Genomic DNA, 57671 nt, shown 5'->3' with positions numbered 1-57671 from the left:
TGCTGATCGACGATAACGAGCCCATCCCGCGTCTGCGCAACGATATAATTCTCGTGCACCTGCGCACGAACCGCGCCGAGCGGCTGATCGATCGCTGTCTCTCCCGCGCGCATCGCATCCGGCTCACGCACATCCCCACTCGGAACATCAACGCCTGCAAACGGCGTCTGAACCGCTGCGGCAAAGCCATCAAACGCTGGCCCCGAAGGCGTTGGAGCGCTCGGCAGAACGCCGGTCGAAAAACTATCGACCGTCAGAACACCACCTTTCGCGGAAGAACGATGACCCGCCGCAGCGAGCGCTTCTGCCATCGCGCCGATCATCAACCCGCGCACGCGCCCAGAATCGCGAAAGCGCACCTCCGCCTTGGCCGGATGCACATTCACGTCCACGTCTGAGGGCGTCACATCAAGGAACAACGCGAGCAACGGCGAACGCCCGCGCGGAATGAGATCGCCGTAAGCCGCACGCACCGCGCCGATCAGCAGCTTGTCCCTCACCGGACGCCCGTTGACGAATAGGAACTGCTGCATGCTGTCGGCACGATGCAGCGTCGGTAGACCGATGAAGCCGAACAAACGCATCGGCCCCGAAGCATTGCTTCCACCGCCCGACACTTCGAGCGCATCGGTCATGAACTCGCGCCCCATCACTGCGCCGACCCGCTCGAGCCATGCGGACGATGATCGCGCGGCGCGCGCATAAACCGTTGGCCGCTTCTCGCCCGTTTGCAGCGTAAACCCGACATCGGGATGCGCCATCGCAAGGCGCCGCACGACATCCGTTACAGCCATCGTTTCAGCACGCTCAGATTTCAGAAACTTGAGCCGCGCCGGTGTCGCCGAAAAGAGATCGCGAACCTCGACAATCGTGCCGCTATTCACCGCTGTCGGGCGAATGGCCGCTTTTGCTCCGCGCACCACACCGATTGCAAATCCATGCTCCGCAGTCCGTGCGCGTGACTTGATTTCGAGATGCGCAATCGAACCGATTGACGGCAACGCCTCACCGCGAAAACCAAGCGAGCGAATGTCGAACAGATCTTCTTCGTCGAGCTTCGACGTCGCGTGCCGTTCAACTGCGAGCGCCAGATCGTCCGCGGTCATGCCATGACCGTCGTCGGTTACGCGAATAAGCGAAAGCCCGCCGCCGCTGACCACAACTTCGATTTGGCTCGCGCCAGCGTCGATCGCGTTTTCGACGAGTTCCTTCACGACACTCGCCGGGCGCTCCACCACCTCGCCCGCTGCAATGCGGTTGACGGTTTCGGGGCTGAGCTGCCGGATCGTCACTCCCAATCGTCTCCTGGCTGTGGCGCTATCAAGCGCCCGACGCGAGGCGCTCCCGTGTGAGGACTTTCGCGAGCTCGACGGCGGGCTGATCGAACGGATCGAGACCGAGCAAACGGCCCGCGAGAATCGTCTCGATCATAAAGTGCATCAGCAGCGCGCCGAGGGTTTTTTCATCGAGTTTTGCAACGTCGATTGTCCGAACAGGCCGCTGAGCTTGAGCAAGGGCGTCCGGAACCGCGTGTGCCTGAGCCTCGACGATATCGCCGATGGCATGCCCACCGAGCATGTCGGCGCCCGCAAGCTGCGCCAGTTCCTTATCGATCTTCGGCCCCACTCCGGCGCTCGGCACGCGCAGGATGGTGATGTAATGCTCGCGCGGCCCATCCATGAAAAGCTGAAGCTGACTGTGCTGATCGAGAGGACCGAGCGCTCCGACAGGCGTTGTGCCCTCGCCGCCCTTGCCCAGACTTTCCGCCCAGAGCTGCACGAACCAAGCCGAAAGCCGGCCAAGACGATCCGTGTAAGGCATCAGAACGAGTGTCTTGATGCCTTTTTCCTTCGATAACGCGACGGCGGTTGCGGCGCCGACAGCAGGCTGAAAATCTTCCGCAGACTTTGCGGCAAGCAGCGCATCGATCACACTCTTCGCACCAGCACGGATCGCGCGCACATCGAGCCCGCGTGCAATCGCGGGCATCAGGCCGACATTCGTCAGGCAGGAGAAACGCCCGCCGATACCTGTGTGATGCTCAAGCATTGGAATGTTGAAGCGCGAGAACAATGCCCGAAGCCCGTTCGCTTTGCCGGGCTTATCGGGTTCCGTAATGCCGAGAAAAAGTTTGGGAATTTCAGCTTCCAGCCCCGCGGCCTTCACCGCACTCAGCGCAGCAATGGCCTGCGCCAGCGTTTCGGCCGTACCACCCGACTTGGACGTGACGATAAAGCGTGTCGTCCTGAGATCGAGCGTGTTCAAAACGCCTTCAAGCGTCCGCCCATCGAGGTTGTCATAAAAACGTGTGCGGGGACGAGACTTCTGTCCTTCCGTCGCGACGCCGGGAATTTTCCAGCCCGCAAGCTGCGCCAGCGTCTGCCCGCCAAGGCTCGATCCACCGGTGCCGAAGAACACGATCGTCTGCGCGCCGACCGAAAGACGCGCGAGCGCCGCTTCCGCCGCATCAATGTCAGCAGTCTCTTCCGCGATCCGCAGAAGACCGAGACGCTCTTCGCGATAGTCGTTCTTCAGCGCTTCGACATGCGGCCCCATGCGCTTCAGCCACGACTGCAGCGTCTCGCGGGAAAGGCCGTGTTCGCCAATCACCGCATCGAGACATCCGTCGATATTTTGCTTGAACCCGCTTACGTCGTTCTGCCCGTCTTGCATGGCGCTGGAACCGCTCCCGAATGATGGAAGCCCCCGCCTAGCCGATTTCGCCGCAAGGGCCAAGGGCGCGTTTTACCGGCGCCCTTTCCACTCGGTCCTATGGCCGCCAGACGGAGACGATTAACCGGCTTATCCGCGTCGCGAGGCACCGGCGCTGGCCGGTCGCAACGCTGCGGGTGCGTTCGAGGACACCCCAACCGGTTGCCCAACGATCGTGACGATCAGGTCGTCCGGCTTCAGAAGCCGGGCCGCCACGCGCTTGGCATCCTCCAGCGTCACAGCCTCGATCAGCTTATTGCGATTTTCAACATAATCCGGGCCGAACCCTTCCTGCATCAATCCCAGAAGCTGCGACGCGATTTTCGAATTTGTATCGAACCGCAGAGCATAAGATCCCGTCAGATACGACTTCGCGGCATCGAGATCCGCTTGTGTCGGACCATCCTTGGCCATCTTCGCCATTTCCTTGCGGATAATGTCGAGGCTTTCCGCCATAGACGCATTCTTCGTCGCGACGCTACCAACAAGGATCGACGTAAACCGATCGGGCTGCAGGAACGTGTAAACCGAGTAAGCAAGCCCGCGCTTCTCGCGAACCTCTTCCATCAGCTTCGCGGAAAATCCGCCGCCACCAAGAATGTGATTGACGATAAACGCGGCCATGAAGTCCGGGTCATTGCGCTCCATCGCGCCAAGTCCGAACACCGCAACCGACTGCGGAACCGCCATATCGATCACACGCTGATTACCGGCAACAGGTGTCGTCTTACCGACTGGATAAAGATCGGATTTTGCCGGAAGCCCGCCGAAGACCTCATCCAGCATCTTGCCGAGATCAGCCGCCGTAATGTCTCCGACCGCAACAACCTTCAGATTGTCGCGCGCGAAAACGCGCTTGTGATAAGCGGCAAGATCCGCGCCCGTGATCTTCGCAACAGATTCCGGTGTGCCATTCGAAGGCCGCGCATAGGGATGGCCCGCAAATGCCTGCGCATACCATTCGCGCATGGCAACCTTCTCAGGGTCCTTGTCGGCGTAAAGCAGATTAGCAACGAGCTGCTGGCGGATACGATCGACTGCTTCGGCATCAAACCTGGGCTTTTGCACCGAGAGCTTCAGCAGCTCGACGCCCTTGTCGCGGTTCGCCGTCAGGGTTTCAAAGGATCCGTACAGCGAATCCTTCGAGTCGTCGTAGCGCATACGCATGGAGATATCTTCCATGCGTTCCTGAAACTCGGCCGAGCTCAAATCGCCCGCGCCTTCATCCATCATCGCCGTAATGAAATTGGCAACGCCCGGCTTTCCTTCCGGATCCTGACTGCTGCCGCCTTCGAACGCGTATCGCATCGAGATAAGTGGCACGCCGTGCTCTTCTACGAGCCAGGCTTCGATGCCTCCGGGCGACGTAATTTTTTGAATGTTCATTGCTGCTGCCGGACTGCTGATGGAGAGACCAGCGACCGATGCAAACGCAACGGCGCCGAAGGAGATCCGCAAAGCTGCCGCGAAACGGTGGCCCGCAGCAACTCCGCGCGAAAAGATTGTCATTGTCATCACCTCAATTCGCCGTTGGCCGGCATGGGTGCGGTGTCTTCGACTTTCGCAACGCTGCTTTGATCCGGGACCAGGTAGCCCGTCACAGACGCGCGAAGATCGAGATACTTCGCGGCAGCAGCTTTGACGTCCGCCGCGGTAACCTTCGAGATTGCTTCCGGCCAATTCTCGACGTCGGCGACCGTGCGCCCAACCGCAAGGTTCCATCCGTAGCGTCGTGCCAGCGTCGCCTGATTGTCGCTCTCGTAAACGTAGTCAGCGAGGAAGCCGCGCTTCGCCCGGGCAAGCTCTGCCTCCGTCACACCATTCTTGACGACATCTGCAAGCACATCATCGATAGCCGCCTCGACCTTCGGAAGCGGCACGCCGTCAGCAGCGACTGCGTAAACGGTGATCGTACCGCTATCGAGTCCCGAACCCGAATAATCACCGGCTGCGCTCGACGCCAGCTTCGACTCGACAACCAGCTTCTTGTACATGCGGCTCGTAACGCCTGAGCCAACGATCTTCATCATCACGTCAAGCGCTTCGGCTTCACCCGGCTTCGCCGTTACGTAGCTCGGCGTGGTGTAATAGCGTTGCACCGAATAGTTGCCCGCACGCGCATCTTTAAGCTCGATCCGGCGAGCGCCAATCGGCGGCGGCTCGCTGGGCCGATGCCGAGGAGCGCCGACGTCGGGATTGTTCGGAATCTTGCCGTACGTTTCTTCCGCGAGCTTGCGCACTTCTTCATCGGTCACGTCGCCCGAGACGATCAGGATCGCGTTATTCGGCGCATAGTAATGCTTGTAGAACGTCAGCGCATCCTGCCGCGAGAGCTGCTGGATTTCGTGATACCAGCCGATAACGGGCGTTCCATAGGGATCGTTGAGATAGAGCGCTGCATTCATCTGCTCGTCGAGCAGTGCCGCCGGATTGTTCTCAACGCGCGAACGGCGTTCTTCCAGAATGACATCGCGCTCCGTCAGAACTTCCTTTTCATCGAGACGAAGGTGGACCATGCGATCGGCCTCCATCTCCATCATCTTCCCGAGGCGATCTTTCGAAACACGCTGGAAGTATGCGGTCGCATCCTGGCCGGTGAAGGCGTTGTCCTGCCCGCCGAGACGCCCGACGATCTTCGAGAATTCACCGACCGGAATTTTATCCGTCGACTTGAACATCAGGTGTTCGAGAAAATGCGCGATGCCGGATTTGCCCCGCACCTCATCGCCCGCGCCGACGCGATACCAAACCATGTGGGTAACAACCGGCGAGCGGTGATCCGGAATGACGACCACGTCCATTCCGTTCGAAAGCTTGAACTCGGAGGCGCGCGTTCCCGAGGGAGCTGCGAAGGCTTCAGGTGTCAATGCGAGCATGGAGAAAACCAGGAGGGTTAAAGCTGTGAAACGGGTGGACGTCGAAAGACGCATCGTGTCGATCCTTGAATCGTAATCAGCCCCAGATCGGCTGCCTACTCTTTTGCGCAAATTGACGACGTAAACTGCGGTCAACTCTTCGCGAAACGACACCGGTACGCCAGCATCCCGTTCGCGCGAGATGGACGTATGAGTGTGAGGTGGGGGTGGAAAGTCAAATGACAAGCCGTTCATCTCGGCGCGCCTAAATTACTGGCACACCAAGGTTTTCAGAAGGCTACGGAAACAAAGTCTGGAAAAACAATGCACACGCTTTATTGCGTCTCAGTGTCTTCCTCGGGCGCATCGCCCTGGTTCCACTTCTTGACCGCATTGAAGATCGACGGCGCGCACGAACCGAGCGGACCGGAAGCGGTAACCGCCGTTTCATCACCGCGGGCCTTCGCGTCTTCGTAGTGCACTTTGCAGTACGCATCCTGCTTCTTCTGCAAGTCGGATTGCGAAACGTGCTTTTTGCGATCCGGGTCCTGAATCTCGGCCAGCGAAGACTGTCCTGTGGGTCCGCTACCCGGCGCGGGCAACGCCTCCGATTCCATCCCCGGCGGCATCACCAGGGGCTGGCGGGCGGCGAGCTTGGGTTCCTTGTTCGTGGAACCTGTGGAATTCAGTCCCACCGCGTCGAACACCTTGCCGTTGAGCTGAATGTCGTCCATTCCGCACGCGCCAAGCCCGGCGCTGAGAGCGCCCAGCGCCGCGAAGACGACCGCTTTTCCAACCGATTTCAACGACATAAACTATTCCCCGTGCCACCCGACACGCATAGACCGCAGTATGCCGAAATTTACGGCGCTAATGCGACTCGCCCCTGAAGGACTCATACAGCAGGGCCGCTACGCCAGCAACGATCGCTACATCTGCGATGTTGAAGACATACCAATGATACCCAAAGGCATGCATTGAGAAGAAGTCCGCCACGCCCCCAAGATGCAGCCGATCGATCGCATTGCCGATCGCACCGCCAATGATGAGCGCCAACCCCGCCGCCATCAGCCGGCCACCGCCTGAGCGGTTGAGCCACAACCACAATCCAGCGCTCGCAAGCACCGCAAATCCCGCCAGCAGCCACTGGCCCGCCGCCGATTCCTGATTGAACAGCGAATAGCTGATGCCGATGTTCTTCACGTAGATGAGATCGAGAAACGGCGTCACCGTTACACGGCCCTTGCCCTCGATATCGTAGACGAAAATCATCCACCACTTGTGCAGTTGATCGACGGCGATGGTCGCCAGAATCAGCATCAACGCCATCGGCGCGTGCTGGCTCCAGAACCATCCGCGCGCTGCGCTCGCCTCAGGCTTGTCGGTCATCGAAACGTCCGTCCCCTCGTCCACCGGATCACGCCCGCGTCACGCGACTTTCTCAGCATCGATCTCGCGCATCGCTTCAGCGTCACGCGCGGAAAGGTCGGGATATGCGGGATCGCTACCAACGTCCTTCGTGATGCGCCACGAACGCGCGCATTTCGTGCCTTCGGCGCGTTTGACGATGACGCCAACGCCCGGCTCGTTCGGAACCGTGAACGCTCCGTCCGGCGCCGCCGTCGAGAAAATCGAGATGCCCGACGTGATGCAGACTTCTGCCATGTCGACGCCTTCGAGCCCCGACATCAGATCGGGATCGTTGACGTACACGTCCGGAGACGCCTCAAGCGAAGAGCCGATTTTCTTGTTCGCCCGCTCGATCTCGAGTGCACCCGTCACGACGCTGCGCACATCCTTCACGCGATCCCACTTGGCCGCAAGATTGTCGTCTCGCCACTCGCGCGGGATCTTCGGGAACGGAGCGAGATGCACACTCTCGGCTTCGCCGGCCGGGCGATAAAGCATCCAGGCTTCTTCCGCAGTGAACGACAGGATCGGCGCCAACCACCGGATGAGCGCGTCGCAAATCGAATTGACGACCGTCAACGCCGCGCGGCGCTTCAAGCTCGACGGTGCTTCGCAGTAAAGCGTGTCCTTTCGGATGTCGAAATAGAACGCCGAAAGCTCCGTATTCATGAACTGCGTCAGCAGCCCAACGACACGACGATAGTCGTAAGTCTCGTAGGCCTTGCGAATATCGTGGTCGATCTCAGCCAGCCTGTGCAGCATCAGCCGCTCAAGCTCAAAGGGCTTCATATCCTTGAACGCAACGGCTTCGTCGGCCTTGAAATGCGCGAGCGCGCCCAGCATCCAGCGCAGCGTATTGCGCAGCTTGCGGTACGTTTCCGAGAACGTCTTCAGGATTTCCTGACCGATGCGCAGATCGTCTGAATAATCAGACGCTGCGGCCCAGAGTCGAAGAATATCCGCGCCCGACTTCGCCATCACGTCCTGCGGCGCGACGACATTGCCGAGAGACTTCGACATCTTCTGCCCTTTCTCATCGAGCACGAAGCCGTGAGTCAGAACAACATCATAGGGCGCTTCACCGCGCGTACCGCAGCTTTCGAGCAGCGAGGAATGGAACCAGCCGCGATGCTGGTCCGAACCTTCAAGATACATCACGCGATCTTGCCCGCCGTCGCGACGGCGTTTCAATCCCTTGAAACCGGGGAACGCGACGGGATCTTCAAGCGTGAATGCGTGCGTCGATCCGGAATCGAACCACACGTCCAGCACGTCTTTAACCTGCTCCCACTTCGCGAACTCAGCGTCAGGCACGATGTCCTTCAGGAAGCGCTCCTTCGCGCCCTCCTCGAACCAAACGTCCGCGCCCTTTTCGGCGAATGCCTTTTCAATACGCGCAGCAAGTTCGTCTGACTTGGCAAAGTCCGGACCGGGAATAACCTGATCCGTCTCGACGTTGCGGAACACCGTGATCGGCACACCCCAGGCACGCTGACGCGACACCACCCAGTCCGGACGGTTTTCGATCATGCCGTTGATACGGTTCTCACCCACGGCGGGCACCCAATCGACGCGCTTGATCTCTTCCAGCGCAAGCTGCCGCAGCGTTGGCTTGTTATTGCCCGCACCCGGCGACCGGCTCCCCGCAGGAGAGTCGCCGTGCGCAACAGAAGCTCCATCCATTCTGATGAACCACTGCGGCGTGTTGCGGAAAATGACCGGCTTCTTCGAGCGCCATGAATGCGGATACTGATGCTTCAGCCGTCCGCGCGCGATGATGTTGCCAGCCTCGGCGAGCGCCTTGATGACGGCGTCGTTCGCGTCGCCCTTGTCGCCGTTCTCCTTCAGCACGCGCTTGCCTTCGAAGCCCGGCGCCGACTTCGTCAACACGCCATCGGCATCGACCGTGAATGGTACGGTCGTGTCGATGCCCCGATCGCGCAACGCTTTCTGGTTCTTGGTCCAGATAATGTAGTCGTCCGCGCCGTGACCGGGAGCCGTGTGCACAAACCCCGTACCGGTATCGTCAGTGACGTGATCGCCGTCGAGCAACGGCACATCGAAATCATACCCGAGCGACGCCAGCGGATGCGCACAAACAAGCTTACCCAAATCCCCAGCAGCAACGTCGCCGCGTTTCTCGTAGCTCTCGACCTTGGCAGCCTTCATCACGTCGGCAGCGAGCTTGTCGGCAAGGATGTACCTCTCACCGACTTTCGCCCAGTTATTCTCGGGCGCCGCTGTTACCTCATAAAGACTGTATGCGATCCGTGACGAATAGCTGATCGCGCGATTGCCCGGGATCGTCCACGGCGTCGTCGTCCAGATGACGACCGATGCCGTTTTGAGTTCGGCGTGCGCCGTCTCCTTCACAGGAAACTTCACCCAGATCATATCGGACTGATGGTCCTGATATTCGACCTCGGCTTCCGCCAGCGCCGTCTTTTCAACGACGGACCACATGACGGGTTTCGATCCACGATAAAGCTGACCCGTCGCCGCGAACTTCATGATTTCGCGCGCGATGATCGCTTCTGCGTTATACGCCATCGTGGAATACGGATGCGCCCAGTCGCCGATGACGCCGAGCCGCTTGAACTCATCACGCTGCACGTTCAGCCAGTACGCGGCGAACTTCCGGCACTCGTCGCGAAACGCGTTGATCGCAACCGGATCGAGGAAGTTCGGCTTCTCCTTACCCTTCGCGCGATACTGCTCTTCAATCTTCCATTCGATCGGCAGACCGTGACAATCCCAGCCCGGCACATAGTTCGAATCGTGTCCAAGCATCTGCTGCGATTTGACCACGAGATCCTTCAGGATCTTGTTCAGCGCGTGCCCGATGTGAAGATGCCCGTTCGCGTACGGCGGGCCATCGTGCAGCGTGAACTTCACACGCCCCATCGACTGTTTGCGCAACGCCTCGTAGAGCCCGATCTCATCCCAGCGCTTCAAGAGCTTCGGCTCAAGCTCCGGCAGCCCCGCGCGCATCGGAAAATCCGTTTGCGGGAGAAACAGCGTCTTGCTCCAGTCGCGGCCTTCGGCAGGCGCCGCGCTTCCCGCCGCTTTCGCTTTTCCGGCGGCCGTCACGTCCTTCGACATCTAGGGTTCTTTCGCGTTCAATTCTGCGGGCGTTCTAGCAAGAGGAACGAAGACTTGTCACTTAGAGGCGCGAAAACGAAGCAAACAGGGTCGAAAAAGGACTTTCAAACCGCTGACAGCACGTCCCGCGCCTGGGCTATGTCCTTTTCCATCTGCTCCACGAGTTCCTCGGTCGAGTGGAATTTTCGGTCGGCGCGGATGAAGTCGATAAACTCAACCTCGATGTCGCAGCCGTAGAGATCGCCCGCGAAGTCGAACAGAAAGACTTCAAGCACCGGCTTGCCGTCGTCAAATGTCGGACGGGTGCCAAGATAGGCCGCGCCGTCATGCGCCTGCCCGTTGAAATGCGTGCGCACGGCATAGATTCCGTGACCGAGCGTCGTGCCCTTCGGCATCGGTACGTTGGCAGTTGGAAACCCCATCGAGGTTCCTCGCTGGGCTCCGCCGACGACACGCCCCATAACGCGCCATGGCTCCCCGAGCATATGCGCCGCGCCCTTGACGTCGCCCTGCGCAAGCGCGAGCCGCACACCAGACGACGAATAGGCTTCACCAGCATCCGCAATCGGCGGCATCACGGTCACTCCAAATCCAAGCTCTTCACCCGCGCGCACCATCAACTCCGGATTGCCGCCGCGCTTGTGGCCGAAATAGAAGTCGTAGCCGATCACCACATGACCGACGCCCAGGCCCGCAACCAGAACACGCTCGATAAAATCTTCGCCCGTCAGCGATGCAAGCTCCGCATCGAATGGCTCGACGAACGCGAGCTGCAATCCAAGCTTTGAAAATAGCGCAAGCTTTCGCTTGAGCGGCGTCAGCCGAAAGTGCGCTTCGCCCGGCTGAAAGAATTCGCGTGGATGCGGTTCAAACACCATCACCGCCGACGAAATGCTCTTCGCGCGGGCAATGCGGCTCGTCTCGGCGATCAGGCTGCGATGCCCACGGTGCACGCCATCGAAATTACCGATGGCAAGTGCAGCCCCCCGGTAAATCGGCGCAACATGCTTATGGCCATGGATGACGTGCATTAGGGCGCGTTCTTTCCATCTCCGGGGGCTATCGCGGATTGAGAGTTGCTTGTGCCCTTATTTGGGGCGGGAGGGAACCATCAGCACGGCTTCGCCCGTCAAAACCGGCTTACCGTTCACCGAGCAAACGCAATCGAACTTCGCACGCTTTTTATCGGCAACGAGTTCGCTGAGGCGAACGACAGTCTCGACGCGGTCACCGATCTTAACCGGTCCCTTGAAGTTCAAGGTTTGCGAAACGTAAATCGCGCCGGGTCCCGGCAGCGTCATCCCGAAAATGGCCGATATGTAGCCCGCCGACAAAATGCCGTGCGCGATACGTTCCTTGAACAGCGTTGTGGCAGCATATTCGGCATCGAGGTGTACGGGATTGAAATCGCCGGACAACTCGGCATAGGCGACAATGTCCGCCTCGCTAACGACGCGCGAAGTCGAAGCCTCTTGGCCGATCTCTAATTCTTCAAAATACTTCGATCGGCTTGCAGCAGCGAGCATTGGATTTCCTTAGATTAAAGCGCCCTGGCAGCCCCCCAAGGCCCGGCGCCGCGCGACACTACTCCTTCACAAACGCCCGCCGCAACCGTGATACGAGCGATATATCTGCCGCCTTGTCGCAGGAGCGCGGGTGCAATCGCCGCCTTGCCCGGCGACACAGCACGCAGTATAACAACGCAATTCCCCTTATTAACGTTTCACTGACTTTCTCGGGACGCCCGTGGAAGGCCGAAGAAGGACACCCGATGAGCGACCGTCGCCCCCTGATGCCGAAAGCCACCGCCGTTTGGCTTGTGGAGAACACGGCCCTCGCCTTCGACCAGATTGCCGAATTTTGCGGCCTGCATCCACTTGAAGTCAGAGGCATCGCAGACGGCGAAGTCGCCCAGGGCATCAAAGGCATGGACCCGGTGACGAACGGGCAGTTGACGCGCGATGAGATCGCTCGCGGAGAGAAAAACGCCGGACACAAACTGCAGCTCGCGGAAAGCAAAGTGCAGCTTCCGCCGATGCCGCAAACCCGCAAGGGCCCGCGCTATACGCCCGTTTCCCGCCGGCACGACCGTCCTAACGCAGTCCTTTGGCTCCTGCGCAATCACCCCGAGCTGAAAGACAGCCAGATCATGCGTCTCGTCGGCACCACGAAGCCGACGATCGCGCAGATCCGCGACCGGACGCACTGGAACTCGTCACAGTTGACGCCGCAAGACCCGGTAACCCTTGGCCTCTGTTCTCAGATCGACCTTGACGCCGAAGTGAAGAAAGCCGCCCGCCGGGCAGAGCGCGATCGTCCTGAAGCTGAGAAGGACGGCGACAAGCAGGGCACGCTTCTCCCCACCTCCGAGACGACCGCGGCACACGGTACAACAGCCCAGATTTTGGCGCCGAAGGCTGCCGAGGAAGCTCCCGAGGAAACGCCCGAGCAAGAGCAGGCACGCGTTTTCGCCAAGCTGAAGGGCATGACCTCAGTCAAGCCGGACGCTGAGGACGAAGATGAGAGCGAGGCGACGCCCGCGCCATCCAACGAGACCTCTGAGTCCAAGGATGAAGAAAATTCCGACAAGCCCAAGGACGGCGAGTAACTCGCCGGTACGGGGCATAATCGCAAATTATGACAGCAGGCGCGGCTCCCCGGCCCGCCTGGGTATTGGCTAAATTACGCGGTTGCTGCCCTTTCAGCCTTTCGCTAGCGTCCCCAAGATAATGTGATATCTGAGCGCACGAAGCAGAATCGGGACGAGCGGGCGTGGCTAATCCATTTAACGAAAACCTTGCCAAAAATGCCGCCAACTATCAGCAGCTGACGCCGCTGACCTTCCTGGCCCGCTCAGCCCTCGCAGCGCCCGACCACACGGCCGTCATTCACGGCAGCATGCGCATCTCGTATCGCGATTTTTACAACAGAGCTCGCCGCCTCGCGTCCATTCTGACGAAGCTCGGTATCGGCCCTGGCGACACCGTTTCCGTTATGCTCGCCAATACCCCGGCAATGCTCGACGCGCACTACGGCGTGCCCATGACCGGCGCCGTGCTGCATACGATCAACACGCGTCTCGATGCGTCGATCGTCGCGTTCCAACTCGACCACGCCGATACCAAACTTCTGATCACGGACCGCGAATTCGCACCAACGATCAAAGACGCGCTTGCCGCCGCCAAAGTGCGTCCAATCATCATCGACTACAACGATGCGGAATTCCCGCAATCCGGCGAAGCCCTTTCAGATGTCGACTATGAGTCGCTGCTGGCGACGGGCGATTCCGAATTCGAGTGGCGCTGGCCGGAGGACGAATGGGAGGCGATCTCCCTGAATTACACCTCTGGAACAACCGGCAATCCAAAAGGCGTCGTCTACCACCATCGCGGCGCGGCACTGATGTGCTACGCCAATACGATCTCCACAGGCATGACGCGCTTCCCCGTCTACCTGTGGACCCTGCCGATGTTCCACTGCAACGGCTGGTGCTTTCCCTGGTCCGTAACGCTCGCACAGGGCACGCACGTCTGCCTCCGCTGGGTGCGGGCCAAAGCCATGTACGACGCGATCGTCGAACACAAAGTCACCCACGTCTCGGGCGCTCCGATCGTAATGGCGACGCTGCTGAACTCTCCAGCCGAAGAGAAGCGCCCGATCTCACACGTCGTCGCTTTCAACCACGCAGCCGCGCCGCCGCCCGCCGCCGTTATCTCGGCGATGACCGACGCCGGCTTTGAGCTGACGCATCTCTACGGTCTCACCGAAACCTACGGCCCGGCAACGATCAACGAATGGGATCCGTCGTGGGATGATCTGCCCGCCCCAGAGCGCAGCGCCAAGCGGATACGCCAGGGCATACGTTACGTCGCGCTGGAAGGCCTGACTGTCATGGAGCCGGAGACCATGCAGGTCGTTCCGGCGGACGGCGAGACTCTGGGCGAAGTCATGTTCCGCGGCAACATCGTGATGAAGGGCTACCTTAAGAACCCGAAAGCAACGGACGAAGCATTTGCCGGTGGCTGGTTCCATTCCGGTGACCTCGGCGTTCTCCATCCTGACGGCTACATTCAGCTAAAGGACCGCTCGAAGGACATCATCATCTCAGGCGGCGAGAACATCTCATCGATCGAGGTCGAGGAGGTTCTGTACAAACACCCGGCAGTCGCGTTCTGCGCGGTCGTCGCCAAGCCCGATGAAAAATGGGGCGAAACGCCGTGCGCCTTCATTGAACTGCGGCCCGGTTCGAGCGCCACGGAAGAAGACATCATCGAATGGTGCCGCAACGGCTTGGCGCGCTACAAGGTGCCGCGCCGTGTCGTCTTCACGGAAGTACCGAGAACATCGACGGGCAAGATCCAAAAATTCAAGCTGCGGGATATGGCGCGCGACGCCTGACGTCGACGTCAGCGCACGACCGCAAGAACAGCATCTTGTGACAGACACGCGCTTCTCGCGCAGGCGCTTCGGAAGCGCCTCCAGGCCTCGCATCGAGGCCAACGTCACCACCTCTTACTTCACCCAGACTTTGTGCTGGCAATCGAGCCAATGCGCGATCACGTTCCGGTCATGAAACTGGATCGCTCCGCAATTCTGGCAGACGATCATCAAAACATCGACCGGCGCCGTGCTCGTCGGCGAAGACCGTTGGCACGTCAGTTTATGGACGTCGACATCGCATTGTGAACGAAACCGGCCGCAGACCGGACAACCCGTTATATGTTTGCCGAATAGGAAACGATCGACCTCGGCTTTCGAAATATCGCGGGTCTTTTCTTCAACATCTGTCATCGCACTCACCGTGAGATAACTTCCAATATGAATCAGCGTAGGTCTCAAATCCGCAAGTGACAAGGACGGCTTAAGTCCAAAACCAAAAATTGATGAGCAATCGCGCGGGATTGAATTGCGATTGTTTGCGTCGCCGCTATCGCAATGCAATATTCCATTGAACCGGTGCGGGCTCTATTTCTGACGAGTGAGGAGCATCGGTGAACACCTAGGAGCAGATCCACTCGTTAGGCGTCTGCCGATTTAGTCTCATAGGAGGAGCTTTCATGTCTCGCACCAGCCTGACACTTGCGGCCGCTATCGTCGCTTCTGCTCTCGTTCCGGTCTCTCAGCTCCATGCTGAAACGGATGCTGAAACTCTCGTCAACGCGCTCAACGCAGTTTTCGGAAAGCATGATGGCGTCCGCTCAGCCCACACCAACGGCATCTGCGTAGCAGGCAAATTCACACCCTCCGCAGACGCCGCAAGCCTGACGAAAGCGCCTCATTTCACCGCAAAAGAGCCGGTCAACGTGATCGGCCGGTTCTCGATGGGCGGCGGCAATCCCGAAGCGCCCAATACGCAGAAAGACAATGTGCGCGGCTTGGCTTTGCATTTCGATCTCGGCAATGACTCGACAACCGATCTCGTCATGATTTCATCGCCGATGTTCATCGCTCGCGACCCCGATCAGTTCCTTACTCTGCTGACGACCGTCGCAACGAAGGACAAGGAGAAGATCGGCGCGTTCTTCAAGGACAATCCGAGTGCCACGCGCCAGGGCGCCTGGCTGAACTCCCATCCCATTCCCGCCAGCTACTCAACGGTCAATTATTGGGGTGTGCACGCATTTACATTCATAAATGACGAGGGAAAAAAGCAGGTCATAAAATATAAAGCGCTTCCCGTTGGCGGCGAAGTCGGCCTGTCTGACGACGAAGCAAAGTCGAAAGACCCGAATTTCTACCGGGCCGAACTGAAGGAACAGCTCGCCAAAGCCCCGGCCGAATTCACGTTGACGGCAATACTCGGCGAGTCCGGTGACCCAACCGACGATCCGACTGCGGTTTGGCCGGAAGATCAGCGCAAATCCGTTACGCTCGGCAAGATTTCAATCACCGGCCTCGAAGACAATAAGACATGCGATGCAGGTGTTTTCGATCCGACCAATGTCGTTGACGGCATCGACGGTCCCGAAGCGGACAAAATTTTCCCGATGCGGTCGCAAGCTTATGCGGTGTCGTTCTCACGACGCGCGCAATAGCAAAACGCAAGGAGCGGCGGACAATCAAAACGTCCGCCGCCTCCCGCTTGTCACCCTGCTTCGACGATTGCCGCTAAAATATAAAAAGCCCCGCTCGGCGAGCGCATCGGCGCTGCGGGCAGGGCTTCCACCTGGACGTTATCAACTTTGGGGGAGAACTAATGTCGTGTTTCGCGACTTAGTCGCTCTATCAGATCTTTCAACTTTAGTTTTTCGAGTTTCCAACGGCGAATTTCAATGTCATCTGAACCCGGGCTCGCCACTGCTCTGTCGATACGTTCAGCAAGTGTGCGATGCTTCTCTGCGAGTTCTGCAAGATGAGCCGTAACTGCCATCAGTTGCCTCCTAAAGAGTTTGCAGACGTGGAAATCGTGCCACACGTTTCGCGCGTTGTCCAACCTCCAAAAGACGCAAACTTGTAATGTGATCACGCCTGTTTTCCAGGTTGCCGCGCCTTCGTCAGATATTAGAAATAATTTCAGCCAATTAGATTCGCCTTGCCGCCCCGGTAAGTTTGCCTGTTGCAAGAACAAGTACAATCGACCAAAACGCTGGAAACGACCGGCGGGATTAGGATTATTGCGATGGAGCGGCGCGACGAACGCGAGCTCAGGGAAGAACTGGTAGCCTTGCGGGCCGAGCACAGAAAGCTCGACTGCGAGATCGTCGCCCTTGAAGATAACCCCTTGGCTGACCAGCTTTTGGTCAAGCGGCTGAAAAAGAAAAAGCTGATCCTTAAGGATCGCATTACGCAGGCCGAAGACCGGCTGCTGCCTGACATCATCGCGTAAACGCCCGCCCGGCGATCCGGACGAAGCGGTTTGCGCGCTTCGCACGTTAGAACCGTATGGCGTCCGTATCACCCCCTGTCGATACCTGGCTCTACCCGGCCGAAGCGGGGCTCTATTGCGAGCCCGGCGACTTCTATATCGACCCCCATCGGTCCGTTGACCGGGCCGTAATCACCCACGGCCATAGCGATCACGCCCGCGCCGGACACGGGTCCGTGTTGGCGACGGCCGAAACAATCGCCATCATGAAGAAGCGGTATGGGCCCGAGTGCGCCGGTGCATTCCAGCCTCTGGCGCTCGGATCCCCAGTCACCATCAATGGCGTAACTGTCCGCTTGGCCCCCGCCGGTCACATTCTCGGCTCCGCGCAGGTCGTGCTCGAATGGGGCGGACGCCGAGCGGTGATTTCCGGCGACTACAAGCGCGCGTTCGACCCAACGTGCACGGGCTTCGAGCTCGTTCCCTGCGATGTCTTCGTAACCGAGGCCACGTTCGCGCTCCCCGTCTTCCGACATGAAAAGGCAGAGCACGAAGCCGAAAAGCTCTTGAACTCGATGGCCGCCGAACCCGACCGCACGCACCTGATCGGCGCCTATAGCCTCGGCAAATGCCAACGCATGATCCGGGTGATCCGAGATGCCGGATACGACGCGCCGATCTATCTGCACGGAGCCGTCGTCGGCCTGACGGAGCTTTATCAGAATCTCGGCATCGACCTTGGAGAGGTCCGCCCCGTTTCCGAGTCCGACCCCAAGGCGATACGCGGCGGCATCGTGATGTGCCCGCCGTCGGCCCTGGGAGACCGTTGGTCCCGTCGCTTCGGCGACCCCGTCAATGCCTTCGCGAGCGGTTGGATGCGGGTCCGTGGCCGGGCGCGCCAACACGGTGTCGAGTTACCCCTCGTCGTATCCGATCACGTCGATTGGCCGGAGCTGATCGAAACGGTCGTCGAAACGGAAGCCGAAGAAATCTGGGTCACACACGGCCGCGACGACGCGCTGGTTCACTACCTCTCTTCCATCGGACGCAAAGCGCGCGCACTCGCCCTTGTCGGCCGCGAGGAGGAGGCGGAATAACATGCAAGCCTTCGCTCGCCTTCTCGATAACCTCGTCTACACGCAAAGCCGAAACCGCAAGATTGCGTTGCTGGGCCGCTATTTCCGTTCCGCGCCAGATCCCGATCGCGGCTGGGCACTCGCCGCGCTAACCGACGGCGTGCCAATCAGATTGTCGTTACGGCGCATGCTGACCGATCTCGTCAGCCGCTTCATTGACCCCGTACTCTACCGCTTGTCGCGCGATTACGTCGGCGACACCGCCGAAACCGTTGCGCTGCTCTGGCCGGATTCACCGAGCGAGCGTCTCTCGTTCGATATGTCTGCAGCAGCTCAAATATCTCCCCTGTCCGCCGCGAACGAGAGTGCATGGGGCACCGCGGCGCGTGGTGACAACGCCTCCCAACTAACGCTTGATCTCGCACCGGCCGAACGACCCGCGCTCTACGAACAGCAAGCCGTCGGAATCGATATGATCGGCCACAATTCCGGAGACGAGGCTCCTGGTCTTTCTCTCGCAAACGTCATCGCGGAAATGTCGGAAGGCACCACAGCCGAACGTACCGAACGCCTCGGCCGCCAGCTTGACCGGCTGGACGCCACCGGTCGCTGGGCGTTGCTAAAGCTGCTCGGCGGCGCGCCGCGTGTCGGCGTGTCAGCCCGGCTCGCACGCACCGCCCTTGCCGAATGTTACGGCCGCGACGTCTCGGAGATCGAGGAAATCTGGCACGCGCTCGAACCGCCGTACCTCGAACTGTTCGCATGGCTCGACGGCAAGACCGTGCGCCCCGATCCCGGCGCCAAGCCCGTCTTCCGCCCCGTGATGCTGGCGCACCCGGTCGAAGATGAGGACTGGCCGCGGATGATGCCGGAAGACTTCGTCGCCGAATGGAAATGGGATGGCATCCGCGTTCAGATCGCAGCGCGCGGCAGCGGTGGCGTGCGTATGTTCTCCCGTCAGGGCGATGACATATCCGGCGCGTTTCCGGAAATCCGCAGCGCCTTCGCCGGACACGATTGCGTCGTCGACGGCGAGCTTCTCATTATGCGGGACCGTGAGATCGCACCCTTCAACGATCTGCAACAGCGTCTCAATCGCAAGACGGTGACGGCGAAAATGATGTCGTCTTTCCCGCCGCACGTCCGCCTCTACGATCTGTTGTTCGACGGCGCAGAAGATCTGCGCACACTCCCCTTCGGCGAACGGCGCGCACGGCTCGAATCCTGGCACGCTCATCATCATCCACCGCTGACGGACGTATCTCCCCTCGTCCTCTTCGAAACATTCGACGATCTCGGAAAGCTCTGGGCGTCGTCTCGTGAAGAGGGCATCGAAGGGCTGATGCTCAAGCGCCGGGACAGCGCCTATCAAGCAGGCCGCATCAAAGGCAAATGGTTCAAGTGGAAGCGCGCGGCCCTGACGCTCGATTGCGTACTGATGTACGCCCAGCGCGGCTCTGGCAAACGATCATCATTCTATTCCGACTACACATTTGGCGTTTGGCGTGACAGCGACGATGGCGAACGAGAACTGGTGCCGGTCGGCAAAGCCTATTCGGGCTTCACCGACGAAGAGCTGCTCGAACTCGATCGCTGGATCAGAACCCACACAACCGAAACATTCGGTCCGGTGCGCGCGGTGGAACCGGGCATCGTTTTGGAAGTGGCCTTCGATGCCGTCCAGGCGTCCACTCGGCATAAATCCGGCGTCGCCATGCGCTTTCCCCGCATTCATCGTATCCGACGTGACAAACCGGTGGCCGAAGCCGATACCCTCGAGACGGTCCAGCGCCTCCTGGCGGACGGCTCCCGGCCCACAGCCCCACCGGCAGGCGAGTTATAGAAGGTTCCGCAGGGGATCCTGGCTATAAGCACCAGGTATTACGCCCAAATATCCTTGAAAATAGCCCCCACCTCTTGTACCGACGACGTTCCATTTTTAGAGTGGGCTGGCAATTCACGCGGCCGCCACGCAGGATCCCATCACATGACGTCAGGCGCGCCGGTTGTCGGCATCATCATGGGTAGCCAGTCCGACTGGCCGACGATGAAGCATGCTGCCGACATCCTCGAAGAGCTCAGCGTTCCATTCGATTCGAAGATCGTTTCTGCTCACCGCACACCAGAACGGCTTTACACCTTCGCCAAGGGCGCGAAAGACGCGGGCTATAAAGTCATCATCGCAGGCGCAGGCGGCGCAGCGCATTTGCCCGGCATGACAGCATCCATGACAACCCTCCCCGTTTTGGGCGTTCCCATTGAAAGCAAAGCCTTGAAGGGACAGGACAGCCTGTATTCGATCGTGCAAATGCCGGCGGGCATTCCGGTCGGCACACTCGCGATCGGTGATGCGGGCGCCAAGAACGCCGCCCTGCTCGCAGTCCAGATCCTAGCCCTGTCGGACGCTGCATTGTTCGCGCGCCTTGAAGATTGGCGGCGCAGTCATTCTGCCGGCGTCGCCGAAGCGCCAGTCCGCGGTTGAGGCATTGGCAATGACCGCACTTCCTCCCGGCGCAACGATCGGCATCCTTGGCGGTGGCCAGCTTGGGCGCATGCTCGCAATGGCCGCGGCACGCCTCGGCTTTCATACGCACATCTTCGCGCCCGAAGCTGATAGCCCCGCATTCGAAGTTGCATCAGCTTTTACTGTCGCTGCCTACAACGACGAAGCGGCACTCGCCTCCTTCGCCAAAGCTATCGACGTCGCAACATACGAATTCGAAAACATCCCCGCCGCGACGGTGGATTTTCTCGCGCGCCATATTCCGGTGCGCCCGGATTCAAATGCGCTCGCAACGGCGCAGGACCGCATCAACGAAAAATCCCTCGCGCGCAAACTCGGTGCCGCGACGGCGAATTTCGCAGCGATTGACGACCTCAAATCGTTGAAAGCAGCGCTCGAAGCGGGCTTCGCTTGCCCTGCAGTTCTGAAGACCCGGCGCTTCGGTTACGACGGCAAAGGCCAGGCAAAAATTCTCGAGCCCAGCGAGGCCGAGGCTGCCTGGGAGAAGATGAGCAACCAGCCGTCCATCCTCGAATCGTTCGTAGCTTTCCGGTCGGAAGTTTCCGTCATCGCCGCCCGCTCGCTCGACGGCACCTTCGCAGCCTACGATGTCACCGAAAACGAACACCGAGACCACATCCTTCACCGCTCGGTGGCGCCAGCCCGCCTCGCTCCTGACGTCGCCGCCGAAGCGATCGTCATCGCCCAGAAGATCGCCGGGCAACTCGGATACGTTGGCGTATTTGCCATCGAGTTCTTCGTCGTGAATGAATCCGGGCGCGACCGCCTCTTCGTTAACGAAATGGCACCCCGCGTTCATAATTCAGGGCATTGGACGATCGACGGCGCGATGACTTCGCAGTTCGAACAGCACATTCGGGCCGTCGCGGGATGGCCGCTGGGCTCCACCGAACTCAAGGCCGCTGGCGCAGAAATGATCAACTTGATCGGCAATGACATCCTGGATTGGCCAACGATCGTGGCTGAGCCGGGCACTTTCCTTCACCACTATGGGAAGAAAGAGGTCCGCCCGGGCCGCAAGATGGGCCACGTTAATCGCCTGTTGCTGGCAGCCCCGGCATGATGGCTCCGCAGGCTGAGCGCGGCACCCTGTGGCGGCCCGTAACCAATTGCCAATCCCGCGCAGCTTTGCTAGAACAACCCAGAAATTAAACGCGGGCTCCGGCAGCGAAGCTACCGGAGCTGGTGTTTTTGTGCATTCAACAGTTCGGAATTCTATAGAGGATATAACTGCTTGCAGGTTCTCGTTCGCGACAACAATGTCGATCAGGCACTCAAGGCGCTTAAGAAGAAATTGCAGCGCGAGGGCGTATTCCGCGAGATGAAGCTCCGCGGTCACTTCGAAAAGCCCTCGGAGAAAAGAGCGCGTGAGAAGGCCGAGGCTATCCGTCGCGCACGTAAGCTTGCCCGCAAGAAGTTGCAGCGTGAAGGCCTGCTGCCCAGCAAGCCCGCCGCGGCACGTGGCGGCCCGGGTGGTCGCGGCGGTCCTGGCGGCCCGCGCGGTGGCGCAGGTGCCGGAGCTGGCGCTGGTGCCGGTCAAGCTGGCGCCGGAACGGGCGGCGGTTTCCGTGGCGGCAACAGCGGCGGATTTTAAGCCTCTGCTGGATTGTTAAGTTTCAAAGGGCTCGCGATTGCTATCGCGGGCCCTTTCTCTTTGGGCCTTCGCCACCGTCGCGAGCGTGGCTATTTCTTCCGAAGCGCATCGACCCAGGCGTCGATGCGTGCAAACGATCCAAACTCACTGTGGTTGTCGTGGCCGGCTCCGCGAATGATCTCAAGCTGCTTCGGCTCATTCGCGGCCGCAAACAACCGGCGCCCCATATCGACTGGAACGACCTCATCGGCATCGCCGTGAACGATCAGCAGCGGCGCGTGCACGGAACCGATGTAACGGATCGAATCGTAACGATCCTGCAGCAACAGCCCAACTGGCAGCCACGGGTAAAGCTGCTGCGCCCGTTCCGCGATCGACGTGAACGGGCTGTCGAGAATGACGCCGCCGACGGGCTTTTCGCTCGCAACTTGCACGGCCACGCCCGTGCCGAGCGATTCCCCATAGATGATGATGTCTTCCGGACGAATGCCCTTCCGCACCAGTGCATCGTAGGCAAGTTTTGCATCGGCAATGTTCGCGCGTTCGCTCGGACTGCCCGTCGATCCGCTGAAGCCGCGATAGGACATCATGAACATGCCGCGGCCGCGGTTGAGATATTTGCGGATGCGCTCGTTCCTGAGTTCCAGCGCGCCGCCGTTGCCGTGGAAGTAAAGCAGCGTCGGCTGGCCCGGCTGTGCCGCCGCATACCACGCAACGATGCTTTCGCCGTCCGGCGTCTGGAGGATTTCTTCGGAGACCGAAGGCAGCCCAGCAGCAGCCGGAGCGGTCCGCGTGGGGTCCGGAAAATAAATGAAGTGGCGCTGCGCCAGATACATGACCGAGACAGCAAGCGCATACAGCGCAACCACTGCAATGAGGAGAATTTTCAGCACACCGCCCTCAAGCGACTGTAGCAATGGCGTCTGCCGATTCAGATATCGCGCACGAGATAGCCGATGCGAGAACCCTCACGCTCCCGGATCATTTCGAGCGCCGAGAGAATGTCGAGACCGTGCAACGGCAAACCGGTCTCGGCAATGGACTGAGCATTGAGGTTCTGCAATTCGTGATAGATCGGCTCGGCCGTCTTATGCAGCATCGCGACGACGGCAACGGTCTTTCTTGGCATATTGGGCGGCACGCGCGGGAAAACCGACGCCAGCAACTCTTTCGCCTTGCCCGAGAAATACGATGAGAACCGCCCCAGCACCGAGACGAGCTTGATCGCAGGCGTCTCTTCAAAGCGGTATTTGTAGCGCTCCATCCACTCGAACAGCTTGTCCATCGTGAAGTCCTGGAGCCGGATGTTCGCCGTGCCGCGATAATCCTGCCATTCCGCGACGAGATCGAAGCCGGACTCCATATCGATGTCAGCCGGAGCAAACGTGGTCTCGGTCTCGACGCCGACGCGCTCCAGGAAATCGCGGTTCTTGCGCGAGATAGACGTCGGATACGTCGGCAGCATATACGCCCCGCCACTGCCTTGCTCGTAGGCTAGCCGCACAAGCTTCGAGCAGAAGAGATTGCGCGTCGCATCCGTCCGCATCGAGAAGTCATACAGAATGCGTTTTCCGCCGCGCTCATGCGATGCCGCGACGTAATCGAAAATCGATTTCGCCGCCCGCGCCGCAAGATCCGCATCGCGATTGCGGTAAAGCACCGCCCGCATGATGTGATGATCGAGCGCTTTCGAAAGCGGATTGATGACGGCGCCGTCCTCGATGAGGCTCTCGACCATCCAGTGGTCGCCCGCTTCGTCGACGTAAACGATGCCGATGTGACTGAACTGACTGTCGACATCGCCGATGCGCGCGATGGCAGCGCTATTGTGCGCCGTTCCGCGAACGAGGATCACGTCACCCGACTGAAACGCCAGCGGCGCGCCGTTACGATAGAATCCGTAATTGACGAGCGTGTTGTTTTCCGTACCCGTGAAACCGCGCAGCAGATAACTGCTCTCCCGCCCGCTCCGGTGCCCGATGGCAATTTCGCCAAGCATGTCCGAGACGTAACGCAGCACGCGGAAAACATCGCGAAAGCCCTGCGTCGCGGCAGGCGTCATCAGCCCGAGCATTTCGTAGTGCGCTAGCTTGGCCCGCAGCCCGACCCTCAAGTCGAACAACCGATACATGAGCGCAGGCGCAGACTTTACGATCCCCGCAACGTCGTAGTCCGCAAACCGCGCATTCGCGGCGTGCTCGTAGATGCAAAGAAGGTTGCGTTCCAACAGCGCCGAACTGGTAACCGGCGTCGCAGCGAGAATCTCGATGCGCTCAATATCGTTTTCGAATGACGCCGACGCAACGGGAGCCAACACGCAAAACCCCTCAAATACCGTGTGCCCCCGGTTATATCAGACCAGTCTCCGATCTGCGCCGGTGGCACACCGATGTGCCGCCGACTGTTGCAGATGCGCCCCGGCCTCTCAGGCACGCGTTCTAGTGGCTGAGGGCTTTAACGATGTCTTCCGTCATTTTCTTGGCATCGCCGAGAACCATGACGGTATTGTCACGGTAGAACACGGGGTTATCGATGCCGGCATAGCCGGACGCGAGCGAGCGCTTGTTGAAGAACACCGTACCGGCCTTCCAGACCTGCAGCACGGGCATGCCGTAGATCGGCGAAGACTTGTCGTCTTCGGCAGCCGGATTGACGACGTCGTTCGCGCCAATCACGTAGACTGCGTCCGCCTGCGAGAACTCGCTGTTGATGTCCTCAAGCTCGAAGACTTCGTCGTAAGGCACGTTTGCTTCGGCCAGAAGCACGTTCATGTGGCCGGGCATACGTCCCGCAACGGGATGGATGGCATACTTGACCTCGACGCCCGCCTTCTTGAGCGCATCCGCCATTTCGCGAAGTGCGTGCTGCGCCTGGGCAACCGCCATGCCGTAACCCGGCACGATGATGACCTTCGCCGCGTTCTGAAGAACGTAAGCCGCGTCTTCAGCCGAACCGAGCTTGACCGGCTTCTGTTCGCCGTCTCCGCCGCCCGCTGCAGCCGTCTCACCGCCGAAGCCGCCAGCAATCACCGACAGAAACTGGCGGTTCATGCCCTTGCACATGATGTACGACAGAATGGCGCCGGACGAACCAACGAGCGCGCCAGTGATGATCAGCGCGATGTTGCCAAGCGTGAAGCCGATACCGGCCGCGGCCCATCCCGAATACGAGTTCAGCATCGAGATGACGACGGGCATATCCGCGCCACCGATCGGGATGATGATCAGCACACCGAACGTGAACGACAACAGCACGATCAGCCAGAACAGCCACGCCGAGCCGCCCGAAAGAATAAAGAGGTAGATCATCGTCGCCAGCACCAGCGCCACGATGCCGTTGATCACATGGCGCATCGGCAGCAGGATCGGCTTACCCGACATCCGGCCAGAAAGTTTCGCAAAAGCAATGACCGAGCCTGTGAACGTGATCGCACCGATCGCGACACCAAGCGCCATTTCGAACAGGCTGCCGCCCTTGATCCCAAGACCCGGATTAGCGGGATCGACGAGAATGCCGAAAGCTGACGGCGCATAAAGGGCGCTGGCAGCAACGAACACCGCCGCAAGACCGACGAGCGAGTGAAACGCCGCGATCAGCTCTGGCATCATCGTCATCGGGATTTCGCGCGCAGTTTTCGCGCCGATGAAGCCGCCGATGCCGAGGCCGAGCAGGATCAGGATCCAGGAAAACACTGTCGGTTGTGCCAGGCCGAGCGTTGTCAGCACGGCGATACCCATACCGATCATGCCGAACAGGTTGCCCTGACGCGAAGATGCAGGGCTCGAAAGCCCACGAAGCGCCAGGATGAACAATACCCCCGCGGCGAGATAAAGAAGGGCGGCGACGTTAGCAGACATTGCAGTGTTCCCGGCTTATTTTTGGGCCTGATAGAGACGTTGGGTGAATGAAAACGGCGTCAGCCGTCTTTCTTCGCCGGCGCTTCTTTCTTTTTGTACATCGCAAGCATGCGGTTCGTGACGAGGAAGCCGCCGAAGATATTGACCGAGGCCATAATCAACGCGAGGAAGCCGAAGATCTTGGCCATCACGCTATCCGAAGTCGTCAGCGTGACGCCGACCGCGAGAAGCGCGCCGACAACGATCACCGACGAGATCGCGTTGGTGACGCTCATCAGCGGCGTATGCAGCGCTGGCGTAACGGACCAAACGACGTAGTAGCCGACGAACACGGCGATGACGAAAACCATCAGCTCATAAACGGCCGGGCTGACGTGATCGGCGCCATCGGCAGCGAATGCTGCGCTTGTGGCGAGACAGGTCGCCAGCAACGCCACGGCAAGACTTTCAATGAAGCGCATGACGTGCCTCCCTATTGGCTCTGAGCGGCAAGATTCGGATGCACGATCGCGCCACCCTTGGCGACGAGCGTGCCTTTGATCAATTCATCGTCCCAATTGACCGCAAGAGCTTTTTCTTTCTTGTCGACCATGGTTTCGACGAACGCGAAGAGATTGCGCGCATAAAGGCTAGACGCGTTGGTCGCGATCGTTCCCGCAAGATTGAGCGGCGCGAAAATCTTGACACCGTTCGGCGTCTCGACGGTCTTCCCAGCTTCGGTCAGATCGGTATTGCCGCCACGCTCACCCGCGAGATCGACGATGATGGCGCCAGCCTTCATGTTTTCGATCATGGCACGAGAAATGAGCTTCGGCGCAGGACGCCCCGGAATGAGCGCCGTCGTGATGACGAGATCCTGCGTCTTGAGGTGCTGCGCGACGAGTTCCGCCTGCTTCGCCTGATATTCCGCGCTCATCGGCTTGGCATAACCCGCCGCCGTCTGCGCCTGTTTGAATTCCTCGTCCTCAACGGCGATGAACTTCGCACCGAGAGACTGCACCTGTTCCTTCGTCGCCGGACGCACGTCCGTCGCTGTTACCTGTGCGCCAAGGCGTCGAGCGGTTGCGATCGCCTGCAGACCGGCAACGCCAACGCCCATGATGAATGCCTTCGCCGCCGGAACCGTACCGGCTGGCGTCATCATCATCGGCAAGGCTTGGCCAAACATCGCCGCTCCATCAACGACGGCCTTGTAGCCCGCGAGGTTCGCCTGGCTCGACAGCACGTCCATCGACTGTGCGCGCGTGGTACGCGGCATGAATTCCATCGAGAACAGCGTGGCGCCTGTACCAGCAAGCGCGTCGAGCGCCGAACGATCACCATACGGATCGATCATAGCAACGACGAGCGCACCGGGCTTCAGGCCCGCGATCTCTTCAGCACTCGGCCGACGCACGCTGAGCAACACATCCGCACCGGCCAATGCCTGCGGACGGCTGACAGTTTCAGCTCCCGCCGCGCGGTAAGCCTCGTCGGAAAATCGCGATCTCGCGCCTGCGCCAGACTCAATCCGGACCTGGGCGCCGAGCGCGATAAATTTCTTGGCGGTATCGGGCGAAATCGCAACTCGCGGTTCGTCGGCCGATTCACTGGTGACAGCAATCGTGATCATCTGCCAGTCCGGTTCAGGAAATGTCCGCGTATAGGAGCGGAATTGAAAGTGGCAGGCGCCGCAAGAGTGCCTGCCTGGGCTTCAGAAACTGACGGGCATCAACGCCCGGCAATATCAGGTGAGAAAGATCTTCATGCCAGCCAGGAGAACGACCAACGCAATCGTGCCCCACTTCGTGACCGCCAGAAAACCCTGATAGGTTTTCACATGCTCTGCGTAATCCATTGCCGGATGGCCATTCGATGTATCAACACTCACGTCGCGTCTCCTGCTAGGCGAATTGAAATTCCCCAAAGGTCCTAGCCTAAGAGGACGCGGGCTTCAAGCCGCCGTAGGACGGGCCTAATCCACAAGTTGAATGGCGGTCAAGCCGCGGCCTTTAGGCGCCCCTCAAACGGCCACCTGCGTCCCCACCTCGACCACTCGGTCGGTCGGGATATTGAAATAGGTCGTCGCATCTTCGGCCGTACCCGCCAGCCAGATGAACAGGTGCTCCTGCCAACGTGGCATTTCCGATTTCGGCGTCGTCCGCAGCGACCGCCGCGAGAGGAAGAATGACGTCGCCCCTATATCGATATTGCAGTCCTTACGCCGCGCGTGCTCCAGCACCTTGGGCACGCTTGGCGTCTCCATGAACCCATAGCGCGCGATGATCCGAATGAAGTTGTCGGACACCTTCTCAATCGTCACCCGCTCGTGGCGCAAAACCCTCGGCCTTTCGACGGTGCGAATGGACAATAGAATATTGCGCTCATGCATAACCCGATTGTGCTTCAGGTTGTGCATCATCGAGGTCGGCGCCGAATAGGGATCGCCCGTTACGAAAACAGCAGTGCCCGAAACCCGGTGCGGCGGCTTCGCTTCGAGTTTGCGAACCAGCCAATCCAAATCGGCCTCGTTACGTTTCGTCGCCTTCGCGAGAACCCGCGTACCGCGCACCCACGTATACATGACCGTCGCAACCATCGCGGCCAGGACGAGCGGCACCCAGCCACCCTCCAAGACTTTCAGAACGTTTGCCGCGAAGAAAGCCTGCTCGATCAGCAGCAACGGTATGACCACGACAATGACGCGCCACAACGGCCACTTCCAGCAACGCCAGATCACGAAGAACGCCATCAATGAATCGATGACCATCGCCGCGGTGACGGATATGCCGTACGCCGCCGCAAGGTTGGACGACGTGCGGAAGCCAAAAATCGCCAGCAGAACTGCGATATACAAAATCCAATTTACGCGCGGCATGTAGATCTGCCCCGCAACGCTTTCGGACGTGTGCCGAATGTGCAGTCGCGGCACGAGACCGAGCTGAATGGCCTGGCGAGTGAGCGAGAAAGCGCCCGTTATCACGGCCTGACTCGCAATCACGGTCGCGAATGTCGATAGAATGAGCATCGGAATAAGCGCGTATTCCGGATAGAGCCGATAGAACGGATTCTGCATCGCGCTCGCGTCGTTCATGACGAGCGCACCCTGTCCGAAATAGTTCAGAACAAGCGCTGGCATCACGAAGTAAAGCCAAGCCCCCGCAATCGGCCGACGGCCAAAGTGCCCAAGGTCAGCATAGAGCGCCTCGGCACCCGTACAGGCCAGAAAGACGAGGCCCATAACGGTGAGCCCAAGGATGCTGTTGTGAAAGACGAACGCGACGGCGTGATACGGATTGAGCGCATGAAAGACGTTCGGGTTATCGGCAATATGCATAAGCCCGCCGAGAGCCAGAACCGCGAACCAGACCGCCATCACCGGTCCGAAAAACTGCGCCACGCGATCGGTCCCGCGTGACTGCATCCAGAACAGGACCGTCAACACCAGAACTGCGACCGGGAGCACCGCGACCTCGAACTGAGGCGCGATGAGCTCCAAACCCTCGACGGCCGAGAGCACAGAAATCGCCGGTGTGATCACCGCATCGCCGTAGAAGAATGACGCGCCTGCGATTCCGAGCGCGCCAAGCAGCGGCGCGCTTCGCTTCGCAACGGACTGCCCAAGCGCCATGAGCGCGAACATGCCGCCCTCGCCGTTGTAGTCGGCGCGCAGCAACAGCAGCACGTACTTCACCGTGACGACGAGCGTCAGACTCCAGAAAATAAGTGAGAGCACGCCGAGAACGGCTTCCGGAACAGTCCCGGAGTGAGAGGCAGCCGTAATCGCTTCCTTGAATGCGTACAGCGGGCTCGTACCGATGTCGCCAAAAACGACACCAACTGAGCCCAAAGCGAGAGCCCAGTAATTTTTGCTATCCGGACCTTCCGCTGAGCCGAACTCGGCCCCCTGAAAGGCGGCTTGCGGTTGTGCCATAGAGGCACCTCGATATGAGGACGCTGCGACGCAGCAAAGTGGCGGCTTCTACTCCCGGTCGTTTGAGATTGAAAGCCCGAAAATCGTTGTGAAACCCCCTGCGACGGCTTGACAATGCCGTCGCAGGGAAAATCGTTTCGCTACTGTCGAAATAATTAAGGGGACCCCGCCGACCTGCCTCAGTCCATGGCCTCCAGGTCGTCGATCATGCCTTCAACCACCTTCAGACCCTTGGACCAGAACTCAGGGTCCCGGGCATCGAGACCGAAGGGTGCCAGCAGTTCAGAATGATGCTTCGACCCACCCGCTTTCAACAGGTCGAAATACTTCTGAACGAACCCGGGGTGTGCCTCCGCATAGAGTCCGTAGAGCGAATTCACCAGGCAATCGCCGAAGGCGTAGGCGTACACATAGAACGGCGAATGAATGAAGTGCGGGATGTACGTCCAGAACACTTCATATCCCGGATTGAGCTCGATCGCCGGACCAAGGCTCTCGCGCTGAACCTCCAGCCAGATGGCGTTCAAACGATCTGACGTGAGTTCCCCGTTGCGGCGCTCCTCGTGAACCTTCCGTTCGAACGTATAGAACGCGATCTGGCGCACGACCGTATTGATCATGTCCTCGACCTTGCCAGCGATCATCGCCTTCTTTTCGCGCTTGTCCTTCGTCTCGGCGAGCAGCGCGCGGAACGTCAGCATTTCGCCGAAAACGGACGCGGTCTCGGCCAGCGTCAGCGGCGTCGGCGCCAGCAGCGGCCCCTGCGGACGCGCCAGCCATTGATGCACACCGTGCCCGAGTTCGTGCGCAAGCGTCATCACGTCTCTCGGCTTGCCGAGGTAGTTCATCATCACATACGGATGGACCGAGGGAACCGTAGACGCTGAAAACGCACCCGGCGCTTTGCCCGGCTTCACCGGCGCATCGATCCAACGCTTATCAAAGAATTGCTTGGCGATCGTTGCCATTTCCGGAGCGAAGCCGTTGTAAGCGCCAAGAACGATCGTCTCGGCCTCCGCCCAACTGATGACGCGTTCCGGCTTATCAGGAAGCGGCGCGTTGCGGTCCCACGTGTTCAGCTTCTCCTTGCCGAGCCACTTGGCCTTCATCGCATAATAGCGGTGAGACAGGGCCGGATAGGACGCACGCACGCTGGAAACCAGCGCATCCACCACCGGCGCTTCGACCCGGTTGGCAAGGTGGCGGCTATCCGCCACATCTTTGAAGTTCCGCCAGCGGTCGGAAATCTCTTTGTCTTTCGCGAGCGTATTCGTGATTAGCGTGAAGAGCGGGAGATTAGCCCGGAAGGTTTTGCTCAACGCCGCCGACGCGGCCTTGCGCTTTGCTTCATCCACGTTCGACAGCAAATTCAATGTCGGTTCGAGGGTCAGCATCTCTGCTTCACCTTCGACATCGAACTTCAGCGACGACATCGTCTCATCGAACAAGCGGTTGAACGCGCCGCGGCTCGTCTGCGACTTCTCCGTGAAAAGCGTCTCGAGCTTTTCATCGAGCTGATGCGGCTTTTCCTTCCTGAGGTCGTCCAGCCACGGCTTATACCGCGCAACGGCTTTATGCTTCACCGCCGCCGCCATCGTCGCGTCATCGATCTGGTTCAGCTCAAGCTCGAAAAAGATCAGGTCGGTGTAAAGTTTCGTCAGCGCTTCCGAAACGTCGCCGTTGAACTTGGCGCGTGCGGGATCCGTCTGATTGAGTACGTAGTAAAGGCCGGAATACGAACCGAGCTTGCCCGCAAGATCTGCAAGCTTCTCATAATCCTGGATCGCGCCAACCAACTTGTCGCCATCGGCCGCAAGCCCGGCCAGCTTCCCCTGATAGGTCGCCCTGATCCTCTGGGCTTCAGCAGCCGCCGCTTTGAGGTCGGCCTGCACTTCCGGTGCGGTGGGCGATTTATACAGGTCGCTCAGATCCCATTCCGGCATCGCGCCAAACGCATCGGTCTTCGAAGGAGCGGCGCCAGCGTCTGTAGCGGGTGCATTCTTGGGAAGTGAATTGAAGGGCATCTGCATTCTTTCTCGCGAGCAATCAGGTTGGCAGGGGCAAGAGCGTTACCACACACGCGCCGTTGCGCAAATTTGGGGCTTTCAATCCGCCGTTGCATCGCGCAGTCCGGCGGCAGGCACACCGCTGCATCAGATGCGAATTCGGAGGCAAGATTTCCAGAGCGCCCCTCGAAGGATCGCTTCGGGGTCACTACATTGAAAAATGTGCCACATGGAAACGTTCCCTTTACCCAATTGAGGCACTCTCTCGATTGTTGAGTAATTACCGGTGACTGAACGTTTGAAGTTGGGGCAATCCCTTTCAGCGGACGACCGGCAGCTGTACCCAGTAATGTAAAGTGCGTGTCCCATGTCCAAGCGTGTTCTGATCGTCGATGACGATCCTGCCCAGCGGCGTATTCTCGAAGAAACGATTAAGCGGTTCGGGTTTGAGACGAAGACCTGCGGCTCGGGTGAGCAGGCACTTCAGGTTCTCGAAGGCCCCGACCGTGACAGTATCGGGCTCGTTCTGCTCGATCTGATAATGCCGGGCGTTGACGGCACAGCCGTTCTCGAACGTGTTGGCCACGCCCCTGGCAGCCCCCCCATCATTGTGCAAACCGCACACGGCTCGATCGAAGCCGCCATCAACGCCATGCGGCGCGGCGCGGTCGACTTCGTCGTCAAACCGGCCTCTCCAGAACGGCTTGAAGTCTCGATCAAGAGCGCGCTCAAGATCGAAGCGCTGGCAGGCGAGATCAACCGCATCAAGAAGAAGGCCGACGGCACGCTCACATTCAGCGACCTCGTCATGCGAGGAAACGCGATGGAACGCGTGATAGCCCTTGGCAAACGTGCTGCCGCATCGAACATCCCAGTGCTGATCGAAGGCGAAAGCGGCGTCGGCAAGGAATTGATTGCCCGCGCAATCCAAGGCGAAAGCGATCGCGCCGGACGGCCCTTCATCACCGTCAACTGCGGCGCGATCCCGGAAAACCTCGTTGAAAGCATCCTTTTCGGCCACGAGAAGGGCGCGTTCACCGGCGCGGTCGACAAGCGGATCGGAAAATTCCAGGAAGCCGATGGCGGCACATTGTTCCTCGACGAAGTCGGCGAGTTGCCGCTCGACGCACAGGTGAAACTGCTGCGCGCGCTGCAAGAAGGCGAAATCGATCCGATCGGCTCTAAGAAGCCGGTGAAGGTCAACTTCCGTCTGATCTCGGCAACGAACCGCGACATGATCCAGCAGGTCAAGGACGGAAAATTCCGCGAAGACCTCTACTATCGTTTGAACGTCTTCCCGATCTTCGTGCCGCCGCTTCGCGAACGCATCGAAGATGTGCCGGAACTCGCACGCCACTTCATGGCGCGTTTCTCGGCCGAAGAAGGCAAGCGCATGACCTCGATTTCCGACCGCGCAATGCAACTTCTGCAAGCGTATACGTGGCCCGGTAACGTCCGTCAGCTTGAAAACACTGTGTTCCGCGCCGTCGTTCTCGCTGACGGCACCGAGCTCACTGTGAACGAATTCCCGCAGATCGCCGCACACGTCGACGGCTTCGACGCTGAAGTACCAGCGGCACCATCTGTGGTTCAGAAACCGGCGGCTTATACGGGGCCAGCTCTCATCGGTGCAGAGAACACAGTTCCCAACACCATCGAGATGAGACCGGCCGGCAGTGGAAGTTCTCTCGGCATCCAAGCGGTTGCCGAAGACGGAGAGATCCGTTCGCTCGAAGCGATCGAAGCCGACATGATCCGCTTAGCGCTCGGCCGCTATCGCGGACACATGACGGAAGTCGCAAAGCGGCTGAACATCGGCCGCTCGACTCTCTACCGCAAAATGCAGGAGTATGGTCTCGAGCCGAGGCCGAACTAAATTCCAATTTACGCCGACGCGTTGAACGCGAGCTGAGTGCCACGGCCATGAGCGCCACACCCAGCGAGTGAATGGTCGTCGCGTCACGTCACAGAATTCGGACCTCCCCCTGATTCCGGCGGGTTCGAAGAATAGCAAAAGCCCCGGCTGCATACGGGGCTTTTGCATTTTAGACCCTCGCATAAAGCAACACTTTAGCCACAGCTTTGTGCGATATACTGCAGTGAAGCATTCCGCCTGGAAGATCCGGGACCCAATCGCTATCTACTCGATACGAATTGCTCCAGTGGGGGAGCGTGAGTGAACTTTCGATGCGCGCAACGCGTTCTCTTTTTATCGGTCTGACTCTGTCCTGCATCTCTCTTGCGAGCGCACACGCCGTTCCTACCGACGAAGCAACCGTCGGCCAGTCTGAGCAGACGGACACGGCTCCAAAGCCGCAATCGTCCGAAGCTCTGCAAGACGCTGCAGCACCAACGGTCGAAGCAAACGATCATCTGGTCTATCTCCCAGCTACGCGGCTTCTCGCTGCCAATGCCAAGAAAGCATTTGCTGCGTTCGACGTCGCTGACCGGCAGGCGCTCGAACAATTTTATGCCGCGCGTATGGGTTCGGCTCTCTGGGTTGATAAGAACGGTCTCTTGCCAGACGCGAAGAGCCTGATCACGGCATTCGAGACCGCCGACAACTGGGGCCTTCGATCAACGGACTACAAGGCTCCGAGCTTGAAAGCGGAAGCCGACGGAACCTACAAACTCGACGATCTGGCCAACGTAGAAACTCGCCTGTCCTTATTGGCGCTGAAATACGCCCGTGACGCGCGCGGCGGGCGCATCGCCGATCCCCGCAATCAGCTGTCGGAATATCTCGATCGCGCGCCTCAGACGCTCGATCCGCGCACAGTCATCGATTCACTCGTCAAGGCGACCGATAAGGCCGCCTATCTGGAATCTCTTCAGCCGAAGCAGCCGCAGTTCGAGTTGCTACGTCAAAAGCTGCTTGCTTTGCGGTCCGGCACTGAGAACGCAAAAATCATCAATATTCCGAACGGCCCCTCGCTGAAGCCCGGCCAAAGCCATTCGCAGATCGCAATGCTGCGCAAGGCACTGGAAGCGCCAGCCGCCATCAAGCGTGACGGCTCGCCCGCAGAAGACACCTATTATGACGATGGGTTGGCCCGCGCCGTTCAGGACTACAAGAAGAAGAAAGGCATCGAACCCGCCAGCGCCGTTGTCACCAACGTACTCCGCCGGTCGCTCAGCACCGGCGAAGGTGTTTCGGAACGCGCGCTTCTTTCAAACATGGAAGAGTGGCGCTGGATGCCGGACGATCTCGGCAAATTCCACATCGAGGTCAATCTGCCCGAATTCAATGTGCGCGTCGTGAAGGACGGAGCCATCGTTCACGAGGAACGCATTGTTACCGGCTCGATCCGCACGCAAACGCCCATTTTCTCCGACATGATGCGCACAATTGTCTTCCAGCCGCGCTGGAACGTGCCCGATTCCATCAAGATCAAAGAATTGTTGCCCGGCCTGCGCGCAGGCGGCGATCCATTGCGGCGCCGAGGCCTCGTGATGGAACGCAACGGCCGCAAGGTGAACGTGACCAGCATCAACTGGTATCGCAACGATATCCGTAATTATCACGTCTACCAGCCGCCTGGCGGTAGCAACGCACTTGGCGTTGTCAAATTCCTCTTCCCGAACAAGCACGCGGTTTATCTGCACGACACGCCGAGCAAAAGCCTGTTCACGCAGAATGTCCGGGCCTTCAGCCACGGCTGTATGCGCGTGCGCAATCCGCTCGAACTGGCGGATGCGATCCTCGGGGAAGATCAGGGCTGGAGCAAAGAGACGATCGCATCGCTCGTCTCACAGGGCCCTGAAGAAAACGAGATCACGCTGGCAACGCCCATTCCGGTGCACGTCACCTACTTCACCGCGCGCGTAAATAATGCCGGCGACGTCGAGACGTTCGGCGACATCTACGGCCACGAAAAGCGGATCACACTCGCGTTGCAGGGCCGCTGGAGGGAAATCGTCAAGACCAAGGAACCGAAGATCTCGCCCGATGACATCGGCGGTGAAGATGGCTGGTATGGCGCGGACTCGCGCAACAACGGCGACTACTATTACGACGAACGCGGACGCCGCCGGAAAACTCAAACGAGCGGTGTCGGCAAATTCCTGCAGCAGGTATTCGGCGGCGGCTTCTAACCCCTCGCCCCGCCCATCCGTTACACACCACCCAAGAAGCCGGTCCACCCCGGCTTCTCTACCACCTGAGCAATCCCGCCCTTTTATTGCCTATTCCCGGTTGCACTGTCGTCGAAGGGGATAGTTACCACCTGTTAACCGTTGGGGCTTAATCATTAATGGCCGGGTGCTTTTTTGGCCCCAGTCGAGCCCGGCGCGTAATGTTGAGTAGGGACGGGGGAATTTGGTGAATCTTCGCCGCACAGGCGTGATCTGGGGAGCGTTTGCGCTCGCCGCCTCCGTGTGCCTGAACGCCGATAGCATCACGGCAGCAGGCGGCACCAACGACCGCACGATCTCATTCTACCACATCCACACTCAGGAACGCCTCACCGTCACCTACAAACGGAACGGCAAATTCGATCCGTCCGCGCTCAAGCAGATCAACTATATCATGCGCGACTGGCGCAAGAACGAGGTCAAGGAGATCTCGCCGGAAACGATTGATCTCGCCTGGGAAATGCATCAGGAGCTTGGCTCCAAAGAAGCCATCAGCATTATCTGCGGCTATCGTTCCGCCGCCACCAACAACATGCTCCGCAAGACGCGGGGCGGTCAGGCCAGCCAAAGCCAGCACATCACCGGCAAGGCGATCGACATCACATTCCCTGACGTGCCGCTGAAGCGGATGCGCTACTCCGCGCTTGTGCGCGAGCGCGGCGGCGTCGGCTACTACCCGACATCCGGCATCCCCTTCGTCCACATCGACACGTCGCGCGTTCGCATGTGGCCGCGCATGCCGCGCTACGAACTGGCACTCCTCTTTCCCAACGGCCGCTCGAAATTCGTGCCGGACGATGGCAAGCCCATCAATCCAGGCGACGTCAAAGTCGCGCAAAGCAAATATCGCGAGCTCGCAACGCAGGTTGCATCCTACATGCGCGAGCGCATAACGCCGGGATCGCGCACCGTTGTCGCCTCCGTTGGCATCGGCTCGTCTAAATCCCGCATGGTTGCCTCGTTGGGCGGCTCCGAACGCCGCAACATCAAATTGACGACCGAGCCTGATCCGCCGAAACAGCGGATCGCGAAGGAAGAAGCGAAACCATTCGCCCCGGCCACCGTGGCTGCGCTGTCCGAACAGACCTCGAACCGGCCCTCACCACGTCTCGTATCCGCACCTCGTTCGGTCGAACACGGATCGCGCTTCGACGCGTCTCCGTCCAAATCGGATCGCGGCAAGCTCGACGCGCTCGTAGCAGCCGCAACGTCGACGCCAATGCCGGAACTGATTGCCGGACCTAAGCTCGCGGTGCGCCCACAAAAGGCGCTCGCAGCGGCAGCCCTCGCCGAAAACAAGCCGACGCCTGCCCGCGCTCCCGCTGCCCGCGTTGCGAGTCTTGACCCCGCGGCTGCAGTGACTGGCATCGAAAGCCTGAGTGACGGCTGGGCACAGGCACCGGAATTCGATGAAGATCACCCGGAAGAACTGGCTTATCGCCCCTTCCCGCTCGCACCATTGCTCACGGACGCTTCGACGTCCGCCGACGCACCGCTCGCCGACATGCAGCGCCCTGACGTCGCCGCTACGCTGGAATCTCTCGATGATGCCGGCAGCGTCATTCCAATGCGGCTTCGGCCTGGAAAGCAACTCGCCGAAGCGATGTGGTCACAGCAGTTCCAGGGGAAGGCTGTCCACGTTGAGGCCCTGGTGGAAATCGAGCAAAACCGGGTTCCGACCGGCCTCGCAACGCGCCGCGTGCTGACCAGCGCGCGCTGACTCCGGAACCATCGAACCCTCTACGACGCCATCGTCGTCGTTCCGGCCCGCTTCAGCGCCACCTGCGCCGCCGCCGCAACGAGCTTGGAGAGAGCAATAAAATCATCCCGGCGCGGACTGGACCTGCGCCATGCAAGCCCGATCTCTCGCGAGGGTTCCGGTTCGACGAAGCGCATGATCTTGATCTCGCGGCCTCGACCTTCCACGCCAACGCAGATTTCTGGAAGCAGCGTGATGCCAAGCCCCGCCGAAACCATCTCGACGATCGTTGAAAGGCTCGACGCGCCGAACGTATTGACCGCATCGACCTGCTTCAGGCTGCAATACGTCAAAGCCTGATCGCGCAGGCAGTGCCCCTCTTCGAGCAATAACAGCCGATCGCTCTCGACCATCTCGTTCGTTGCGCGCACGCGGCCCGAAAGCTTCTTCCCTTTCGGCACGGCCAGCAAAAACCGATCATTAAAAATGGAAATCGTTTCGATGTCGGGCGATTTGATCGGCAGCGCCAACAGCACGACATCAAGCTTTCCGAGTGAAAGCTCATCCATAAGAAGCTGCGTCTGCGTTTCCCGCACGTACAGCTCAAGATCGGAGTGATTTTCTTTCAGCAGCGGCAGCAATGGCGGCAGAAGATAGGGCGCAACCGTGGGAATAACGCCGAGGCGCAATGTGCCCGAAAGAACGCCGCCCGCATGCTGCGCGTAATCGATAAGGTTGCGGACGTCATTCAGCATCCGCTGCGCGCGTAGCGCGATCTCTTCGCCCTTAGGCGTCAGCTTGATGCCGCTCCGCGTCCGTTCGATCAGCGCAATGCCGAGCGAGGCTTCCAGATCCTGGATCTGCATCGATAGAGCAGGCTGGGTAACCGAGCACGCGTCGGCCGCGCGCCCGAAATGCTGCTCTCTCACGAGAGCATCAAAGTACCGCAACTGCTTGAGTGTTATGTGGGTCATCAGATAGACTTATGGCATCGCCAAGAAATGACGATTTGTCTTATCACAAGTCTGCGCTTACGTGAATCACAACGAAACGGCCACTCATCACTTTTCCGAGCTTTCGGAAACGGAACGACGGGCACCTTAGGTGTTCGCCGCAGCGCCGCCCGTGCTCCCCAGCGCCGAATGGGTGTACGGCGCGGCGCTGAATTTTTCGCCGGCGCCCGCCCTGAAGGACGCAGCGCCGGCCAAACCGTTCATTCAGCGGCAATCATCGCATCAACAACGTGCTCTGCGGGAGCTTCATCCAGCATCCCGAGCGCGTGCATATAGACTTCCAGGATGCTCTCTTCTTCCTGACGCTCGTCCTTCGTCTTCTTCCGAAGGCGCACGATTTGGCGCATCGCCTTGACGTCGAAACCGACAGCCTTTGCCTCGGTGAACTTGTCGCGAATATCGCTTGCGATCTGCTTCTTTTCCTCTTCGAGGCGTTCAATCTGCTCGACGAACTGACGCAATTGGTTCTGCGCCGATGCCTGAAGCGTACTCATGGAGGCTCCTTGATCATATCAAATTTGACCGCAAGCTATCGGCCGCGCTTCACCGCAACAAGGCGCCTGAACCAGCTATCCAACGGGATATGTTGTGGAGGGCACTTGACGTCGCTTGTGCCGCAGCAGCGACCGAATCGGAGCTTCGACGTTTCGCAGCAGATATGGTCGCCTCAGTGCGCGTCTTTCCTCTTGGCGAAAGCGGCCTTCTGTTCCGGCGTCGCCTCGGTCTGATACTTCGCCTGCCACTCGCGATAGGGCATTCCGTACACCATCTCGCGCGCCTCATCCTTGGAGATGGCAACGCCCCGATCTCCCGCCGCGGTTGCCACCCAGTTCGAAAGGCAATTCCGGCAGAACCCGGCAAGATCCATCATATCGATGTTCTGGACATCGGTCCGGCCACGCAAATGCTCAATCAGCCGCCGAAATGCCGCCGCCTCCACTTCTACCCGCGTCTGCGCATCCAATTCCGCCATCATCGTCTCCTTCAGAGGACCTCGTCCTTTAGTTTAACTCTACGCTGACTCGGGAAGATAGGTGCCCGGACCCTCCCCGGCCAGCAGTACAACGCCGATCCTGCGGCCTATGATGCCTTGACGCGGGGGAGACGATTGCGCAAATCAATCCGAACCTTCAGAACCGGCCGGAAAAATGACGATCGCAGACGGGAAAAACGGCGGCGCGCGCCGGACGCTCAGCGCACTCTACGACGTAGCACACCGTACAGCCCACCCCTCGACATGCTTGCCGCCACATCTGCCGCCGGTACCGGAGGGCGGACGCATCATCGTCATCGGCGGTGGCAAGGGCTCAGCGGCAATGGCCGTCGCGGCCGAGGAACATTACATCGGAACAGGCGAAGCGGATCGCGTCTCGGGGCTGATCTCCACGCGCCACGGCTTCGGCTTGCCGACCAAGTTCATCGAAATTCTTGAAGCGGGCCACCCGGTCCCCGATCAGGGTTCGGTCGTCGGCGCTCAACGCGCCATCGAACTCGCGAAAAGTGCTGGCCCCAAGGATCTCGTGCTTTGCCTGCTTTCGGGCGGTGCATCTGCCATCTGGGCGGCCCCGGTGCCGGGCGTCACCTTCGAGGCCAAGCAGGCGCTGACAAAACAACTGCTGAAGTCCGGCGCGCCGATCTCAGAAATGAATTCGGTCCGCAAGCACATTTCGGAAATCAAAGGCGGCAAGCTCGCAGCAGCCGTTTATCCAGCGCGCCTGCTGACGCTATCGATTTCCGACGTCCCCGGCGACAATCCGGACGAGATCGGTTCCGGCCCAACCGTCGCCGATCGTTCTACGCTCGCCGATGCCCGCGCGGTTCTCGAAAAATGGAAGATCACGCCTCCGGATGAAATCGCCAAGGCGCTGGCCGACCCGAAGAACGAAACACTGAAAGCAGGCGACCCGAAGCTCGCCTACTCCACGTACAAGATCGTCGCCGCCCCCAAAGCGTCGATGCAGGCTGCTGGCCGCATCGCGAGCGATCTCGGATACCGCGTGATCATTCTTGGTGACGATCTCGAAGGCGAAGCGCGCGAAGTCGCCAAGGCGCACGCGCAAATGGCGCTCGACGCTAAAAAACGCGGCGAAAAAGTCGCCATTCTATCCGGTGGCGAACTCACCGTTACCGTCCGCGGCAACGGCTCGGGCGGTCCGAACCAGGAATATGCTCTCGGCCTTGCCATCGCTCTCGACGGCGCACCCGGCATCTATGGCCTGGCTGGCGACACCGATGGCATCGACGGCGGCGGCGGCAACGCCGGTGATCCGGCGGGCGCAATGGTTTTCCCCGACACGCTGGAGCGCGCCCAGGCCGCCAATCTCAATGCCGTCACCTTCCTGGAGAACAACGACTCCACGGGTTTCTTCCGCCCCCTTGGCGATCTCATTTTGTGCGGTCCGACGCAGACCAACGTAAACGACTTCCGGGTCGTTCTCGTCGATCCTTGAGGCGGGGTCGGACTGCGCCGCGCCGTTCGCCAGTATGCCTGCATGTTGAGACGGAGGCTGAACTTGCCGCAACACTTCCTTCTGCGTCTCGTTCTTATCCCTATACTGACCACGTTTAGCCTCTTCGCCGCAGCGGAAATCGCGCGCGCGGACCTTAAGCTCTGTAACGCGACGTCCAGCCGCGTAGGCGTGGCAATCGGCTATCAGGACGCCTCTGGCTGGGCGACCGAAGGATGGTGGAATATCGCGTCGCAAACGTGCGAAACGCTATTGAAAGGCGTACTTCCAAGCCGTTTCGTTTACGTCCATGCCGTTGACTATGATCGTGGCGGCGAATGGGGCGGAAAGAACGAGATGTGCACCACCGAAAAATCCTTTGCGGTGCGGGGGGTTCAGGATTGTTCAAAACGCGGATATAAGCGCACGGGATTTTTTGAAGTTGATACCGGCGAGGCGAAGGAATGGACCATCCGCCTAACTGATCCGGGGCAAGGAAAAGCGGAAAAATGAGACGTAACCGGCGGGTCAAGATTGTCGCAACACTAGGACCCGCATCCGCCGCTCCAGAAATGGTCGAGCGATTGTTCATCGCTGGCGTCGATGTATTTCGCATCAACATGAGCCACTCGACGCACGATGGCTCGAAGGCGCTTTACAATACCGTCCGCGCGTGCGCGGCGCGGCATCGCCACCCCATCGGCATTCTCGCCGACTTGCAGGGCCCGAAGTTCCGCATCGGCAACTTCGAAACCGGCCGCGTGAACCTCGCCGCAAAGTCGATTTTCAAGTTCGACCGGAGCGAGACGCTTGGAACCAACGAGCGCGTCTTTCTTCCTCATGCGCAGATTTTCGACGCCATCGAGCCGGGCCACATGCTCGTGCTCGACGACGGCAAGTTGCGTATGCGCGTCGTTGAAAAATCGTCCGTGCAGATTCATGCCGAGGTGATTTCCGGCGGCATCCTGTCGAGCCGCAAGGGCATCTCGATGCCCGACACGCTGCTGCCCATCAGCCCGCTGACCGACAAGGATCGCACCGACCTTGCACACGCGCTGAAGCTCGGCGTTGACTGGGTGGCGCTTTCGTTCGTTCAACGCGCCGAAGATATCCAGGAAGCCCGCAGCCTGATCGGCAATCGCGCCGCGATCCTGTCGAAGATCGAAAAGCCCTCTGCCGTCGCTGACCTCGAGAACGTCATCGCGGCTTCCGACGCGATCATGGTCGCGCGCGGCGACCTCGGCGTCGAAATGCCGGTCGAGCGCGTACCGGGCATTCAAAAGCGCATCACGCGTCTTGCCCGCGCAGCAGGCAAGCCCGTCATCATCGCCACGCAGATGCTCGAGAGCATGATCTCGTCGCCGATGCCGACGCGAGCCGAAGTCTCAGACGTCGCCACCGCCGTGTTTGACGGCGCCGATGCGATCATGTTGTCGGCAGAAAGCGCTGTCGGCCAATACCCGGTTGAAGCCATCCAGATGATGGACAAGATCGCACGTGAGGTCGAACACGATCCTGTCTACGAGCCGATGCTGTACGCAACGCAGACAGAGCCGCAGCCGACGGGCGCGGACGCCATCGCCGCCGCCGCGTCCGCAATCGCTGACACGGTGCGCCTTGGCGCAATCGTCTGCTACACCGCCACTGGCTCGACCGTCCTCCGCGTGACGCGCGAGCGGCCGGGCATTCCCGTCATCGGCCTGACGCCGATAGAATCGACCGCGCGACGCCTATCGCTCGTCTGGGGAGTTCAGACGATCCTGACCGGCGATCCGGAAAACTCCTCGCACATGGTCCGCAAGGCCTGCCGCATCGCCTTCGAGGAAGGGCTGGTCAAAAGCCGGGAAGGTCTCGTCATCATCGCTGGCATCCCGCTCGGCAGCCCCGGCGCGACGAACATGGTGCGTATTGCCTTCGTCGATGACTCCGGCGCACCGATGACGGAAGAGGTTTAGCGGCAAAGCCGCTACCTCGAGCGCCAACCGACTCTGAGACGAAAGAACGGAAAACGACGCAGAACTCTGGCGCGGGTCAGATCCCCTGCCCGTCGAGTTCTTTCTTCAGAGCGTCGCGCGCCCGTTGCCCACCCTCGATATTGGGATGGATCTTGAGAAGCTGATCGTACGCTTCAAGCGCCGCTTTCTTCTCACCGAGCTGCACCAGGATTTTTGCGATCCCGTCGAGCGCACGAAAATGATTGGGATTGATTGCAAGCGCGCGGCGCAAATCGCCCAGCGCCGCTTGATAGTTGTCGAGGCGATATTCGACATACGCCCGGTGACACCATGCTTCGGCATAATCCGGGGCCAGATCAACGGCAGCGTCGAGCAACGGTAATGCCTTCTCGCCCTCGTTGCGTGAGGAGAATTCGTCCCCGCGCGCGATAAGAAGGTTCACGGTGTCGCCACCTTGCATCTGCCACAACCGCTCGATTGCAGCACCGATCTCTCCCGCCTGTCGATGATCGCCAGTCGTTGCGAGATGGGCCAGAAGATTATCGACGGTCTTTGACGCTTCCTCAGGCGACTGAGGCCAAGGCAGCCCCATCATCCCAGGCTGGCTCTGTTTCGGAGCTTGGGCCCTGGGGCGTGCTCGCTCCGCTGAATCCGGCGGAGCAGGCTGAACAGAACGGGGTGATGATGGTGGGGAAGGTTCAGCACCAGGAAAGGATCCCGGCGCCCCCTGCTCTCCCGGAAACGGCTGGGTCTTGAGCAGTTCGTCGTCGGCGCGCGCTGGCGCGAGCCATGCAGCGATCGTCAAAAAGACGAGGAGTATCCGGACATACGAGTTCATCCCCTCGAACCTAATGGAGGGGAGCGGCAACGGTCAAAATAAGTCTCGTGAATTCGCGGTAACATGCCCGCGACGATGCATAGGCAGCTTAGCCCTGGCGCGCCTTGAAACGGCGATGCGTCTTGTTGATCACGTAGACCCGCCCCTTGCGGCGCACGACGCGATTATCGCGATGCCGAGAGCGAAGAGATTTCAAAGAGTTCCGAACTTTCATAACCACACCGATTGTAGAAAATTAAAAGCGCAGGCGCCGCGCCTCTGACCGGAGCCAGAACGCTTCAAGCCGTGTCGCCGTCGTTGTAGGCAATTTCCCCGCCGTTGCAAGCGTTTTGGATAACGCCGAACGTCTAAAGGCTCTATTTCCCCAACGAGACGCGGTCAGTACCCCGGCGCGGCCAGAAACGCAATGCGCCATGATAGCGGGAGAGATTAAACGGGGCTTTACTCTCACTATTCCGGCGCCTCAAACCGCCCCCCCTCCCGAAAGCTCTGCCGGCCGCAATTGGCGACGTTGGCACTACCGAACGGCCAAACCGGTGCTAACAACGTCTTGAAGCGCCGCAGACCGATTCACGATTGGCGCGCAGTTCGCAGCATGGGGGACCAACGTGAGCGAAGGGCAGCTCATCATCTCGCCGGAAACGGCAAGCGAGTTAACGCGCCTCGGCATTCCGATATGGACCCGGCGCGACGGCACAACCATCCATCTCGACGAAATGGAAGACAGCCATATCCGATCTGCTCTGACGATTTTGACGCCCTGGCGGAGAGACTGTTCGAAACGCGGTGAAACCGAAACCGAAGAAGCAATCCGGCAAACGATCAAAATGCTGAAGCACGAACAGAAACGCCGTATCCGGTTGCAGAAACAAACTCTGCGCCTTCGCTAGGAAGCGAGCTTGCCGCTGACGCCCCAGCGCGCCTCGGTGGCGCGCCGCGTTTCAGGGATGACATGGAATTACAGGGATTTATGGATGGTGGGCACTAGAGGGATCGAACCTCTGACCCCTACCATGTCAAGGTAGTGCTCTACCGCTGAGCTAAGTGCCCGAAGAAAGCGAGCTTCTAGAGGGATTGCGCCCTTCCGGTCAAGCCCCGGACGCGAGGGAAGCGTTGAAGCCGCACTTGCGGCTGATACTTAGGCCGCGAGAAGCCGATCAACCTCCCGCACCAGATCCTTGAGATGAAACGGCTTCGAGAGGACGCGCGCATCTTTCGGTGGCTGGTTTTCGCTGTTTAGAACAACGGCCGCGAAGCCGGTGATAAACATGATCTTGAGATCAGGATCGATCTCGCTCGCGCGCCGCGCCAGTTCGATGCCGTCCATCTTCGGCATGACGATATCCGTCAGGAGCAACGTGAACGGTTCGCGCTTCAAGCGCTCGTAAGCGTCTTCTCCGTTTTCGAAGGCGACGACATCATAATGCGCCTTTTCCAACGCTTTTACGAGGAATCCACGCATGGAGTCATCGTCTTCAGCAAGCAGGATACGACGCAATGGGAGACTTGAAAGCTTTGCGGTCATGAGAACTCTGGATGATAGCGAGCACGAAGCGTACCCGATGCTCTACGCTTCGTCTGGCACAAACTTGGCCCTAGTTTGGTAAATGGAGCATGAAATTGTGGAGAGTTGCAGCGAAGCCCCTGTGCGCTTCGCTGTGACCACTTCACATGCGGCTCGATCAACGACATGAAGTCTTTCATTCAAGTCTCGAATAGACTCAGCCAGCTGTCATTGGCAGAGTGATATATCCCTTAAGCCGAATTGCCGCGGGTTCTGCGGAAAGGCACTCAAGCTAAATGCACGACGCCACTTCAAATCGAGTTCCCGCCGCGTTCTTCCCGTCGTACGACGTTCTGTCTCCGAGAACGCAAACGGCGCCATTCGTATTTTCATCTCCGCACTCGGGCCGCATCTACCCGCCCGAATTTCTAGCGATGTCGCGCCTTGATCCCAAAACGCTGCGCCGCTCGGAAGATTGTTTCATCGACGATCTGTTCAAGCCGGTCGCCCGTCTGGGAGCCCCGCTACTCAGCGCGCGCTTCCCTCGCGCATATCTCGACCTGAACCGCGAACCCTACGAACTTGATCCCGAACTCGTAGACGAACCGTTACCAGCGCATGCAAATTCGCAATCCGTTCGCGTTGCGGGCGGCTTGGGAACGATTGCGCGCATCGTTGCCGATGGCGAAGAGATCTACGCCGGACATCTCTCGCTCGAAGCGGTCATGACGCGGATCAACCAGCTTTATTTCCCGTTCCATGCCGAACTCTCGCGCTTGCTCACCGCAACTCGCGAAGATTTCGGCTACTCGGTTTTGATTGATTGCCATTCGATGCCGTCGACGGCCATGTCCCCAGGCGGCTCGCAGCGTCCTGATATCGTAATCGGCGATCGCTTCGGTGCCGCCGCCGATCCAAGGCTCACGCTGCTCATCCGAGACGAATTTCAACGGCGCGGGTTCAAGGTGCAGCTCAACCGGCCATACGCAGGCGGCTACATCACCGAACATCATGGACGGCCCGCACGCCGCTCTCATGCGATCCAGCTAGAGATCAATCGCGGCCTCTACATCGATGAACTGACGTTCGAGCGGACGAATGGCTACAAGAAGTTAGCGGAGGCGCTGGAAGAAATCGTATCCGCGCTCTTCGCGGAAGTTCCGGCCCTGCTCTCTTACCGCACGGCTGCCGAATAACGCTTGCAGGCCTCAGCCCGCATGGACGAACGGCGTCGCGCTTCGCCTCCCTGGCGAACAGACAAAAAAAAGGCCGTCCGACATACGAACGGCCCAAGTCTAGGGAGGAAACGCCCAAGGAGGGCTACGAAGTGTAAGCGAAGCTCACATATCGCACTGCAAAACTAAGTGTGCACCGCATCAACAACAAATGCGAATTTTGCATACCTTAGCCGTGCGGTATGCATAACGCGAGCGTCCTCCCGCGCGATGTCACGTCGCGGAGCTTCAAAAGAAAGGCCGTCCAACGCGCGAACGGCCCAAGTCTAGGGAGGAAACGCCCAAATTGGGCAGCGATTGCGCTAAGCGTGTTCAGCACCATCGCATTCGAAAGATGGGCCGCTTCGGCGGATACCGCAATCTGTACGAGTATACGTGTAGCACATTAACAAATAGATGTATCTAGCGCGCAACAAAGTGAGTTACCAGAGAACTTCTATACTCACGCAGGTTACTATAAAAAATCGAACAACTTTCAAAATCCGGCAAACACCTGAAAATGCAAAAGCAATCACCTCCGGCCGAAAGCCCAGCCGAAGACTTCGAAACCCTCGTGCGCACCGCCCATGAGCTTGCTGACATCTCTGGTCCGGTAATCCTGAAGCATTTCCGCAAGGCCACGCCTGTGGAGAATAAGGCTGGCAAGGGTGCGTTCGATCCGGTCACGAAAGCTGACCGCGGAGCCGAGAAGGTCATCGTCGAAGCCCTCGCAACCCGCTTTCCAGATCACGGCGTCTACGGCGAAGAGTTTGGCATCAAGCCGAGCAACGGCCCCTTTCGCTGGGTGATCGACCCGATCGATGGAACGCGTGCGTTCATCATGGGATCACCGCTGTGGGGCACGCTCATTGGTCTTCTGCGTGACGACAAACCCTATTTCGGACTCATGGATCAGCCCTTCACGCGCGAGCGCTTCTGGTCCGGTGACCGCGCCACCTATCACAGCGTTGGCGGCGGGCGGCCGATGCGGCTCAAAACGCGCGAATGCCCCCGCATCGAGGACGCAACACTCACCTCAACGCACCCAGAGCTCTTCGAAGGCGAAACACGCGTCGCGATATGGAACGAGATGACGAGCCGGGCGCGTCTGACACGTTACGGCGGCGACTGCTACGGGTACTGCCTGCTGGCCGCCGGTCACGTCGACATCATCGTTGAGTCCGGTCTCAAGCCGTATGACATCGTTGCGCTCATACCGATCATTGAGCGCGCTGGTGGACGCGTAACGACCTGGACCGGTGATGACGCCGCAAACGGTGGCGACATCATCGCGACGGGCGACGCGCGCCTGCACGACGCTGCATTGGCGATGATCGCGAAGGCCTAAGCCTGCTCCGCATTCGGAACGGCGATCCCCATGTAGGCGTCGAACGCCGCCCAGAAGCGCTGCCGGATCGCATCCGTCTCCTGCAAGATTTCATGACGTGAGCCGGGCACGAGGATGTGCCCGCCGGTCTTGAGATCAACGGCGAAGTCTTCGATCGCCTGCGCTGAAACCACCGTATCGGCACCAGCCGCAAACAGCAGCATCGGCACCGCGACATACTTCGGATAATCGGGCCGCTGCAGCATCGCGCAACCGCGCAACGCCGCGCGAAGCCAACCGACAGTCGGCGAACCAAGCACGAGATCCGGCGCCGCTTCGATGACCGCTTTGTTGCGCGACCAGCGGACGTGATCCTGGGTCAGGCGGTTCGTGGCAAAATCCTTGAAGTCATCCGGCTCGTTGCCTCCGCCCCGCACGTAGGTTCCGGAAAGACCAGCGAGAGACGCAGCAGTTGCATACGCTCGCGCCAATCCCGTGCTGACCCCGAGCAGCTTTTCGTTGACGGCGATCATCGGCGAAATCAGCACCATGCGCGCAAAGGGGCTGGCTTCATCTTGCGCATTCCGCAGCAAAATGTTGCCGCCGAGCGAATGCCCCAGCCCGATAAGCGGCTCGGGAAGAGACGGCCGAACAACATCATCAATGAAAATCGCGAGATCCCGGTCGTATTCGGTAAAGGCGACGACGTGCCCCTTCCGCGGATTGGAGAGCATCCGATCGGAACCGCCCTGCCCCCTAAGATCGAAGATCGCCACCGCGAAACCTCGCCGGCGCAAATCGGCGATGACCTCGAAATACTTTTCGATGAACTCTGCTCTGCCCTCGACAATGCAGACGGTGCCCCGTGACGGCCCCCGCGTCGCCTCCCAAAGAGCAGCGCGGAGCTTCAGTCCGTCATAGCCACGGAATTCCAGAACGGTCGCGCCACTCGGCACCGGATTGATCGAAAGAGAAACGAGATTCATATGCGCCTCGCCAATGCGTCGATGGCGACGCCAGGTCAGGTAACTTTACCGCGCCGCTGGATTTGCGCACCCAGACAATCGCCTCTTGAAGAAGCTTTTCCAGCGCTTACGTTTGGTGTGCGGTCGCCGCAAAGCGGGATCGCAACACGTTGAGCCGGGCCCTTGGTCGGCTCGTCTCACATGTCGCTTCTTTTGGAGGATATGTCATGCGACACACTGAGTTTGCACCCTTCTACCGTTCAGCTATCGGCTTCGATCGCTTGTTCCAGTTGCTTGATCAAACAACGAGCTTCGACGCAGATTCCACTTACCCGCCTTACAACATCGAGCGAACCGGCGATAACGCCTACCGCATCACGTTGGCCGTAGCGGGCTTCTCCCCCGAAGACCTGAAAATTGAGGTCAAAGAGCAGACGTTGACCGTCTCCGGCGGCAAGAGCGCCGACACCGCAGACGCCAAGACGTACCTGCATCGCGGCATCGCGGCACGTGCTTTCGACCGTCGCTTCCAGCTCGCCGACCATGTCGATGTGACCGGAGCCAAGTTCGAGAACGGCTTGCTGCATGTCGATCTCGTCCGCAACGTCCCGGAAAGCAAAAAGCCGCGGACGATCGCCATCACGGGCGGTAAGCCGACGAAACAGCTGGAAGCTCAAGCCGTTTAATCCGGCAAACGTCCTCGTAGACTCGTCAATCGGGCAGCCGCGCATTTCGCGCGGCTGCTTTGCGTTGCCTGACGCTTGGCAACCACACGAAATTTTCTATCTTTCCGCCCCCGCCCCGCATTTCGAATATTCTCGGGAAAAAGTTATTTGCATTGGCACTTGTGCGCGAAACACAAATCTGCATAATGAAGCATATAGGTCAGTATTGCTGACCTTTATTGGAAAGCCGATGTTGCATTTGAAAGCACGTCCGCCAGACCAGCGCGCGCCTCTGACAGCGGCCGCGTCAAAACGCATGCGTCGAAAACAGACGCGCTAATCAGCGACCGCAGTTCGAGCATTGACGACGGCTCGGTAGATTTCCTGCCCCGTCAACACAGCAAGCCGCAAACGAACGACATTGCGCCTGACTGGCGGCAGAGCATCCGCCTTCAAACGAAGATCAGCCGATGTTCGGCTGTCGATAAAAGTCCGCGAAACATCTCTGTCTTTGGAATTAGACTAGGCCGATATCGGCTGCATGAGGCACGAAAATGAGCGAAGGTTACGTACCGCCCCAGGAAGACGAAATCGAATCGTCCGGCCGTCCTGCTCCCTCTGGACTTTTTGATCCCGCGCTCGAACGCGACGCGTGCGGCGTGGGCTTCATCGCCAACCTTAAGGGCAAACGCTCGCACAATATTATCGAAGGCGCTCTGCAGATTCTGGAGAATCTCGAGCACCGCGGCGCCGTGGGTGCCGATCCGCTGTCGGGCGACGGCGCGGGCATTCTCGTGCAGATCCCGCATGATTTTCTAGCGGCTGAAACGCGCTCGCTCGGCTTTCAACTTCCCAAGCCTGGCGAATACGCCGTCGGCCACGTGTTCATGCCGCGCGACGAACGTCTGCGTGCCCATTGCGAACGCGTCTGGGCGCGTTGCCTGAAGGAAGAAGGCCTGACGCTCATCGGCTGGCGTTCCGTTCCAGTCGACAACTCTTGCCTCTCGGACATGGTGCGCGGCGTCGAACCCGTCCATCGCCAGGTCTTTATCCAAAGCCCGTCCAAGAGCGTGTCGCAAGACGAGTTCGAGCGTCGCCTCTACATCGTCCGCAAGGTCGTCTCGAACGCGATCCACGAGGCTTACAAGGGCCGCGACATCGGCCATTACACCGTGTCGCTCTCCACCCGCACGCTCGTCTACAAGGGCATGTTCCTGTCGTATCAGGTGAAGGCGTATTACCGAGACCTTTCCGACCCGCGCATGACATCCGCGCTTGCGCTCGTTCACCAGCGCTTCTCGACCAACACCTTCCCGTCTTGGAAGCTCGCGCACCCCTATCGCATGGTTGCGCACAACGGCGAGATCAACACGCTGCGCGGCAACGTCAACTGGATGGCCGCACGCCAGGCCAGCGTGTCGTCACCGCTCTTCGGCGATGACATTCAAAAGCTTTGGCCGATCTCTTACGAAGGTCAGTCCGACACCGCCTGCTTCGACAACGCGCTCGAATTTCTGACGATGGGTGGGTACAGCCTCGCGCACGCTGCGATGATGCTGATCCCGGAAGCCTGGGGGAAGAATCCGTCCATGGATTCGAGCCGCCGCGCTTTCTACGAATATCACGCCTGCCTGATGGAGCCGTGGGACGGCCCTGCTGCAATGGCATTTACCGATGGCCGCCAGATTGGCGCTACGCTGGACCGTAATGGCCTACGCCCCGCACGCTACTTTGTGACCAAGGACGACATGGTCGTCATGTCATCGGAATCCGGCGTCCTTCCGGTGAAGGAAGAAGACATCGTCCGTAAGTGGCGTCTCCAGCCCGGCAAGATGCTGCTGATCGATCTCGAAAAGGGCCGCATCGTTTCAGACGAAGAGCTGAAGTCCGAGATCGCCGGTAGTCACCCGTACGAAACATGGCTGAAGCGCACGCAAATCAAGGTCGCGGACCTTCCGCTGCCCGCGAAGCCGATGTCGATCGCGAAGTCGAACGTCGCCCTGTTGGATCTGCAGCAAGCCTTCGGCTACACGCAGGAAAGCCTCAAGTTCCTCTTGGCGCCAATGGCCGAGAAGGGCGAGGAAGCCATCGGCTCGATGGGCACTGACACACCGATTTCGGCGCTCTCGTCGAAGTCGAAGCTGCTGCACACGTACTTCAAGCAGAATTTCGCGCAGGTCACGAATCCGCCGATCGACTCGATCCGCGAAGAACTGGTGATGAGCCTGATCTCATTCATCGGTCCGCGTCCGAACATCCTCGATCTCAAGGGAACGTCGAAGCAGAAGCGGCTCGAAATCGATCAGCCGATCCTTTCGAACGAAGACCTCGAACGTATTCGCGGCATCGGCGAGGTGAAGGACAATCAGTTCTCCTCGATCACGATCGACATCACTTACGGCGTCGAAAAGGGCGAGGCTGGCATGGGCCCGGCGCTCGATTGCGTCTGCGCCGAAGCCGAAGAATTTGTGCGAGCCAAGGAATTCAACATCATCATTCTGTCGGACCGCCGCGCAGGCCCCGACCGCATCGCAATTCCGGCATTGCTCGCGACATCCGCCGTCCACCATCATCTGATTAAGCAGGGCCTTCGCACGTCCGTCGGACTCGTGATTGAGACAGGCGAAGCGCACGAGATCCATCAGTTCTGCACACTCGCAGGATACGGCGCCGAAGCGATCAATCCCTATCTCGCCTTCGAAACTCTCTATTCGATGATCCCGGATTTGCCGGAAGGCACGACCCCGGACCTCGTCAAGAAGCGGTTCATCAAGGCCGTCGGCAAGGCGATCCAGAAGGTCATGGCCAAGATGGGCATCTCGACCTACCAATCGTATTGCGGCGCTCAGATCTTCGACGCTGTCGGCCTGAGATCGAGCTTCGTCAATAAATACTTCACCGGCACGCACACGCAGGTCGAAGGCGTCGGCCTCCGAGAGATCGCGCGCGAAACCGTTGAACGCCACACCGCTGCATTCGGCGACAGCCCCGTCCTCGCCAACGCCCTCGAAGTCGGCGGCGACTACGCCTATCGCGTTCGCGGCGAAGCGCACATGTGGCGCTCGGGAACGGTCTCCGATCTGCAGCACGCCGTGCGCGCAACAGATAACGCTGACGCGATGAGCGGCCGCGTGCCGCAAAAGTTCCGCGACTACTCGAGGGCAATCAACGATTCATCCGAACAGTTGATGACCCTGCGCGGCATGTTCCGAATCCGCTCGGCGGAAAGCATCGGCCGCAAGCCCGTGCCGATCGAGGAAGTCGAAGCCGCGGCCGACATCGTAAAGCGCTTCTCTACTGGCGCGATGAGCTTCGGCTCGATCAGCCGCGAAGCGCACACCACGCTCGCCATCGCAATGAACCGCATCGGCGGCCGCTCGAACACGGGCGAAGGCGGCGAAGAAGCTGATCGCTTCACGCCCCTGCCGAATGGCGACTCGATGCGCTCTGCCATCAAGCAGGTTGCCTCGGGCCGTTTCGGCGTGACGACCGAATACCTCGTTAACTCTGACATGATGCAGATCAAGATGGCCCAGGGCGCAAAGCCCGGCGAAGGCGGTCAGCTCCCCGGCCACAAGGTCGATGCCGTCATCGCCAAGGTGCGCCACGCGACTCCAGGTGTCGGCCTCATCTCGCCGCCACCGCATCACGACATCTATTCGATCGAAGACCTCGCGCAGCTCATCTTCGATCTGAAGAACGTCAATCCGAAAGCCGACGTCTCCGTGAAGCTCGTTTCTGAAGTCGGCGTCGGCACCGTCGCGGCGGGCGTTGCGAAGGCACGCGCCGATCACGTCACGATCTCCGGTTTCGAAGGCGGCACCGGCGCGTCACCACTCACCTCGATCAAGCACGCTGGATCTCCGTGGGAAATCGGCCTCGCTGAAACGCATCAAACTCTCGTCGCAAACCGTCTCCGCTCGCGCATCGCCGTGCAAGTGGACGGCGGCGTGCGTACGGGGCGGGACGTGATAATCGGGGCGCTTCTTGGCGCGGACGAATTCGGCTTTGCCACTGCGCCGTTGATTGCCGCGGGCTGCATCATGATGCGCAAGTGCCATCTGAATACATGTCCCGTCGGCGTCGCGACGCAAGATCCCGTGCTGCGCGCGCGCTTCACCGGCAAACCCGAGCACGTCATCAACTTCTTCTTCTTCATTGCAGAAGAGGTCCGCGAGATCATGGCCTCGCTCGGCTTCCGCAAGTTCTCCGATCTCATCGGTCAGAGCGACCTTCTCGATAAGGATCGCGCGATCGAACATTGGAAGGCGCGCGGGCTCGACTTCACAAAGCTGCTGCACAAGCCGCAACCACCGGCCGGTGTCGGGATCTTCAACAACGAGCGGCAGGACCACGGTCTCGAAAAGGTTCTCGACAACAAGTTGATCGAAGCCGCGCGACCCGCGCTCGAAGGCAAGAAAGCGGTCAAGGCAGAGTTCGAGATCCGCAACGTCAACCGCTCGACGGGCGCCATGCTGTCCGGCGAAGTCGCGCGCCGATACGGTCACGCAGGCTTGCCCGAGGACACCATCTGGATGTCGCTGAAGGGCACAGCCGGACAAGCCTTCGGCGCGTGGACGGCACACGGCGTAACGCTCGACCTCGCAGGCGAGGGCAACGACTATGTCGGCAAGGGGCTGTCGGGAGGCAAGATCATCGTGCGCCCCGATCCGGCTTCGAGCATCGTTCCGGAAGAAAGCATCATCGTCGGCAACACGGTCCTCTACGGAGCAATCACAGGCGAATGCTATTTCCGCGGCGTGGCCGGTGAACGCTTCGCCGTGCGCAACTCCGGCGCCTATGCCGTCGTCGAAGGCACAGGCGATCACGGCTGCGAATACATGACGGGCGGCGTCGTCGTCGTGCTCGGTGAGACAGGCCGCAACTTCGCAGCCGGTATGTCCGGCGGCATCGCATACGTCCTCGATGAAGCGGGCAACTTCGAAAGCCGCCTCAACAAGGAAATGGTGCAGCTCGAAACGCTGACGGCGGATTCAGGCTCGCTGGAGAAACTTGCGCAGCAGGGTGGCGACGTCGCAATCGCAGTCCGCAACGTGATGGTCGACATGCGGGAGCAAGACGCCGAACGGCTGCACGCGCTCCTCTCGCGCCATGTCCACTACACCAACTCGACGCGCGCCAAGACGATCCTCGCGGACTTCGCGGCCTATCTGCCGAAGTTCAAGAAGGTCATGCCCGTCGAATATCGCCGCGCGCTGGCAGAACTCGCCAAAGCGCAGGAAACCAACCGGCAGGCGGACGCAACGGCCAATTCCTGACGTTCGCTTCGAAGCGCATCCGAAACTTCACGCACCAAAGCAGAGACAGATCAATGGGCAAGCCGACTGGGTTTCTCGAATTTCAACGGACCGATCGCAAGTATCGGCCGGTTGAAGAGCGTCTGAAGCATTGGAACGAATTCGTCGAACCGCTGACGAAGCCGGACACCGAGAAGCAGGCTGCCCGCTGCATGGACTGCGGCATTCCCTATTGTCATACGGGCTGCCCGGTCAACAATCAGATCCCGGACTGGAACGACCTCGTATTTCGTGGCGACTGGAAAACGGCTGCCTCGAACCTTCACTCGACCAACAATTTTCCTGACATAACCGGCCGCATCTGCCCTGCGCCGTGCGAAGCCGCGTGTACGCTGAACATCGACGACACGCCGGTGACAATCAAAACCATCGAGTATTCGATCGCGAGCCGCGCATGGGAAGAAGGCTGGATCTTGCCGGAGCCGCCCGAAACCAAGACCGGCAAGAAGATTGCGATCGTCGGTTCTGGTCCTGCAGGCCTCGCCGCTGCGCAGCAACTCGCGCGCGTCGGACACGACGTGCACGTCTATGAAAAGAACGAACGCCCTGGCGGTCTGCTCGTCTACGGCATCCCCGACTTCAAGATGGAGAAGGACATCATCGCCCGTCGCGTTAGGCAGATGGAAGCCGAAGGCGTGACGTTCCATTGCGGTGTTCAGGTCGGACGCGATCTCTCCGCCAAGAAGCTGGAAGACGAACATGACGCCGTGCTGATCGCAATCGGTTCGGAGCAGCCGTTCGACTTCTTCGCCAAGTCACCGGGCCGCGATCTCGCTGGCATCCACTATGCGATGGACTTCCTTCCGCAGCAGAACCGCCGCAACGCTGGCGAGCCGCAGAAGCCCGGAACACATGAGATCTCGGCAAAGGGCAAGCACGTCGTCGTCATCGGCGGAGGCGACACTGGCTCTGACTGCATCGGCACATCGTTCCGTCAGGGCGCGAAAAGCGTAACGCAGCTCGAAATCATGCCAATGCCGCCGGAGCGCGAGAATAAGGCGCTCTCCTGGCCGCACTGGCCGCTCAAGCTGCGCGTCTCATCCTCGCAGGCCGAGGGCGCGAAGACCGAATACTCGATCTCGACGACAGGTTTTTCCGGCGAAGGCGGCAACGTCAAGAAGCTGCACTACACGCGCTTGGACAACAAGATGCAGCCGGTGCCGGGGTCAGAAGGCGTGCTCGACGCTGATCTCGTTCTCTTCGCCATGGGCTTTTCCGGTCCGATCGAAGGCGACGTGGTGCAGGAACTCGCGCTTCCCGTCGTGGCGCGCGGCCGCTTCAAGGGTCTCGACGCAACGGATCGCGACTACAAGCTCTCGGCTTCGCCGAAGCTCTTCTGCGCTGGAGACATCCGTCGCGGTCAGTCGCTCGTTGTGTGGGCCATCCGCGAAGGACGGCAAGCGGCACATGCCATCGACAAGTTCCTGATGGGCACGACCGAGCTGCCGCTCTGAGCTGACGTCACGCAAGACGCAAAGCAATGGCGCCGAGCGCGATGATGCAAGCGCCCGCAATGCGAACGCCACTCAGGCGTTCGCGCAACACCGTTCCGGCGATCACAGTCGCAAACAGAATGGACGTTTCCCGCAAGGCAGCGACGACGGCAACCGGCGCCATTGTCATTGCCCAGAGCACGATGCCGTAGGAAACGACGGTCGCGCTTCCGCCGACGAGCCCCCAGCGCCAGCTACGCTTCGCGAACGCGCAAAATTGCTCTCGGTGTCGAAAGAACACCCAAACGGCAAGCACAACGCCGGTCAGTAGAAACGCCCAAGCGGCGTAGCTTACTGGGGAGCCTGACAGCCGTGCGCCATTGCCGTCGATAAGCGTATATCCCGCAATCACGACGGCGTTTGCGAGCGCAACGGCAAGCCCGCGACCGTCACGTCTGCGCCCCTCGGCCACCATCGCAAGAATGCCGAAAGAGATGAGCGAGACGCCGATCCAGGCGGCCTGCGAGAGCGCCTCGCCAATCACGAATGCGCTCACGAGCGCAACGAGCAGCGGCGCCGTTCCCCGCATCAGCGGATAGGCTTGCCCCATGTCGGCAAGCCGGTAAGCGAGTGCAAGGAGAGCAAAGTAGATGATGTGAACAAGAACCGACGCGCCAATGAACGGCCAACTCTCGCGCGCCGGCGGGTCCAGAAATGGCAGCATAAATGCCGCCGCAAATGCTGCGGACGTCGCGACGAGTATCGTGGAAAAGAGCTTGTCCTCGCCACTTTTTACAATGGCGTTCCAACCGGCATGCAAAAACGCAGCAAATAGAACCAAAGCAAAAACGGCGATGGGCATAAGCTATCCAGCACACGCTAAAGCGGCGGCGGGATGCCGAAGGGGCGCGGCAAACGAGCGTAAGAGGAAATAACCCGCAAGCGCAACGCGCATCGATGACAGCCGTCAGCCACGCGGCGACGTCTCGCCCATCTTCGCGTTGCTCGTTGAATCAGGCTTCGGCGGCCAGGCCACGTCATCGGCGCGCCCGGGTTTGGGCTGCAGCCGTTCGCCCTTGACCAGCAGCCGGAAGTACGGCGCTTGCGTTGGCGACAACCGCCCGCGATTTCCGCCGCCCGGAGGCGTGATCGAACTCATCAGCGTATAGCCGCCCGCAATTTGATCGACGATCAAGTCTCCGCGCTGGCCCGATCCCTCGCGCCGCGCCATGAGCGCGACAACAGACGCAGGAATTGCGGGACGCACGATCTCGATCGTTTGCGTTTCTTCCCGCCCGTGGTTGT

General features: G+C 59.8%; 49 protein-coding genes and 1 tRNA gene (2 of these 50 only partly in view). 21 read left to right on the top strand and 29 right to left on the bottom strand.

Going from position 1 to position 57671, the window contains the following annotated elements; genetic code table 11:
- The 9 genes from mutL to DLM45_RS11365 form a co-directional block, all read right to left on the bottom strand.
- A protein-coding gene (mutL, locus tag DLM45_RS11405) for a DNA mismatch repair endonuclease MutL (protein WP_181337226.1) crosses the window boundary here: on the bottom strand, positions 1-1292 show its 5' portion. The gene continues 493 nt to the left of window position 1, outside the view; only the first 1292 of its 1785 coding nucleotides appear in the window; the start codon lies at positions 1290-1292; its stop codon lies off the left edge, out of view.
- Positions 1293-1320: 28 nt separating this feature from the next.
- A complete protein-coding gene (locus DLM45_RS11400; RefSeq protein WP_181337225.1) occupies positions 1321-2673 on the bottom strand; it encodes a glucose-6-phosphate isomerase in 1353 nt (450 codons plus the stop codon).
- Positions 2674-2802: 129 nt separating this feature from the next.
- A complete protein-coding gene (locus tag DLM45_RS11395; protein WP_181337224.1) occupies positions 2803-4221 on the bottom strand; it encodes a M16 family metallopeptidase in 1419 nt (472 codons plus the stop codon).
- A gap of 5 nt (positions 4222-4226) precedes the next feature.
- Positions 4227-5642, bottom strand: coding sequence for a M16 family metallopeptidase (locus DLM45_RS11390; protein ID WP_181337223.1), 1416 nt, complete (start codon positions 5640-5642; stop codon positions 4227-4229).
- Positions 5643-5902: 260 nt separating this feature from the next.
- Positions 5903-6379 carry a hypothetical protein gene (locus DLM45_RS11385; RefSeq protein ID WP_181337222.1) on the bottom strand — a complete coding sequence of 159 codons (477 nt, stop codon included), beginning with the start codon at positions 6377-6379 and terminating at the stop codon, positions 5903-5905.
- Positions 6380-6437: 58 nt separating this feature from the next.
- On the bottom strand, positions 6438-6956 hold the full coding sequence (gene lspA / locus DLM45_RS11380) for a signal peptidase II (protein ID WP_181337221.1): 519 nt from the start codon (positions 6954-6956) through the stop codon (positions 6438-6440).
- A 39-nt stretch (positions 6957-6995) separates the two neighbouring features.
- Complete coding sequence (ileS, locus tag DLM45_RS11375; protein ID WP_181337220.1) at positions 6996-10079, bottom strand: isoleucine--tRNA ligase; 3084 nt, start codon at positions 10077-10079, stop codon at positions 6996-6998.
- A 104-nt stretch (positions 10080-10183) separates the two neighbouring features.
- Complete coding sequence (locus DLM45_RS11370; RefSeq protein WP_181337219.1) at positions 10184-11110, bottom strand: bifunctional riboflavin kinase/FAD synthetase; 927 nt, start codon at positions 11108-11110, stop codon at positions 10184-10186.
- Between the two features lie 57 nt (positions 11111-11167).
- A complete protein-coding gene (locus DLM45_RS11365; protein WP_181337218.1) occupies positions 11168-11605 on the bottom strand; it encodes a MaoC family dehydratase in 438 nt (145 codons plus the stop codon).
- A gap of 245 nt (positions 11606-11850) precedes the next feature.
- Here DLM45_RS11365 and DLM45_RS11360 point away from each other — a divergent pair, with 245 nt between their 5' ends.
- Both DLM45_RS11360 and DLM45_RS11355 read left to right on the top strand, forming a co-directional pair.
- Positions 11851-12687: a DUF1013 domain-containing protein gene (locus DLM45_RS11360; RefSeq protein WP_181337217.1), complete on the top strand. Its 837-nt coding sequence runs from the start codon at positions 11851-11853 to the stop codon at positions 12685-12687.
- A gap of 164 nt (positions 12688-12851) precedes the next feature.
- Entirely contained in the window at positions 12852-14477 is a 1626-nt protein-coding gene (locus DLM45_RS11355) for an AMP-binding protein (protein ID WP_181337216.1), read from the top strand.
- 114 nt (positions 14478-14591) lie between these two features.
- Here DLM45_RS11355 and DLM45_RS11350 read toward each other — a convergent pair whose 3' ends face one another.
- Positions 14592-14870: a hypothetical protein gene (locus DLM45_RS11350; protein ID WP_181337215.1), complete on the bottom strand. Its 279-nt coding sequence runs from the start codon at positions 14868-14870 to the stop codon at positions 14592-14594.
- Positions 14871-15136: 266 nt separating this feature from the next.
- On the opposite strand from DLM45_RS11350, the gene DLM45_RS11345 reads away from it, so the two are divergent.
- A complete protein-coding gene (locus DLM45_RS11345) occupies positions 15137-16114 on the top strand; it encodes a catalase family peroxidase (protein WP_181337214.1) in 978 nt (325 codons plus the stop codon).
- 158 nt (positions 16115-16272) lie between these two features.
- Here DLM45_RS11345 and DLM45_RS11340 read toward each other — a convergent pair whose 3' ends face one another.
- On the bottom strand, positions 16273-16449 hold the full coding sequence (locus DLM45_RS11340) for a DUF465 domain-containing protein (RefSeq protein ID WP_181337213.1): 177 nt from the start codon (positions 16447-16449) through the stop codon (positions 16273-16275).
- A gap of 249 nt (positions 16450-16698) precedes the next feature.
- Between DLM45_RS11340 and DLM45_RS11335 the strand changes: the two genes are divergently transcribed.
- The 6 genes from DLM45_RS11335 (at position 16699) to rpsU (ending at position 22078) form a co-directional block, all read left to right on the top strand.
- Positions 16699-16905 (top strand): DUF465 domain-containing protein, encoded by a 207-nt coding sequence (locus DLM45_RS11335; RefSeq protein WP_181337212.1) that lies wholly within the window; start codon positions 16699-16701, stop codon positions 16903-16905.
- Positions 16906-16961: 56 nt separating this feature from the next.
- Complete coding sequence (locus tag DLM45_RS11330; RefSeq protein ID WP_181337211.1) at positions 16962-17981, top strand: ligase-associated DNA damage response exonuclease; 1020 nt, start codon at positions 16962-16964, stop codon at positions 17979-17981.
- A 1-nt stretch (position 17982) separates the two neighbouring features.
- Positions 17983-19803 (top strand): cisplatin damage response ATP-dependent DNA ligase, encoded by a 1821-nt coding sequence (locus tag DLM45_RS11325; protein ID WP_181337210.1) that lies wholly within the window; start codon positions 17983-17985, stop codon positions 19801-19803.
- A gap of 144 nt (positions 19804-19947) precedes the next feature.
- Complete coding sequence (gene purE / locus DLM45_RS11320) at positions 19948-20442, top strand: 5-(carboxyamino)imidazole ribonucleotide mutase (RefSeq protein WP_181337209.1); 495 nt, start codon at positions 19948-19950, stop codon at positions 20440-20442.
- 10 nt (positions 20443-20452) lie between these two features.
- Complete coding sequence (locus DLM45_RS11315) at positions 20453-21547, top strand: 5-(carboxyamino)imidazole ribonucleotide synthase (RefSeq protein WP_181337208.1); 1095 nt, start codon at positions 20453-20455, stop codon at positions 21545-21547.
- A gap of 171 nt (positions 21548-21718) precedes the next feature.
- Complete coding sequence (rpsU, locus tag DLM45_RS11310; protein ID WP_181337207.1) at positions 21719-22078, top strand: 30S ribosomal protein S21; 360 nt, start codon at positions 21719-21721, stop codon at positions 22076-22078.
- Between the two features lie 89 nt (positions 22079-22167).
- On the opposite strand, the gene DLM45_RS11305 is transcribed toward rpsU, so the two are convergent.
- The 8 genes from DLM45_RS11305 to DLM45_RS11270 form a co-directional block, all read right to left on the bottom strand.
- A complete protein-coding gene (locus tag DLM45_RS11305; protein ID WP_181337206.1) occupies positions 22168-22971 on the bottom strand; it encodes an alpha/beta fold hydrolase in 804 nt (267 codons plus the stop codon).
- 38 nt (positions 22972-23009) lie between these two features.
- On the bottom strand, positions 23010-24395 hold the full coding sequence (locus DLM45_RS11300) for a YiiX/YebB-like N1pC/P60 family cysteine hydrolase (protein WP_181337205.1): 1386 nt from the start codon (positions 24393-24395) through the stop codon (positions 23010-23012).
- A 121-nt stretch (positions 24396-24516) separates the two neighbouring features.
- Positions 24517-25935 (bottom strand): NAD(P)(+) transhydrogenase (Re/Si-specific) subunit beta, encoded by a 1419-nt coding sequence (locus DLM45_RS11295; protein ID WP_181337204.1) that lies wholly within the window; start codon positions 25933-25935, stop codon positions 24517-24519.
- 59 nt (positions 25936-25994) lie between these two features.
- Positions 25995-26396: a proton-translocating transhydrogenase family protein gene (locus DLM45_RS11290; protein WP_181337203.1), complete on the bottom strand. Its 402-nt coding sequence runs from the start codon at positions 26394-26396 to the stop codon at positions 25995-25997.
- An 11-nt stretch (positions 26397-26407) separates the two neighbouring features.
- Entirely contained in the window at positions 26408-27544 is a 1137-nt protein-coding gene (locus tag DLM45_RS11285) for a Re/Si-specific NAD(P)(+) transhydrogenase subunit alpha (RefSeq protein WP_425485234.1), read from the bottom strand.
- Between the two features lie 117 nt (positions 27545-27661).
- A complete protein-coding gene (locus DLM45_RS11280; RefSeq protein WP_181337201.1) occupies positions 27662-27805 on the bottom strand; it encodes an aa3-type cytochrome c oxidase subunit IV in 144 nt (47 codons plus the stop codon).
- A gap of 132 nt (positions 27806-27937) precedes the next feature.
- Positions 27938-29848, bottom strand: coding sequence for a potassium transporter Kup (locus tag DLM45_RS11275; RefSeq protein ID WP_181337200.1), 1911 nt, complete (start codon positions 29846-29848; stop codon positions 27938-27940).
- Positions 29849-30027: 179 nt separating this feature from the next.
- Positions 30028-31872 carry a M3 family oligoendopeptidase gene (locus DLM45_RS11270; protein WP_181338295.1) on the bottom strand — a complete coding sequence of 615 codons (1845 nt, stop codon included), beginning with the start codon at positions 31870-31872 and terminating at the stop codon, positions 30028-30030.
- Positions 31873-32221: 349 nt separating this feature from the next.
- Between DLM45_RS11270 and DLM45_RS11265 the strand changes: the two genes are divergently transcribed.
- The 3 genes from DLM45_RS11265 (at position 32222) to DLM45_RS11255 (ending at position 37708) form a co-directional block, all read left to right on the top strand.
- Entirely contained in the window at positions 32222-33730 is a 1509-nt protein-coding gene (locus tag DLM45_RS11265; RefSeq protein ID WP_181337199.1) for a sigma-54-dependent transcriptional regulator, read from the top strand.
- 311 nt (positions 33731-34041) lie between these two features.
- A complete protein-coding gene (locus DLM45_RS11260) occupies positions 34042-35949 on the top strand; it encodes a L,D-transpeptidase family protein (RefSeq protein ID WP_181337198.1) in 1908 nt (635 codons plus the stop codon).
- A 226-nt stretch (positions 35950-36175) separates the two neighbouring features.
- The gene (locus DLM45_RS11255) at positions 36176-37708 is read left to right on the top strand and encodes a peptidoglycan L,D-endopeptidase MepK (RefSeq protein ID WP_181337197.1); all 1533 of its coding nucleotides are present in this window, start codon (positions 36176-36178) and stop codon (positions 37706-37708) included.
- 20 nt (positions 37709-37728) lie between these two features.
- Here DLM45_RS11255 and DLM45_RS11250 read toward each other — a convergent pair whose 3' ends face one another.
- From DLM45_RS11250 to DLM45_RS11240, 3 genes are all read right to left on the bottom strand, one after another.
- Positions 37729-38661, bottom strand: a complete 933-nt coding sequence (locus DLM45_RS11250) for a hydrogen peroxide-inducible genes activator (RefSeq protein ID WP_181337196.1) — start codon at positions 38659-38661, stop codon at positions 37729-37731.
- 239 nt (positions 38662-38900) lie between these two features.
- On the bottom strand, positions 38901-39194 hold the full coding sequence (locus DLM45_RS11245; protein ID WP_181337195.1) for a DUF2312 domain-containing protein: 294 nt from the start codon (positions 39192-39194) through the stop codon (positions 38901-38903).
- A gap of 173 nt (positions 39195-39367) precedes the next feature.
- Entirely contained in the window at positions 39368-39673 is a 306-nt protein-coding gene (locus tag DLM45_RS11240; RefSeq protein WP_181337194.1) for a DUF1244 domain-containing protein, read from the bottom strand.
- 181 nt (positions 39674-39854) lie between these two features.
- On the opposite strand from DLM45_RS11240, the gene DLM45_RS11235 reads away from it, so the two are divergent.
- The 3 genes from DLM45_RS11235 to pyk are packed head-to-tail and all read left to right on the top strand — an operon-like array spanning position 39855 to position 43102.
- Positions 39855-41150, top strand: coding sequence for a DUF4147 domain-containing protein (locus DLM45_RS11235; RefSeq protein ID WP_181338294.1), 1296 nt, complete (start codon positions 39855-39857; stop codon positions 41148-41150).
- 42 nt (positions 41151-41192) lie between these two features.
- Positions 41193-41660, top strand: a complete 468-nt coding sequence (locus DLM45_RS11230) for a DUF1036 domain-containing protein (RefSeq protein ID WP_246317335.1) — start codon at positions 41193-41195, stop codon at positions 41658-41660.
- Complete coding sequence (pyk, locus tag DLM45_RS11225) at positions 41657-43102, top strand: pyruvate kinase (protein ID WP_181337192.1); 1446 nt, start codon at positions 41657-41659, stop codon at positions 43100-43102. Before DLM45_RS11230 ends, pyk begins: the two co-directional genes overlap by 4 nt.
- Positions 43103-43178: 76 nt before the next feature.
- Here the strand turns inward: pyk and DLM45_RS11220 are convergent, their stop codons facing one another.
- Positions 43179-43940 carry a tetratricopeptide repeat protein gene (locus tag DLM45_RS11220; protein WP_181337191.1) on the bottom strand — a complete coding sequence of 254 codons (762 nt, stop codon included), beginning with the start codon at positions 43938-43940 and terminating at the stop codon, positions 43179-43181.
- Positions 43941-44028: 88 nt separating this feature from the next.
- Positions 44029-44154 carry a type B 50S ribosomal protein L36 gene (gene ykgO, locus DLM45_RS11215; RefSeq protein WP_013216601.1) on the bottom strand — a complete coding sequence of 42 codons (126 nt, stop codon included), beginning with the start codon at positions 44152-44154 and terminating at the stop codon, positions 44029-44031.
- A gap of 394 nt (positions 44155-44548) precedes the next feature.
- Between ykgO and DLM45_RS11210 the strand changes: the two genes are divergently transcribed.
- Positions 44549-44830: a hypothetical protein gene (locus DLM45_RS11210; RefSeq protein WP_181337190.1), complete on the top strand. Its 282-nt coding sequence runs from the start codon at positions 44549-44551 to the stop codon at positions 44828-44830.
- 85 nt (positions 44831-44915) lie between these two features.
- On the opposite strand, the gene DLM45_RS11205 is transcribed toward DLM45_RS11210, so the two are convergent.
- Both DLM45_RS11205 and cpdR read right to left on the bottom strand, forming a co-directional pair.
- Positions 44916-44990 (bottom strand) — tRNA-Val (locus DLM45_RS11205).
- An 88-nt stretch (positions 44991-45078) separates the two neighbouring features.
- Positions 45079-45465 (bottom strand): cell cycle two-component system response regulator CpdR, encoded by a 387-nt coding sequence (cpdR, locus tag DLM45_RS11200; protein WP_246317333.1) that lies wholly within the window; start codon positions 45463-45465, stop codon positions 45079-45081.
- A 275-nt stretch (positions 45466-45740) separates the two neighbouring features.
- Between cpdR and DLM45_RS11195 the strand changes: the two genes are divergently transcribed.
- Together DLM45_RS11195 and hisN are read left to right on the top strand one after the other, a co-directional pair.
- Entirely contained in the window at positions 45741-46640 is a 900-nt protein-coding gene (locus DLM45_RS11195; RefSeq protein WP_181337189.1) for an N-formylglutamate amidohydrolase, read from the top strand.
- A gap of 538 nt (positions 46641-47178) precedes the next feature.
- Positions 47179-48006, top strand: coding sequence for a histidinol-phosphatase (hisN, locus tag DLM45_RS11190; protein WP_181337188.1), 828 nt, complete (start codon positions 47179-47181; stop codon positions 48004-48006).
- Here hisN and DLM45_RS11185 read toward each other — a convergent pair.
- Positions 48003-48971, bottom strand: a complete 969-nt coding sequence (locus DLM45_RS11185) for an alpha/beta fold hydrolase (RefSeq protein ID WP_181337187.1) — start codon at positions 48969-48971, stop codon at positions 48003-48005. The genes hisN and DLM45_RS11185 overlap by 4 nt on opposite strands.
- A 206-nt stretch (positions 48972-49177) precedes the next feature.
- On the opposite strand from DLM45_RS11185, the gene DLM45_RS11180 reads away from it, so the two are divergent.
- The 3 genes from DLM45_RS11180 to DLM45_RS11170 all read left to right on the top strand — a co-directional run bounded on the left by DLM45_RS11180 (position 49178) and on the right by DLM45_RS11170 (position 56387).
- The gene (locus tag DLM45_RS11180; protein WP_181337186.1) at positions 49178-49636 is read left to right on the top strand and encodes an Hsp20 family protein; all 459 of its coding nucleotides are present in this window, start codon (positions 49178-49180) and stop codon (positions 49634-49636) included.
- Between the two features lie 533 nt (positions 49637-50169).
- Positions 50170-54894, top strand: coding sequence for a glutamate synthase large subunit (gltB, locus tag DLM45_RS11175; RefSeq protein ID WP_181337185.1), 4725 nt, complete (start codon positions 50170-50172; stop codon positions 54892-54894).
- Positions 54895-54947: 53 nt separating this feature from the next.
- Complete coding sequence (locus DLM45_RS11170) at positions 54948-56387, top strand: glutamate synthase subunit beta (RefSeq protein WP_181337184.1); 1440 nt, start codon at positions 54948-54950, stop codon at positions 56385-56387.
- 7 nt (positions 56388-56394) lie between these two features.
- On the opposite strand, the gene DLM45_RS11165 is transcribed toward DLM45_RS11170, so the two are convergent.
- Positions 56395-57228, bottom strand: coding sequence for an EamA family transporter (locus tag DLM45_RS11165; protein ID WP_181337183.1), 834 nt, complete (start codon positions 57226-57228; stop codon positions 56395-56397).
- A gap of 105 nt (positions 57229-57333) precedes the next feature.
- Positions 57334-57671, bottom strand: partial view of an SGNH/GDSL hydrolase family protein gene (locus tag DLM45_RS11160; protein WP_181337182.1) — the end only. 988 nt of this gene lie beyond the right edge of the window; only the last 338 of its 1326 coding nucleotides appear in the window; the start codon falls outside the window, past its right edge; the stop codon is at positions 57334-57336.

Origin of the sequence: Hyphomicrobium methylovorum (assembly GCF_013626205.1) — a bacterium.
In the GTDB taxonomy this organism is placed as follows: Bacteria; Pseudomonadota; Alphaproteobacteria; order Rhizobiales; family Hyphomicrobiaceae; genus Hyphomicrobium_B; species Hyphomicrobium_B methylovorum.
This window is presented reverse-complemented; position numbering and strand designations above follow the sequence as displayed.

Bases quoted from the DNA above. Each gene is read 5' to 3' on its own strand.
- DLM45_RS11180 (WP_181337186.1), top strand. From the start codon at position 49,178: ATGCGACACACTGAGTTTGCACCCTTCTACCGTTCAGCTATCGGCTTC.
- DLM45_RS11390 (WP_181337223.1), bottom strand. From the start codon at position 5,642: ATGCGTCTTTCGACGTCCACCCGTTTCACAGCTTTAACCCTCCTGGTT.
- pyk (WP_181337192.1), top strand. From the start codon at position 41,657: ATGAGACGTAACCGGCGGGTCAAGATTGTCGCAACACTAGGACCCGCA.
- DLM45_RS11185 (WP_181337187.1), bottom strand. From the start codon at position 48,971: ATGAATCTCGTTTCTCTTTCGATCAATCCGGTGCCGAGTGGCGCGACC.
- DLM45_RS11385 (WP_181337222.1), bottom strand. From the start codon at position 6,379: ATGTCGTTGAAATCGGTTGGAAAAGCGGTCGTCTTCGCGGCGCTGGGC.
- DLM45_RS11195 (WP_181337189.1), top strand. From the start codon at position 45,741: ATGCACGACGCCACTTCAAATCGAGTTCCCGCCGCGTTCTTCCCGTCG.
- DLM45_RS11265 (WP_181337199.1), top strand. From the start codon at position 32,222: ATGTCCAAGCGTGTTCTGATCGTCGATGACGATCCTGCCCAGCGGCGT.
- DLM45_RS11325 (WP_181337210.1), top strand. From the start codon at position 17,983: ATGCAAGCCTTCGCTCGCCTTCTCGATAACCTCGTCTACACGCAAAGC.
- DLM45_RS11275 (WP_181337200.1), bottom strand. From the start codon at position 29,848: ATGGCACAACCGCAAGCCGCCTTTCAGGGGGCCGAGTTCGGCTCAGCG.
- DLM45_RS11395 (WP_181337224.1), bottom strand. From the start codon at position 4,221: ATGACAATCTTTTCGCGCGGAGTTGCTGCGGGCCACCGTTTCGCGGCA.
- DLM45_RS11270 (WP_181338295.1), bottom strand. From the start codon at position 31,872: ATGCCCTTCAATTCACTTCCCAAGAATGCACCCGCTACAGACGCTGGC.
- DLM45_RS11230 (WP_246317335.1), top strand. From the start codon at position 41,193: ATGTTGAGACGGAGGCTGAACTTGCCGCAACACTTCCTTCTGCGTCTC.
- DLM45_RS11220 (WP_181337191.1), bottom strand. From the start codon at position 43,940: ATGAACTCGTATGTCCGGATACTCCTCGTCTTTTTGACGATCGCTGCA.
- cpdR (WP_246317333.1), bottom strand. From the start codon at position 45,465: ATGACCGCAAAGCTTTCAAGTCTCCCATTGCGTCGTATCCTGCTTGCT.
- ileS (WP_181337220.1), bottom strand. From the start codon at position 10,079: ATGTCGAAGGACGTGACGGCCGCCGGAAAAGCGAAAGCGGCGGGAAGC.
- DLM45_RS11260 (WP_181337198.1), top strand. From the start codon at position 34,042: ATGCGCGCAACGCGTTCTCTTTTTATCGGTCTGACTCTGTCCTGCATC.
- DLM45_RS11165 (WP_181337183.1), bottom strand. From the start codon at position 57,228: ATGCCCATCGCCGTTTTTGCTTTGGTTCTATTTGCTGCGTTTTTGCAT.
- lspA (WP_181337221.1), bottom strand. From the start codon at position 6,956: ATGACCGACAAGCCTGAGGCGAGCGCAGCGCGCGGATGGTTCTGGAGC.
- DLM45_RS11350 (WP_181337215.1), bottom strand. From the start codon at position 14,870: ATGACAGATGTTGAAGAAAAGACCCGCGATATTTCGAAAGCCGAGGTC.
- DLM45_RS11360 (WP_181337217.1), top strand. From the start codon at position 11,851: ATGAGCGACCGTCGCCCCCTGATGCCGAAAGCCACCGCCGTTTGGCTT.
- DLM45_RS11365 (WP_181337218.1), bottom strand. From the start codon at position 11,605: ATGCTCGCTGCTGCAAGCCGATCGAAGTATTTTGAAGAATTAGAGATC.
- gltB (WP_181337185.1), top strand. From the start codon at position 50,170: ATGAGCGAAGGTTACGTACCGCCCCAGGAAGACGAAATCGAATCGTCC.
- DLM45_RS11400 (WP_181337225.1), bottom strand. From the start codon at position 2,673: ATGCAAGACGGGCAGAACGACGTAAGCGGGTTCAAGCAAAATATCGAC.
- ykgO (WP_013216601.1), bottom strand. From the start codon at position 44,154: ATGAAAGTTCGGAACTCTTTGAAATCTCTTCGCTCTCGGCATCGCGAT.
- DLM45_RS11245 (WP_181337195.1), bottom strand. From the start codon at position 39,194: ATGAGTACGCTTCAGGCATCGGCGCAGAACCAATTGCGTCAGTTCGTC.
- DLM45_RS11250 (WP_181337196.1), bottom strand. From the start codon at position 38,661: ATGACCCACATAACACTCAAGCAGTTGCGGTACTTTGATGCTCTCGTG.
- DLM45_RS11290 (WP_181337203.1), bottom strand. From the start codon at position 26,396: ATGCGCTTCATTGAAAGTCTTGCCGTGGCGTTGCTGGCGACCTGTCTC.
- DLM45_RS11240 (WP_181337194.1), bottom strand. From the start codon at position 39,673: ATGGCGGAATTGGATGCGCAGACGCGGGTAGAAGTGGAGGCGGCGGCA.
- DLM45_RS11295 (WP_181337204.1), bottom strand. From the start codon at position 25,935: ATGTCTGCTAACGTCGCCGCCCTTCTTTATCTCGCCGCGGGGGTATTG.
- DLM45_RS11335 (WP_181337212.1), top strand. From the start codon at position 16,699: ATGGAGCGGCGCGACGAACGCGAGCTCAGGGAAGAACTGGTAGCCTTG.
- DLM45_RS11340 (WP_181337213.1), bottom strand. From the start codon at position 16,449: ATGGCAGTTACGGCTCATCTTGCAGAACTCGCAGAGAAGCATCGCACA.
- DLM45_RS11370 (WP_181337219.1), bottom strand. From the start codon at position 11,110: ATGCACGTCATCCATGGCCATAAGCATGTTGCGCCGATTTACCGGGGG.
- DLM45_RS11170 (WP_181337184.1), top strand. From the start codon at position 54,948: ATGGGCAAGCCGACTGGGTTTCTCGAATTTCAACGGACCGATCGCAAG.
- hisN (WP_181337188.1), top strand. From the start codon at position 47,179: ATGCAAAAGCAATCACCTCCGGCCGAAAGCCCAGCCGAAGACTTCGAA.
- purE (WP_181337209.1), top strand. From the start codon at position 19,948: ATGACGTCAGGCGCGCCGGTTGTCGGCATCATCATGGGTAGCCAGTCC.
- DLM45_RS11315 (WP_181337208.1), top strand. From the start codon at position 20,453: ATGACCGCACTTCCTCCCGGCGCAACGATCGGCATCCTTGGCGGTGGC.
- DLM45_RS11345 (WP_181337214.1), top strand. From the start codon at position 15,137: ATGTCTCGCACCAGCCTGACACTTGCGGCCGCTATCGTCGCTTCTGCT.
- DLM45_RS11330 (WP_181337211.1), top strand. From the start codon at position 16,962: ATGGCGTCCGTATCACCCCCTGTCGATACCTGGCTCTACCCGGCCGAA.